The following is a 57,671-nucleotide window of genomic DNA, read 5'->3' on the forward strand; positions in this document are numbered from 1 at the left end:
AAAATTCGTGACGATCCACGTCCTGAGGTGTGTACCGACTCCACGAACCGGCCCCGCCAAGACGATGCCTCAGATGAAGCGAACGAACCAGGAGACCATCACGAACACGATGGAGAATTTCACTCGGGCCCATCACGCTCAAGCGCTTCGCATACCAGGCCAACCCCCGAGGGAGAACACTGGTATTCACTTTGACGTTCATCGTGATCATGTCAGATGTCGTAGGTCGTTCCCGATTGCAGACTTTTCACCGCCAACAGGCAGGTCCGAGTCACGGCCCAAGCCTCTTCGAACGGCACCGGCGCGCCACCTTCGGCGATCGCCCTCACAAATCGTCCCATTTCTTCCTTGAAACCCTTGTCTCGTTTCGGGGTGCTGAACGTTTCCCGTTTCGTACCGGAATAGAGACAGGTCTCCAGGAAATCGTCCATCGTCAATGATTTCCCATCCGCATGGGCTTCGAACCGCTCTTTCGCCAGGCCGCTGTTACCGCCCGCCGTATAGATCAAGCTGCCGAGCGAGCCGTCGGCAAAGGAAATGGTCATGACGAATTGGTCGTCCGTCATGCCCGCCGCATGGCGACCGATGCGGCGACAACACACGGAAGTCGGCAAAGATCCGCACAAGGCCAGCATATAATCGACGAAATGGCAGCCTTCACCGATCAGTCGGCCGCCGCCGATTGCAGGATCCTGGATCCAATGTTCCGAGGGGATTTTTCCTGCATTGACTCGATAGGTCATGACAAGGGGATTCTCTCGCCGCGCAAAAAACTTTCTCGCCGCATCGGCATGCGGAGAAAATCGACGGTTGAATCCGACCGTCAGTGTCAGCCCCTTCTGTGCCTTATCCTCATACACCGCGCGGATCGCGTCGAGTTCCTCTTCCGTCAAACATAACGGCTTCTCGATAAAGACATGCTTCCCGGCTTCGAGCGCCTTGACCGCCAGTCTTGCATGGCTGTCGTGCCTGGTACCGATCACCACTGCGTTGACGGACAAGTCCCCGAGCACGATGCCATGGTCCGTCGTGCAATATTCCGCGCGGAGTTTCTCCCCCAATGCCTTGGCATTGATACCGGTCGCCGTACAGACTGCGCGAATGGTGACACCGGGGATGGATTCAAGATGAGGCAGGAGCATGTCCTTGACATGATTACCCGCTCCGATCAGCCCGATCGTCGCCGGACCAGCGGAACGTGCCGGTGCGAGCGTGATTTTGGGCGCGCAGGTCCCTGCTTGCCCTCCCGGGTAAGCGATGAGCATGCCCAGGTACGGAGTCTTCCCCTCCATCATCAGCTTATAGGCATCTTCGGCCTGTCCGATGGTGAACCGATGGGTGACGAGAGGCTTCACCTTGACCGCTCCGGCGCCGATCAATTCCAGGAAGGCCTCCATGTTGCGGTTCTCCGTCCAGCGCACATAGCCGAACGGATAGTCATGCCCCTTCTCTTCATACTCCGCGTCATATCGGCCTGGACCATAAGACATGGACAGCCGGAAGTTCAGTTCCTTTTTGTAGTACGGCTCCCGAGGGAGAGTCATTCCCACCGCCCCCACCACCACGACGGTTCCCTTCTGACGCGCAATGAGACCGGCCGTTTCAACCGGCCCGTTGTCCTTCGTGCTGGCCGTGATCACCACCGCATCGACGCCCCGACCACCGGAGAACATCATGGCAGTCTCGACGAGCGCCGTCGGATTGCAGACCACTTCGGCACCCAACTCCTTGGCCAATTGCAGTTTTGCGGGATCGAGGTCGGAACCCAACACACGGCACCCGGAGGCCTTGAGCATCTGAACCGTCAACTGACCGAGCAGACCAAGACCGATCACGGCGACTCGATCTCCCAGTCTCGGCTCAGCCTGGCGGACTCCCTGCAGCGCGATGGCCCCGAGCGTGACGAATGAAGCATCGTCGAAATCGATTGAATCGGGAAGCTTCACGCACAGGTGTTTGGGGATATAGACGACCTCGGCATGCGAGGCGTAGTTTTGCCCGGCGCATGCGACACGGTCTCCCACGGAGAACTGGGATGCATCCTGCCCGACTGCGACGACACGGCCGGCACAGCTATACCCCAACGCCGCCGGGGTATCGAGGCGATCGAACACCCGCTTGAGCGTATCCTTCAGTCCATCCTTTTGGATGAGACCAAGGACTTTCCGTACCATTTCCGGCCGTTCCATCGCCTTGCCCACGAGGCTCTTCTGCCCGACCTGCACGGTGGAGCGCTCCGTCCCGGCGCTGATCAGCGACACTTCGTTCTGGACCAGCACCCCGCCCTCTCGCAACACCGGCGGCGGCACATCATCGACCTTGAGTACACCGGACCTGTAGTTTTGAATGATCTGTTTCATATCCTTTGGTGATCCCGGATACCAGAGTGTACGACTGCGGAACACTTCGGCGATGACTGGAAGGAGGCACTGTACGGCAGACTACATTCGTTACCGAAGAAGGTCAATGCTTGAGAAGAATATTTCGCACCTATATACGTAGCACTGCCGATCCTTGTAGTTAAAAGTACGACGTGGCGTTCACAAAAAAAGCTTGGCGCCAGTCAATCCTGCGCGCCAAGCTTTTTTTCACCCGCCTTTGACATCACAGATGCAACAGGCGAATGTGTCGCATCCTGTCACACGTGGTTACGCCCTGGAAGCTGAGTTCGAGAAGCGGCCTCGCGCGCCCAACCCGACCAAGCCGATCAGCCCTGCTCCGAACAGCAACACGGTCGCAGGCAGCGGAACAGCCTTCAGCGAATCCAACGAACCGACCAGCGTCGACCCGTTCGAGAACACCAACGTCCAGCGATTCACGTTGAAGGACGACAAACTCGGGCCCGGATTGCCGGGCAACGCCACGCTGCTGAACGCCGTTCCGGTTTCATCGGCCAAGTTGATGGAAAACAGCGACGGCGCCAATCCCTTCACTAAGTTTCCGTTGACTCCGGCATTGACGGAGTAGAGCGACGTCCCTCCGGTGCTGACCATGGTCAAGTTCGTGCCGCTGTTGTTCAGCGAGGCCCCGTAATTTCCGATGCTCAGCTGAAGGTTGCTCAATGATCCGTTGTACATCTGAGTGGAAAACCCGGAAGGAAGCAGGCCGGGGGTCGTCGTCTCAAATGTGTACGTTCCCGACAGCTTCAGACCGGAGTTAAACCCATTGGCACCTGCACCACCCGGCGTGAACAACGCCCCAGGCACTTGGCTGATGTTGCCGCTGAACTCATAGGTCACCAGCGCAGCATCGGCTTGCTGCGTCTGCCACAGGGGAAGAACGGATCCCACTGCCAGAACCAGCAGCAGCGACAAGTTCAAGAAACGTTTCGTCATGATGACTCCTTCCATTGGGTTTCGCTTTTGAGATCGGGACATGATTCAGTTCCCGATTGGCCACCCAAGATCAGCAATTCCCAGGCCAGAAGCATGAAATCTAACCTATTGATTTTACAGGCCTAAAAGTGTGTCACTGGCGAACACTGCAGGAAAAACCTATTCGCCTGTTCAATTTTGCCCGGTCACGTTCGAGACAAGTCTACTGCGGAGAGCCTGCCGTAAACTCGCAGGAAGCCCTTCGCGCACTGAACGCGTGTCATGAAGAGACCTGAACGAATGGGAATGACTAGGCGACGGAGCGACGGGCGGTGACTGAAGTAAACCACTGCTCGTGCCAAAGCACGAGATTCAGCAGGTTCCAAATTTTAAAACTGTTGAATCGCTTCTGGGTGCGAAGCGCGTGGAACAGCTGCTCGATCGCAGGCCGATTGAATCGTTCGGCGATGAGAGGGCTGTCGAGGATACGAGGTTTGGCAAACTCTACCAAGCGCGGCGACAGCATGTTGGTGGCCGAGCCGCAAAATCCCCATTTCTTGCGGTCGATGATACTGTCGGGAATGATGCCTCGTGCCGCCTCCTTCAAGATGTACTTCGGCCGACCATGCTTGTACTTCAATGCCGACGGGATGGAGAGCGCGAAGGCCACCAGATCTTCATCCAGGAACGGGACACGAGTTTCGATGGAATTGGCCATGCTCATCTTGTCGACCCGCATCAGCAGCAGTTCGGGTAGCCGATTCTTCAGTTCGATTTGGATAATGCGCGAGAGCGGGTCTCCCAGCTGCAAGGAATGCTCGAGCCGATCGATCCATCGACTCGAAGTTTCTTCCGACACGAATGCGGGCTTGAGCAACGAGGATTTCTCGTTGTCCCAAAACGCGATGGCATTGCCAAGGAACAGCGGCTCGCCCTCGCCGGCTCGACGCAGCGCATCCTGGGTCTCGGCCGGAAGAAAATATTTTCCTACCGCGTAGATCGACTGCCTCAAGAGACCCGGCATATGGAGGTAGGGTCGGTAGAGCTGTCGGTCCCACCCATCGAACAGATGATACGTTTGGTACCCCGCAAAAATCTCATCACTCCCCTCGCCGACCTGGATCACAGGCGTCCCGGATTCCCGAGCTACGCGGGAGATGTAGTAGATGGGGACGCACACCGGATCCGCAACCGGCTCATCCTGCAAGCGAGCCATCTCGGGAAGGAATGCGATGAAGTCCCGGTCGTCGATCACGGCCTCGTGATGATGGGTCTTGAAATGGGTTGCAACCTGGCGCGCGTGCTCGAATTCATTGGTTGGATCATCTTTGATTCCGATCGAAAATGTCTCGACCGGTCGATCCAGCAGTTCGGCCATCAACGCGACGTTGAGCGAGGAATCGACCCCTCCGCTGAGAAACACCCCGAACGGGACATCCGATACCATCCGTCGTTTGACGGACTGCCGCAATAGCCGGCGAATCTCTTCGATGCATTCCTGTTCGCTCAAGTCCGTCGTCGCGGCTGAGTACGGCGCGGGATCCCAAAATCGATGCTGTTCCATCCGCCCTTGCCGATCCAGCGTGAGACAGCTGCCGGCTTCCAACTTCCGCACGTGCTCGAAAAAGGTGTAGGGGGCGGGAGCATTGGCAAACGTGAGGTAGTGATAGAGCGACTCCTGGTGAATCTCTCGGGAGAAACCAGGCAAGGCCAACAGGGCCTTGATTTCAGACGCAAAGGCAAAAGCCCCCTGCTGGTCGACATAGTAGAGCGGCTTGACGCCGAGCGGATCGCGGACGAGGGTGAGGAGACCCTTGCGGACATCATAGAGCGCGAAGGCATACATGCCCCGAAGACGACGAAGACATTCCTCCACTCCCCATTCCCTCGCGGCATAAAGGATGACCTCGGTATCCGACTGGGAACGAAACGATGCCTGCACCGAAGCAGGAAGTTGCCGGCGCAGTTCCTGGTAGTTGAAAATCTCCCCGTTAAAGACGATCCAATGGGAGCCATCGGCCGTGCTCATCGGTTGATGGCCGAGCGGCGACAAATCGATGATCGACAACCGTCGGTGGCCTAATGCCAGCAACCGTTCACCGTCGCGCAGGACGGTGACACCGGCATCGTCGGGTCCACGATGACGCATTTCGTCCCGCATGGCGACGACCGTACGCTCGAGCAGGGCCGGGTCTCGATCGCGTGACAGGACCCCAACGATTCCACACATCCCAGGTCTATCCCCCAAGTCAGATGACAATGACTATTTTAGAAATGCCCAGAGATGCCAGCCATAGCGCGCGGCCAAGGCACCTCGAACGCCTCGCGGTAGGAGCTTGAGAAAAGGCAATTGACGTTCATTGAGAAAGTGGACCCGGCTCTCCTCGAGCCGAAATTCGGGAAAATCCGCTGCGATCGTCGCGACGTCGTAGACTTTGGAATACGGATTCCCCGGCCCATCGGTGTTGCGCATCATGAAGAGCGGATTCTGGAGGTAGCTCCACAGACCGAACTGTGCCGTATTTTCAAGATGGCCACGCAGCAAGGGATTTCTGATCATCCCGTCAAAGCCAAGACGCGATGCGGCCGTGAGGCCGACCATCAGAAATCGACGGATCACGTTGATGCTGAGATGATAGTTGAGCGAGTTCTTGTGGTACATCATGATCGCCAAGCGACCGCCGGGCTTGAGTACCCGCCGGATCTCCCTACTGACTTCGCGGATCGGCGGAATATGGTGTAAGACCCCGTGGGAGTAGACCACATCGAAGGAAGCGTCCGGATAGGGAATGTCCGTGGCGCTCCCCTGCTTGACCGCCTGATACGGAAGACCGAACAACTGAAACCGGGTTTGGGCCCGGAACACGGCTTCCGCCGTGAGATCAAGACCGTGCCAGCGTCCGCCACGCTGGATGATTTGGGCACTATCCGCCGCTTGGCCGATCCCAATCTCCAGAACGTTCTTCCCCTTCAGGTTCAAGCGATCCAATTCCCCAAGAATATGGCCTTCGGTGCGATATCGAAAATCATCGTATCGCGTGAAGAACGTCGTCCATTCCCGATCTTTCCCCACCAATGTTTCCCCGCAGGGGTTCGCGTCCCAAAAATGTTCGATGTCGCGAAGGGTGTTCATCGCTCGGTACTCCAATGATGAGAACTCATAGCCGACGGAGACCCATGGTAATCCGAGTCACTCAACCGGGCAAACAGATCCGCCATTCTCGACGCGAAGGTTGCCATCGTATACTCACGCTCGAAACGGCGGCGGGCTTCTATGGATAGCCGCCGTCGAAGCTCCCCATCTCGCATGAGACGCAAGACCCGTTCCGCAATTAGATCCGGGGCATTGGGAGGAACCACGTAGCCGGTGACACCTTCGAGGACCGTCTCACGGATACAGCCGCGATCGGTGGCCACGACCGGCAATCCGACACACATCGCTTCCAACACGGTGAGAGGTTGCCCCTCTTGCTGAACGCCCGGAAATACAAACAGGTCTCCTGATGCGAGAAATCGCATTTTCTCCTCCCCAGTCAGGGGACCATGAAACGTCACCACCGATTCGAGTCCGAGTTGTGTCAGCCGTTTTCGAGCCTCCGCTTCGATTCCCACCCCCCACCAGGGGCCGGCGATATGACATTCAAACTGTGGATCATCACGCGCCACCACCGCAAGCGCATCCAACAGCACGAGCAGTCCCTTGGCTTTACTCAGGGTGGACAAGAAGAGAATACGGCAACGTTGATCCGCTGGGCGCGCCTGTCGCACGATAGGCGCGCAGCCATGCTCGGGAACCCCATTCGGGACCACGGCCACGTCGGTCACTTGTGCCCACCGCTCGAAGATCGGTCGAAGCATCTCCCCGAGCACGATGAACTGACGCACGCGTCTAAACACCCAATCGACATAGCACCGAAACAGTCCTCCGCTGCTTGCGTAGACCTGCTCAAAATTTGCGCCGTGCAAATGGACGACCACCGCGGTCCCCATAAAAAACGCAGGAACCATGAAGAAACTGTCGCGGAGAAAGCCGATTCTGCTTTGCGAGAGCGGCAGATAGGAAATCGACGGACGTTCAACGAGCAACGTCGCCACATGATGCAGCCACTGCCGGACAAACAACAGCACATCCCAGAGATCCGGTTGATCGACATGGGCGATGCCGCGCCGATCTGCCGTATCCAGATGTACGACCCGAAACCGTCCCGAAGGTAAAGAATCGAGCAGCACTTGGGTCGCGACGCTGACGCCATGGTGAGGCGGAGGCGTCGGTCCGATGATTTGGATGACGGGAATTGAAGTGGCCATGAGTCAGGTCACGCCCTCGGTGACACCATCACGGTGCGCGCTTGTGTGGAACAACAGTCCTGCAGAAATTCGACGATTCGGTCGGCGCTGGCTCGGCTATCACATGGAAGCACCCGGGCATAAGCCGCATCGATCATCGCGGTCCGCCGCTGCTCAGGGAGATCCAGCAGCCGCCGTACGGCCGCCGCCGATGCGTCGGGGTCGCGCGGGTCGATGCGATATCCGGTCACGCCGTCCTCGACCAGGTCCAATGTCGCCATCGCATGCACCGAGGACACCGCGGGAACCCCTGCGGCCATGGCTTCACTCAACACAAGCCCGAAGGGATCGTAGAGCGTGTGAAAAATGAAGGCATCGCTGACGGCAAAATACGCCGGCAGGTCAGACGCCTGTACAAACCCTGCGAAATGAACATTGTCCCAGGCCCGTCGTCTGGCTTCTTCCTGATATCGGGCCCGGTCGCGTCCGTCGCCCGCGATCAGGAGCGAGGCCGTTGGATGGGTCCGAAGCAGCCGCTCATAGAGGTCAAACAGCTCCTGATACCCTTTCCGAGGAATGATCTGGCCGATCGACAGCAGCACCGGCTTCGACAGTCCCGCCAAGCGATCACTCGTCTCCCGGCGCAATCGGGCTTCGGCGACGCGACGTCGCAGCCCCACGACGTCAAGCGGCATCGTTGCCGTGATCGCTCGGTCCGGCGGCGCGCCGTAGTGAATGAAGGCTTCCCGCGCATGGGAAGACTCCCCGATCGAACCGTCGGCATAGCGAATGAGCCAATGCCGCAACTGCCGACGAACGGCGGACGCATGCGCCCCGTCTTGCAGCGAGAGGTGGGCCCACTGGACGAATTTTCGCCGATGCAGTTTGCAATACCCGAATGCCGAAATGTTGGCCGCAGCGAATCCTGCGTTCAGCACCACGTCCGGGTTGAGGCGCCGCAACGCCGAGCCGACGCCGTAGTTGCAATGGATCGCGACATCCGCATTCCATGGTCGCACGTGGAATCCCGGCAGAACCTCGACATGGAACGGCGCCGCCCCCATGGTCCACTGCCGATTTTCTTCTCGTTGAGCCATCAGCAGCACAGAGAATTCCTGCACGCGATCACGCATGGCCTCGAACAGCGGCAATCGGTACGGCGTCAGAATGTTGGTAAGAATCGTCAGTTTCATGCGCTATGTTCCGTCGCGCTGTTACGCCCGAGCCGCCACCAGAGTTCGCACCTTCGTGACAAGGGCCCCCAGGGCCTGCTTGTCCTGTACTTCGATCTTCAGACCGATCAAGACCGCGACGTAGACAAGGCCGGTCCCGATCGCCAGTGCAGGCCACCACGCGGTCATCATCGCTGGGCGGACGATCAACGCAAACCCAGCGGCAACGGCACCGGCACAGAGGGGCTTGAGAAGGTGCTGCGTGAACGGATGGATACCATGCAGTCGCCACACTTGAGCGATCCGCAAGGCAACCCCCGCAACCTGGGAGATCGCCGCTCCGATCGCCGCGCCCCGCAACCCCCAGAACGGGATCAGCAGCGCGAACACCCCTATCGAGAAGAGTCCCATTCCCACGGTGTTCCACATGACCAGACGAGAATGCCCGGCCATCAGAAGCAAGTTGTTCGGCGATCCACCCGCACTGCTCAAGAGTTGTCCCGCGGCCAAGATGCTCAGCACAAACCCGCCGGCGGCAAACTCAGGGCCAAACAGCGACAACATCTCCCGGTTGAAGACCGCCAGTACCACAAATAGGGGCATCGTGCACATCAAGACCAACTTCGACGCAGTTTGGTAGAGGTGGCGAAGCCCGTCGATGTCGCCACGGGCGTGCATCTGTCCGAAAAACGGAGTCAACGACGCCTCCAAGGCGCCGAGGATCAACGCCAGCGCCGATGCGGTTTGGAACGCGGCTTGATACATCCCAATCTCTTGCGCGGTCGCCCAAGACCCAAGCATGAAAATGTCCGTGCGCGGCGTGACCACTCCGAAGAGAGCGGCCACCGCCAACGGGAGGCAATAGGCCAGAAATGCGCCGGTCCCCAAAAACCCACGGCGCCCACCTCGCCGGACCAGATTCGGCACGGACTTGCGAAGAAAATAGAAGGCCAGCACCAGGCTCGTGCTCAAGGTCAGCACTATGGCTCCCAGCACACCCGCCAACCCCCACCCGGCCCAGAGTAGCGTAGCAGCGAGCAGAAACTTCCCCACCGGCTCCCAGACGTAGCGCACCGCAATCAAGGGCCGCAGCGTCTGGTGGGCTTGCAGAACCGCAAGCAGCACGGCGGTGACTGCCGAGAGAGGAATCGCCCAAGCGAAGAGTGCCAGCACATTCGTCAGCCCCGGTTTGGCATAGAGCCGCTCACTGATGAGGGGTGCCAACCCCGCCAGGCAGATTGCGACAAGGACACTGGCAAGAACCGTCACGGCGATCGCTTGCAGGACAATATCTTCCACCCCTGCTAGCTCGTGACGTTCCCGCCTCTCGGAAATGAAGCGCACCGTACCGGTTTCCGTTCCCATCGGAACCACCAGCACCAACGTGCTGAAAAATGTAAGTCCCAGCGCATAGAGGCCGAATTGCTCAGCTCCCAAGGTACGCGCGAGAAATACGCCGAACAGATAGTTGAGGCCGTTGCCGAATAGTGAAGCCAGCAAAACGGCAGAGCCCGCCACGACGAGCTGCTCGGTACTCTGTTGGCTGGCCCCTGCGATTGTCTTGTCGGAACTATGCCCGCCCACGCGACGTTGTCTCCAATTGCGACAATCCCCTGCACGTAGTCGAACGGATACTCACCTTCGACCAGTGCGTTCTCAGATCCCTACAGGAGTCTTCTCACATCGTCAAGGAAGAAGTCGTAGTCCGAACTTCTGAGCGCTGCCGGACAGCGCGGGGACGCGCGTGTCATCCGCCACGAGGGGCAGGGCGCGACACCAGGGGATAACGGAAGGTTTGCATCGGCGACGGCGGCGGTGGTTCAGGCACCTGGTCCGGCGCGGGAGTCGCGCGCGCACCGGCCAAACTCAAGGCCACGGCCGCTGCGTACCAATAGAACGCCGCATGAAATGTCGCCGGCGTGTAGACGACGGTCTCCCCGATGTTGGCAATCCCGAGAAAGACCACGCCGTACAACACAACCGGATGTCGACGATCGAGATCACTGCGCACAATCCGCCACAATGTGAGTGCCATGATCAGCACATAAAAGATAGCCCCAACCGCACCTGAGTCCAGCAAGGCCTGAACATAACCATTGTGCAGTGAAAATGTTTCTTTCTGAAGCAGGTCGACCTGCTCGCTGCCAAGCTCGCCGGTTCTGCCGTTTCGTGATGAGAAAAAGGCATGATGCCCGACCGTGTACCCGTACCCAAGCACGGGCCGATCCCAGAAGCGATCCAGCGCCATGCTCCATACGGCTGTGCGGCCCGAGAGGTTTTCCAATGATTCGGCGCGCAACATCTTTGACTGTCCGACGGCGGGAAGCTTCAACGGGACAAAGATCACCACCGCAATCGCGAGGACGGCTCCTACCGTCCCTCCCACGATGAGCCATCGCTTCTGCCTCACGTAGAATACAGCGGTGATGATCAGCGCCACGATGGAGCCGATCCAAAAGCTTCGCGAGAGGGTCAGATACAGACAGAGCGACGCGGCGACCGCTCCGACGCCGCGAATGATCCGGTTGGCCGGCGTGAAGGCACAGAGGCCGAGCAGGATTCCAGCTGCCGCCGCCACACCTGACGGTTTACCGAATAATCCTTTGAACCGATGTGCATTGTCCCAAGTCAAACGCTCGACCGTTTGGTCATACGCCAGCGCCGGCGATACTTTGTACAGTGCCAAACTTCCCAGGCACACCGCCAGAAGTGCATACAGGGCCACACGCAATGCAGCTTGGTGTGCGGCTGGCTCCAGCGTGGCCCATTCCGCAAAGCTGATAAAGAACAGGCTCACAGCCAAGAGCGAAAACACTTGGAGGGTCACACGCATCGGATCGCTCGACACCAGAGCCGTCCAGGCCAGAACGCCGATGTAGGCGCCTATCAACCAATACCGGCGAATCGCTTCCGCCGTCCCCCGTGTCATGAACCACCACAGTCCGACGAGTAATGCGATGCCCTGCGACAGACTCCGCAGGACATACACGTCCCCGATCGGAACGGTATCCTTGATCAGAAGGGCAAGAATGAGAAAGCCGAAAACAACAATCATCGCTCTGGTTCGAACCGACGGCTCATGATCGCGGCGCGCCGACGCGCGCATTTCGCACTATGCCATGGGAGGCAGGAGCAGAGGAAGGCTTTCCCTAGTTTTGTCGCCCGACCGCAGAGTCAACGCACCAGCAAGCCCGTTGGGGAGGTCAGGCCGGAGGCCGCAGCGCGCACCCACCGAGGTTTGGCCGGAGAACGGAATGGTCCGCTCCGCAACGCCTCGATTTGTTCGTCGTTCAAGAGGCTGTACAGGTATAGCCCAACACCATTGTCCTGTCCGATTTGTCGGCTTTGAGAAATCAGGGAGGCGACCTTGGCAGGGTCACTGGACACCGACACACGCTTTGGCCCAATGGAATCATAGTTGCCGCAGAGAACGACATAGGCCCCGGGCCGTTTCATCGTCCGTTGCAACTTACGGATCTCGCTCCAGTTCGGATCGTCCGGATAGTGCATCGCGTAGATGACGTCGATAAGCCCCTCGTCGGCCCACTTGATGCTGTCCTGGCCTTGCACATACAGGTTGGGATGGCCTGGGTGGGCACAGACGCTGATGAGCATCTGCTTACGGTGCTGGCGCACATGGTTTGAAACGCGGCGCACGATGTCGATCACGGCCTGTTCATTCCAAGCCGCCAAGGCATTGCGAGCCTCTGTGGAATAGCCGTAGCTGAGGCGGTCGAGGTTCAGATTCCGGTCCGTCTGCCGGCGATACGCCTGGCTACAGGCGTCGCTCTGGCAAATCGAGACGCTTCGGATGTAATCAAGGTTCACGCCCTGAACCGGGTAGCGATTGAGGCATTCCAGGATCAGATCGGTAATAAACGTGCGGAACTCGGGCCGGTGAATGTCGAAGGCGGCCTCCGGCGTGCCTGGGCCGTAGAACTGAGGAAAGAACTCCCGCTGCCGCTGCACGACCGTAAACCAAGGATGCACTTCAATCTGGTATTGAGCGGCAATTTCGACCAGCTTTCCCAGCGGATCGAATGATGAATTCCAGCGGGCCATCTCCTCCAAACGATAGTTGTCCCAAGGCGCGAGGGTCGAGGGCCAACTGGTCCCGCGACCATGCCACACACAGGGCATCAACACATTGAACCCGGCCTGCTTCATGCGTTCGCACACACTGTGCGCCGCGCTATCGGTCACCCAACTCAAGCTCTCATCGAAGATGGCCCGGCTTTCGGCCGTCTCCTGCGCCTGGAGGATTCTAGGCAGCGTGGGGATCAGGGCCGATGCCAGGCAGGCGCCTGAGAGTTGAAGAAATTTCCGACGTGACAACATCGTGGCGCTCCTCATTGAGAAAGAGTTAGATGCGAGGTCCGGCCGAGTGGGCTTGCCACGCGACGGTGTGCCTATCTCCGGAGCGGCTGGCGTTCGACAACTGCAGCACCGCCCGAATAAATCGATTGGCGGAGGCACTCAAGGTCAATTGCTGTGCGGACTGCATGCAGCCGGTACGAAGGCGCTCCAAGTCCTGCGGCGACGACAACAGCCGAACAATCTCATGGGCGTATGCCTTGGGTTCGTGCACAGTCATGAGGCCGTTCCGCTGTGAAAGATACTCGATCTCGGGGCTGTGAAAATCCCGCTCGGTCGTTATGAGTGGGACCCCAAATGCAAAGCCGTGCACGATTGCCAATCCCACAAGGCCGGGGATGACTAACACGTCGGCAACCTTGAAGTAGAGGCTGGATTCCCGTGGGTCGAGGACCTCTCCCAAGAAATGCACACCCGAGACTCCCAACTCCTCGGCCAGAGCCTCAAGCCCTCTTCGCTCGACGCCATCTCCGAGAATCAACAGCGCGGTATTTGGATGCGCCTGCCGCACCATCGCATAGGCGCGAAGAAGGAATTCCACTTCCTTCTCGGCGTACAAACGGCCCGAGAACAGGAGGATCTGCTTTCCGTCCAACCCTAGGCGCAGTTTCATCTCACGAATACTCGTCTCCGTCACCTCCCGCCCGACCTGCCACAACCCCTCGACATCAATCGTATTCAAGAACGGCATGACCTGCTGAGCAGGAAGCCCCCGATTGCACCAATACTCAGTGCCTCGGTAGGTATAGGTGATGAGACCATCATGCCCTTTCGTGACCAATTGATCCTTCACCCAGGACGCAATCGTCGCCCCGAGGCTCGACCGTTGCGATGATTGAAAGTTGTAGCCGTGTCCCCACCAGATCCAGAATTTCGTGAGACGATGGCGGCACAGCCACAAGGCCGGCACTGTGAGGCACTGCAGCTCATGCGGCGCCACGACAATATCAGATCCGCTGAGTTCGCCAGCAAGGCCCGTGAGCCAGCAAGGCCCACTCGCGCTACCCAACAGATAACGCATGGGCAAGGTGCGATGCGCAAACGGTAAGGCCACCGTCTGATCAAACCTTGTGCCCGAATACACGGTCAGGTGCAACCCATGCCGCTGGGCCTCGCGTTGCAACGCGCCGAAAAACGCGATCCGATAATGGGGGATTTCCCGTTGAATAATGGTCAATCGGTGCAATCCGGACAAGTGCTCCCTCCTGCCTTACGCCGGAATCAACTACGTAGGGTTGCGGGATCTGTTGTCGCAAAATGAGACATGGCCACCGCCGTCATCCGGCATCCCTGGCCGGCAAATTCATGCAACCGGTAGGCCTGAGCTCCTCCCATCCTCAACACCTTACCAATGATTGGATTATCAGCAACTTACTCACGAGGTGGCCTACGATCAGCCACCGCAAATGAGTCAGAGCGCTGGCAGTCAGGTCACGAATGTACGCCCCGGACCGGCCAGTCCTCAGACTCCGCCATGCCAGCTATCAACGGCTGATGGATTGGTCCTGACGACGGCCGTTTATGGTAATGGAGTTTATCGGAAGAGAGTGAGTGCGGTTAGACCTGAACGGATCAAGCAGTCTGTCATCCGTCAAGAAACGTACTGAATGCGGCTCCGGCGTCATCCGGCTGACAACAGCCGGATGGTTCTGTCATTCCGTTTCGACCAGCCGCCAACCCATCTTCTGCACGCAGCGTTCGGTCGCCTGGATAAGCAAGAGCTGAATGCCTTGCTGAAGCTTCGGGTCGCGCATGGCATCGCTTTGGCATTTATTGTAATCCTGGGCGAACTCATCCTTCGGTTTCATCGGATGTCGCCATTCGGACGAGCTGCAGGCGGTAACGATCATGAAGACGGCGGCGATGCATGCGGCCCGTGCTGACTGATGCATACCTTTCCTCCTGTGAGACGACGGACGTCAGGAGCGCGAAGGATAGCCCTGCCCTGATGGCAGCGTCAAGTTGCGCGGCACCGCATGCCGGGAGGACCGGACGCGGGAAAGGACGACTGCCGGGGAGTTCAGGGAAGAGGGACGGAGAACGTGACTTCGTTTCCGCGGTCGTTGTACGTTACGTCTGGGAAAAAGGCCCTCGCCAAGAAGACACCACGGCCGTTTGCGTCCCGGCTGTCGCAGGGTTCGTCCGCACGCGTCACAAAGCTCTTCCAACGAAATCCCTTGCCCTCATCGGTCACGGTATAGCGTAGGACCCTGGCCGTCTTGTCGTAACAGGCCCGGATGATCACCCGGCGCTTGGCAAATCGTGGATCCTGGCGTCGCTGCTGTATCAGCGCCTCATAGTTGTCATTGGCCAGCGCTTCATGCTTCTCCTGATAGAAAATCTCAAGGCTGCCGTGCTCGACGGCATTGACGATCAACTCGATCAACGTCGCACGCAGATGCAGCCGCATGGTTTCAGGAAACATCATGGCAGTGCCCTGAATCAGCCACGTGACGCAGGTCTCGACGTAGCCAGGATCCGTCCCGATGACGATGCGATACTCGAGCTGTTCGATGCCGGGCGCATCTTCCACCGTGCGGGGGATGGCATGCAGCGCCCGATCCAACGCAAGCCCCAATTCCTCGGAAACAACCGGCTTATGGAGATAGTCGACCGCTCCAGCCCGAAGGGCTTCAACGATCGTGACCTCGTTCCCCTCCTCCGCGGTGAGAATCAGTGCCGTATGCGGATACCGCGTCCGCACCTGGCGAATCAGGCCCAACCCGCCCATGTCCGGCAAGAACAAATCCGTCAGCACCACGTCGGGCACCGTCATGTCCAACATCGTCAACGCCACGTGTGGATCCGGAGCCGTGATGACTGACAATCCTCGAACCTTCGCCTGCTCGAGGGCAAAGGCCTGCAACTCGGGACAGGGATCGACCACCAGCAGCGTCTTCGCAGCGCCCGGCTGACTCATGACGGAAATCCTTTCTCCATAATGCATCTCAATTCCTCGGTCAGACGGCCGATCTCCGCTTCGACCCGCTCACAAAGGGCAATCACCTGATCCTGTTTTCCTCCGCGGGCGGCTTCTTCCAAACTCTTGGCCGCCGCAACGGTCTGATGGGCGCAGAACTCCATGGCCGAGCCTTTCAACCTGTGTGCCTGCTTGGCCAAAGCAACGAGATCTTGTGCCTGCAACGCCGTACGGATGGCGGCCGTATCTTCCATCGCCCGCCCGATGAACATTTCGGCGAGGGTGAGGAACAGCTCTTGATCCCCGTCAATGCGCTCAAGCGCCGCGGTTAGATCTATTGCAGATCCTGTACTCATGGTGTTTCGTCCGTTGCAAGGTCAGGGCCCTCGTCGAAGTGAATCCCCACCAACGCCACATCATCCGGGAACGTTTCTCCCTCCAGCCACTGCCGGGCATGCACGATGGTTTCCCGAACGCAGCTTTCGATCGAGGTCGTGCGCTTCGTCTCCAATGTGCTTTGCAGGCGTTGCCGTCCCCACAGTTCTCCGGAAGCGGCCGGAGCTTCGTAGATTCCGTCGCTGAACAAGTACAAGCGATCGTCCTTATGCAGCTGCGAGAAGACGCTGTGGAACTCCGCCTCAGGATCAAATCCAAGGGGCAGACTGGAAGAGGTCAACCAGCGTGACACCTCGGCCGACTGTTGCAAGGCGCCGCCGTGCCCCGCAGCGGCATAGAGCAACGACCGAGACGGCAGGTGAATTCTCCCGACCCACAGCGTGAAATATTCGCCCTCGTTCGTGAGGGGAAACCGGCGATTTGCCTCGGTAATGATCGCTCCTGGGTCGAAGGTTCCGACGACTTTGGCCAGGTTCTCCTCTCGAAGGAAACTCATCAACGCGATGGCGCGCAAGGCCGCCGCCACGCCATGCCCCGAGGCGTCCAAGATGTACAGACCGACTGTATCCGGAGCCCAACGGCTCACCTGAAACAGGTCTCCCCCCAAGGCCAACGACGGCTGATAGGCCCATGCCATGGTCAGGCCTGGAGCCGGATTTCCCGGGGCAGGAAGCTGCGTGCGAACGAACTCAGCCGCCGATTGCAGCTCGTATTCCAGTTCCTCCTGCTTGGCGGACAGCAATTGGTTGGATCGATCAAGGTCATCGCGGGTTCGTTCGATCTCCCGAACCAACGCACTCGCACGAAGGTTCGCCTGCACCCTGGCAAGAACTTCCTGCTTACTGGCCGCTTTGCTCAGGAAATCGTCGGCGCCGCGAGAAAGGCCCTCGGCAATTTGGTCGGGACGGTCGTGGGCGGTCATCAACACGACCTGCATGGACTTTAACGACGGATCGTCGCGGATGGCCTCACAGACGGACGGACCGTCCAGCCCCGGCATCATCCAATCGAGAATGACCAGATCCGGACGGTGCTTGCGGATCGCCTCCAGTCCGGCGTTCCCATTGGCGGCTTCGATGACGGTATAGCCCAACCGCTTGAGTCGGCCGGCCATGCTCACTCGCGTGATGTCGTCGTCATCGACGAGCAGAATCAGCGGCGCCGGCGTCGGGCTCGGCTCGGGTTTGGAAAACGGTTGTTCAGCTGGCAATCCCACACTTGCACCTTCGACTCAACACGCGAGCGGTAGTCCTCGTCCGGTCACCGCATCTTGCTCGCTGTCATACACCGCCAGAAGCCGATGGACATTGGCCAGGGCGATGATCTCTCGAACGTAGCTTTGCGGTTTGAGAAGGCTCACGACGCCCTGATGCAATTTGAAGCTCTGAGAGGTCAGTGCCAGCATCCCAAGGGCGGAACTGTCGAGAAACCGGACATTTTCCATATTCAGAATGAGATTCCGACATCCTCCCTGGCGCGCTCGCTCGACCGCCGTTTTGAACGATGTCCGGTTGGCATAGGTCAGTTCACCCACCAGATCGAGGATGACAGCCGATCCCACACGACGCTCAGTCACCTGCATGGACGACTCCTTTCATCCCGGGTTCGCATCGGTCCACGTTACGCGCTCTTCCTCATCAACGGCGCCACGTCCGACTCAATGACCGGAATGGTCTTGTGCAGGTTTGCCAGCTCGATGATCTGCTTCACCGTGGGTTGCGGTTTATACATCGAGAGCTTGCGTTTCTCCGCGACCAATTGCCGATGCGTCACCATCAACAATCCCAAGGCGGCGCTATCGAGAAATGAGACCTGCGAGAGGTCGATGATGATATGCTGCGCATTCTTTCCGCAGGCATTCTTGACCGCATCCTGAAACGGCTTGCGCTGCGTATATGTGAAGTTGCCTTCCAACTTCAGCGTCATGGATTGGCCCTGTGCTTCCTCAGTGATCTTCATTGTGTTGCCTCCTCAAGTTAGACACACCTTCACATCCGACTGACATGGTTGAGAACCGCCGCCGGGATATCCTGCAAGGGCAGGATCTTTTCCGCAGCACCCAGCTTAATGGCTTCCTTCGGCATACCGAACACGATGCACGATGCTTCATCCTGCGCGATCGTGAACGCACCGGCTTGCTTCATCTCCAACAGGCACCGAGCTCCGTCACCTCCCATGCCGGTCAGAATGACCCCGACGCTGTTGGCGCCGGCGTATTCCGCGACCGAACGGAACATGACATCCACAGACGGCCGATGACGATTGACCGGTGGATCCTGGTTAAGTCGAACGGAATACCGAGCGCCGCTCCGCACCAGCGTCATATGGTAATTCCCAGGTGCGATCAGGGCATGGCCCGGGAGCACGCTGTCGCCGTCCTCGGCCTCCTTGACCTTGATGCGACAGAGGCTGTTGAGGCGGTCGGCGAAGGTCTTGGTAAAGCGCTCCGGCATATGCTGCGTGACCAGGATCGGCGGAGTGTTGGGCGGAAAGACTTCCAGAACGTCTTTCAACGCCTCCGTTCCCCCGGTTGATGCACCGATCGCGATAATCGTATCGGTCGTTTTGATCATGGCTGAAGTGAGCGGAGACGGTCGGCGCGGTGCCGTTCCTTCCGGCCCCCTGGGCTTCACGCAAGCTTGGGCCGCCGCCTTAATCTTCTCAATGAGGTTGCTGGCAACCTCTTCCATGCCCGCTCGCAGGTCAATCTTCGGTTTAGTGATGAAATCGACCGCACCAAGCTCAAGCGCCCGAAGGGTCGTCTGACACCCTTCCTCGGTCAGCGAACTGACCATCACGACCGGCATCGGGCGACCGCGCATGAGCTTCTCCAGGAATGTGAGCCCGTCCATCTTCGGCATTTCAACATCCAACGTCAGCACATCGGGATTGAGCGCCTTGATTTTTTCTCGGGCGATGAAGGGGTCCGGCGCACTGCCGATCACCTCGATGTCCGGATCCTTCGACAACAGCTCCGCCAACACTTGCCTCATCAGCGCCGAATCGTCGACTGTCAGCACGCGTATTTTCGCCATGACACCCCTCAAACCTTCCGATGCGTCACAGGCCGTTCACCGTTCGGCGATTCGTCTCGGCCCTTCGCCTCTTTGCAGGCTCAGAACAGCGTGACATCACTTTGCTGTGCCTTCTTTTCCTCTTCGATCCGATGCTGGTACTCAGTCTCTCGATCAAAGATGGTCTTGTTCTTGATGCGTTCGATCTTTTTCATCAGCACCCGACCGGAATCGGTGAAGTAGTACACCTTCCGCGGGTACACATCGCCCAGATCGCTGCTCTTGATGGCAAATCCTTCGTCCTTCAGGTAATGGAGCACCCACTCGGTGTTCCTGGCCCCGACGTCGATGTTCCCCTCGTAGATTCTTCCTGCACCGAACAACTTCACCTCGAGGCGATTCCGATGCCCGCCACGCTTGAGAATTTCATTGATCAATTGTTCCATGGCAAACGAGCCGTAGCGGGTGGATTCCCCACCCCACGAATCGCCGGATTGGTGCACTCTTGGCGCCGGCAGCATGAAATGATTCATGCCCCCGATTCCCGCGATGGGATCGCGGATACAAGCCGAAATGCAGGAGCCCAGGACGGTATATACGACCATCGGTTCCTGACTCACGAAGAACTCCCCGGGCAAAATGGAAGCGATTTCATACGGAAATCTCGAGTCTCTCATTCGTCGAATATGGGAGAACGACACGGTATCGATAGCGCCCATGAACCTCAGCCTTCCTTCACATAGATGGTCGGAGCGACCGTTTTGAACGAATGCGACACCCACTGGAGGCTTTCGGAATGGCCGATGAACAAATGCCCCCCGGGCTTGAGAAGACGATAAAACTTATTGACCAAACACTCCTGAGTCGGGCGATCGAAATAAATCATCACGTTGCGGCAGAAGACGACATCGAGCGCAGACTTGATGGGAAACCGATCGTCCATCAAATTGATCCGCTTGAACTTGATGATGCGCGAAATGTGGGGCTTCACTTTCACCAGTCCGGCCGAATCGCCCCGGCCACGTAAAAAATGGCGTTTGACGACATCCTCGGACACATCGGTCAGCCGGTCGTCCTCATAGACTCCCGCTGCGGCCTTGGCCAGTACGCGGGTAGACAGGTCCGAAGCCAGGACCCTGAAATCCCACTGTTCAGGGTGGGCCACCGACTCGAAGAGCGTCATCGCGATGGTATAGGGCTCCTCACCGGTGGAGCAGGCTGAAGACCAAATTCGAATCCGCTTGTCCTTCTCCAGCGTAGGCAGAATGTGTTCCCGTAAAAAGTCAAAATGCTTGGGCTCTCGAAAAAAGTCCGTCTTGTTCGTCGAAATCAAATCCAACATCCGAGTGAATTCGTCCCTGGTCGAATCACTCATGACAAAATCGTAGTACTTGTCGAACGAGTCGAGCTGTAGGTCGCGCAAACGCTTAGTCAGGCGGGACACCACCAGAGACTGCTTGCTCGCTCCCAGTGAGATGCCGCTTTCGGAATAAACGAGCTTGCAAATCTTTTCGTATTCAACCGGCGTAATGGAATATTCCACGAGTCCCCCCTAGAACCAGACAAAGAGCATGAGGTACACAAGGTACGCAGTGATCATGGTGCCGCTAAAGCTCCACACCAGGGCCTTGCCCATCCGTCGATGGGTCGTCATGCCTGCAACCATGGCCCCTACGCTGCCGTACCGCAGTCTATGCAACCCCATATACAAGTTGTACCCGCCCAGGACGATGGTCGTGACAGCAAGCACCATGTGAGTCACGAAGACCGGGACATACCAAGCCCAGTATTCGCTCTCGCTTCCGCGGAAGCTCTCGCGGCCGAACAGGGCCTGTTTGAGCACATAGGCCACAAGCCACAACCCGACGATGGTGCAGCCCACAATCATGCGATGAGAATGATGGGTGACATCGTGCGTTTTCGCGGAACGCACGCCGGCAAGGACGACGAGGTACGCGATCGTCAGGCTGGAGAGCACTGCGTACCACAGCATCGATTTGAGGTCCATGGTTTCCTCCCCGTCTCGCAGTGGCCAATCGCAACGGATTGCCGCCCGCTACTGAGAACAGAGCATCCCACAGCTGTATCGGTTGGCACGGGGAAAATCTTAAGAGGATCAGCCCACGTTGGGGTGTGCGGAATGGCGTAGTTGAAACAAGGGAGGAGCGGATGGCCCATCGGGTCCACCCACCCCTCCAGGAATGCTAGAACTCCTCGAAGTCGTCTTCCTTGCGCCGGCGATCGTGGCCGTTTCCGGAAGCGACCTCGGCGGACACCTTCCCGGACGACGGCTTGGCCGAAAGGACCGGCTTCTTCGCACCCGGCTTAGCCCCGCCCGGCGCGGCGTCCGGCTTTGAGACCGCCTTGGGCGCCGCAGCCCGCGTAGCGACAGCATCGGTGTCGCCGCCCGATTGATGGACCGCGACCTTGAAAATTTCCACCTGCCGCATAAGCTCCTTGGCTTGGTCCTTCATCGACTGGCTGGCCGACGTGGTCTCCTCCACCAAGGCCGCGTTTTGCTGAGTCGTCTCGTCCATCTGCATGATGGCTTTGTTCACCTGGTCGATTCCCTGAGCCTGCTCTTGGGAAGCGGCGGAGATCTCGGCGATGATGTCGGTCACGCGCTTGACGGAGCTGACGATCTCCTCCAGGGTCTTCCCGGACTGGTTGACCAGTTCGCTACCGTCGGTCACGCGCTGGATCGACTCGTTGATCAAGCCTTTGATCTCCTTGGCTGCGGTCGCGGACCGCTGCGCGAGGTTCCGAACCTCGGATGCAACCACCGCAAAGCCGCGGCCATGCTCGCCGGCCCGCGCGGCTTCGACCGCCGCATTCAGTGCCAAGAGATTGGTCTGGAAGGCGATCTCGTCGATCACCGTGATGATGTCGGCGATCTTCTTGCTGCTCTTGTTGATTTCGCCCATCGCCTCGACGGCCTTTTTGGTGACCGAGCCGCCTCTATCGGCGATATCGCGCGCCGCGATCGCCAACTGGTTCGCCTGTTTGGCGTTGTCGGCGTTCTGTTTGACCGTGGAAGTCATCTCTTCCATCGAGGCCGAGGTTTCTTCCAGCGCGCTCGCCTGTTCGGACGTCCGCTGCGACAAATCTTCATTTCCCCTCGTAATCTGCTCGGAGCCGGAGGTCACTGACTCCACCGCATCGCGCACCGTCACCATGGTGTTCGACAGGTTCGTCAAAGCTGAGTTGACGCTCGCCTTGATCTTCTCAAGTTCTCCTTCGTACGTGCCGTTCATCGATTGAGTCAGGTCGCCGTGTGCCAGTGCCTCGAGCGATTGCTGTGCTTCCGCCATACAGAGCTCGAGCTGAGCCTGCGCGCGTTTCTGGGCCGTGATGTCGATGGCAAATTTCACGACCTTGAACGGCCTGCCCATCTCGTCCTTGATCGGGTTGTAAGATGCCTGAATCCAAACCTCCTTCCCTCCTTTACCGATCCAACGGTAGACACCGGCATCAAACTCTCCTCGATTCAGCTTCTGCCAAAAGGCGGCATACTCCGGGGAACTCGTGTAGGTGGCATCACAGAACATCCGGTGATGTTGGCCTTTGATCTCGTCGAGGCTATACCCCATGGTTTTAAAGAAATTTTCGTTCGCCGCCATAATCGTGCCGTCGAGCTTGAACTCAATGGAGGCATAGGATTTATTGATCGCATCCATGATGCCTTGCATGTTCTGGCGTTGAATTTCTTGCTCGGTGATGTCATACCGCACCCCCAGATACTTGCGCGGCTTTCCCGTCTTCTTGTCGACGAATGGAGCAATCACCGCATCCACGTAATACGGTGTCCCGTCCTTCGCTCGGTTTTTGACGACGCCCCGAAAAATTTGCCCACGGCCGATGGTCGCCCACATCTGCTTGAAGACCTCTTTGGGCATATCAGGATGCCGAGTCGTGTTATGGCCATGACCGATCAATTCCTCCTTTGGATATTTCGAGACCTGGAGGAATTTGTCATTGACCGTCATGATATCGCCCTTAAGGTTAGCCTCTGAGACGATACTGGTCGTATTCATAATGTCCATACGGACCTTCAGCTCTTCACGCATATGCAGAATTTCCGTTTCCCTCTCGGTCACGTCGGCCGCAAATTTCACGACCTTATACGGCTTGCCGCTGGCGTCTTTGAGGGGATAGTACGTAGCCTGAATCCAGATGTCCTTGCCCCCCTTCCCGACCCGTTGATAGGTCCCGGCATCATATTCGCCTTGATTCAACTTGGCCCAGAAAGCCTGGTACTCCGGGCTGGTGGCATAGGCCGGGTCGCAGAACATGCGGTGGTGTTGTCCCTTGATCTCATCGAGGCTGTAGCCGAGCGTCTTCAAGAATTTGTCGTTGGCTGTGATGACTGTCCCGTCCATATTGAACTCGATGATGGCTTGTGCTCGGTCAAGTGCGTCTATCTTCAGCGCTAGTTCATTCACACTACTGCTCTTCTGTGGTCCGATCTTCGTTTTTTTTGCGGTTGCCATCGTGGTTCTCCTCCGAATATTGAGTGAAATGATATCTGTATGATGAGTCGCTCGAGCTCTATGCGGCAGCAGGGGACGACGCCCGAAGATCTCCCTCCGACAGCAACCGATTCATGTCCAGGAGAGCGATCAGCTTGTCGCCGGACTTCCCGATCCCATTCAAGAAACTCACATCGACGCTGGCCCCGAACTGAGGGGAAGGTTGTATGTCTTTCTTGTCGATGTTCAGCACGTCCGAGACCGCATCGACAACGAGGCCTATGATCTTGTCACGCACCACGACGACAATAATAACCGTAAAGGCCGTATAATCGATCGTGGGCATGCCGAATTTGGTGCGGAGCTCGATGATCGGGACGATCGTGCCGCGAAGATTCAACACTCCCTTGATATGGGACGGCGTGTTGGGAATTTTCGTGACGGTGGTATAGCCTTTGATCTCCTGGACGCGGAGAATATCCAGTCCATAGAGTTCATCTCCCAAATTGAAGGTCAAGAACTGGTTTCCGTCCGTGGTGAGCCCGATCTGCTGATTCAATTCCTTGGTTCCGGTTTCGAGTGCTCCCGCCATAAGTCCTCCTTCATCGCGCCTGCCCCTGTTGCACAACGTACCTTGCCTCAATACCGATTGCCGGAACTCAATGCGGCCAGCCGAACATCACGATGGATTCGGCTCTATGGGATCGACACCCACAATACTGCGTGGCTACGCTTCTCAATCCACAGATCCAACCGAGCGCCCCTCCTCGTCACCAGCTAGTTCCTGGCCCCCTTCCACACCATGTCGCGCAGAATCTCTTTATGGGGATGGAGACGACGCGCCCGATCCAATAGCACTTCCTCGGATTCCGGGAACATCGGATCCGGCACGCAACAGTCACCGATCGGGCAAGCTGAAGCACACTGAGGTTCGGCAAAATGGCCGACACATTCCGTACAGCGGTCATAAGAAATCACATACGTGGTGCCGTCGGATCCTTGCCCCCCACTGACATGGTAGCCGTTGGATTCGGCATCGTTGCGCTTCTCAAAAATCGCCTGATTGGGACAAGCCGGTAGACAGGCGTCACAGGAGATGCAATTGTTATTGATCAGTAACGCCATAAAAGTGCCTCCTGGATCGGGCATTCGATCGGCAAGACCATCATCGTGCCCCTAGACAAGCCCTCGCGCCGTCCGACTCATACGGCCAATAACATGTGTCCCAGCTTGTCTTTCTTGGCTCGCAAATACTTCCGATTGTTCCGACCAGGTCGAATTTCGAGCGGAATTCGTTCGACGACCTTCAATCCATACCCTTCGATCCCGACGATTTTGCGAGGATTATTCGTCATCAACCTGATGGATCGGAGGCCGAGGTCGGCAAGAATCTGAGCGCCGACACCGTAATCCCGTAGATCGGCCGGAATGCCCAACTTCAAATTGGCTTCGACCGTGTCGCAGCCCTCGTCTTGAAGTCCGTACGCCCTGATCTTGTTCAGCAGGCCGATCCCGCGTCCCTCCTGATCCAGATACAGCAAGACACCTTTGCCTTCCTGCTGGATCAATTCCAGCGCGCGGTGCAACTGATCACCGCAGTCACAACGCAGCGAACCGAACACATCGGCGGTCAGACAGCCAGAGTGGACACGGACCAATGTAGGGCTGTTCACATCGAGTGGGCCCTTCACAAGCGCCAGATGCGTGCTGCCGTCGATCGTATTCTGATAAGCGACCGCCTCGAACGCACCGAACTTGGTCGGCAACCGCGTGCTGGCCACCCGGTTGACGAACGATTCGCGTCTCATACGGTATTCGATGAGTGCCTTGATGGTGGTCATCTTCAGCTTGTGCTTGGCGGCGAACCGCTGAAGCTCGGGAACTCTGGCCATCGTGCCGTCCTCATTCATGATCTCGCAGATGACACCTGCCGGATACAAACCGGCCAAGCGAGCCAGATCGACCGAACCCTCAGTCTGTCCGGCGCGCTTTAACACCCCTCCTTCTTTGGCCTTGAGCGGAAAAACATGCCCCGGCCGTGCCAGGTCGGCGGGCTGACTCTTGGGATCGATGGCGACCCGGATGGTTTGAGCTCTGTCGGCGGCGGAGATCCCCGTTGTAATCCCGTGCTTCGCGTCGATGGATACCGTGAAGGCCGTTCCGAACGCGGTCGTGTTGTCTGCCGCTTGCTGCGGCAGATGCAGTTGTTCCACCCGCTCGGGAGTCAATGCGAGACATATCAACCCACGGGCATGTTGGGCCATGAAATTGACGGCGGTCGCGGTGGCAAATTGAGCGGCAACGACGAGGTCTCCTTCGTTTTCCCGATCCTCGTCGTCCACCAAGATGACGCACTGTCCCCGCTTGATGTCACCGATCACTTCCTCAATTCGGTCAAACGGAGAGACCATATCGGCTCCTCGCATTCTAGTCGTGGGCGGAGGCGCTCACGCCGCCGCAGCCGCGCCGCGGCGCGCGATATCCAGGACGCCGCGGACGTCGAGAATAAATCCCACCGTGCCGTTGCCCAAGATGGTGGCGCCCGCGACTCCTTCCACTTTCCTGAAATTCTGCTCCATGCTCTTGATGACGACCTGCTGCTGGCCGAGGATCTCATCGACCATGACGGCCACTCGGTCCCCTTCCGTTTCCAGGATGATCAAAATGGCCTTGCAAGGGTCGCTGATTTCCGGTTGCAATCCGAACACTTCATACAGCCGCGAGATCGGGAGGTAGACGTCTCGTACGTTGACCAATTCCCCCTTCCCGACCACTTTCTTCACCATGCTCGGTTTCGGCTGTATCGATTCGAGAATCGACAACAGCGGAACGATGTAGGTATCCCGCCCGACGCGAACCGTCATGCCCTCGATGATGGCGAGGGTCAGCGGCAACTTGAGCGTGAAGGTTGTGCCCTTTCCGGTCTGAGTTTTGATACTCACGGTCCCGCCGAGGCCTTCGATGTTGCGCTTGACGACATCCATGCCGACGCCGCGCCCTGAAACGTCGGTGACCTTGTCGGCGGTGGAGAAGCCTGGGCGGAAAATCAAGCCCCAGATCTGATCGTCGGAGAGCTTCTCGGTCTCGCCGACCAATCCCTGCTTGACCGCCTTCGCCAGGATCTTCTCCCGGTTCAAGCCCCGCCCGTCGTCTTCCACGGTGATGCAAATATTGCCGCCTTCATGAAAGGCGTTCAGCCGGATGGTGCCCTGCTCCGACTTTCCTGCCGCCAGCCGTTCCTCCGGTGGTTCGAGGCCGTGGTCGGCAGAATTCCTGACTAGATGGGTCAGCGGATCGCCGATCGATTCAATGACGGTCTTGTCCAATTCCGTCTCTTCGCCGGAGAGCACCAGTTGTATCTTCTTGCCCGCCTTACCGGCGAGATCGCGCACCAGCCGTGGGAAGCGGCTGAAAGCCGTCCCGATAGGCAACATCCGAATGCCCATCACCCGTTCCTGGATCTCACGCGTATTGCGCTCCAATTCGGCCATCCGCTCCAAGAGCAGCGGCAGCTGCTTCATTTCGAACCGCGCCCCGAGATCGCTCAGCATGGATTGGGTGATGACGAGTTCACCGACCAGGTTGATCAGCTTATCAATCTTGCTGGTATCGACTCGTATCGACGTCGTATCGGTCTTCTTCGCGGGGCCGGCGCCCTCGGCTTGCTTCCTCAGCGCATCCGAAATCTGCTCAGGAGTTGCGGCTTTCTGCTCGACTAAGATCTCGCCGACGCGCTTCTGCTGAGCCAAAGCCTGATCCAGGGCCTCACGCGAGACCACGCCGGTCTCCACCAGAATTTCGCCCAACGGCTTCTGACCATCCGGTGACGGTCGGTCGGCCGGTACCGCCGATCGGACAGGCTCGTCCTTCACCACCGCGTCGAGTGCCTCGATCGTGAGTTGGCTGTCATCCCGGACGAAGTCGAAGATTCCTTCGATGACCTTCCGGTCTTTTGCCGTCTCAATCTCAATGGTCCAGGTGAGATAGCATTCTTCTGCGTCGAAATGCGTCAGATCCGGCAGCCGAGTGGAATCGACCGTCACAGTCGCAAGCCGCCCCAGGTCGCCTGCCTCCTTGATGAACTGCAGGGGATCAAGGCCGCGTTGGAAGAGGTATGAGGGCGGGGTCCACGAGATTCGATACCGTGTCGTTCCGGAAGGATCCGCGGAACGATGAGTCGGTGATACCGTCGACGGGGGCGCTCCCTGTTGTATGCCTTGGCTCGATTCGAGCAATCCGCCCAATTCAACGATCGTCGGCTGATCCGGTTCCTGGCCGGTCCTGGCGCACTCGATCAAGTTTTTCAGGCAGTCAAGCGATCGCAGTAAGAGATCGGTCAACTCGACGGTCACCACCATCTGTCCGCTCCGGAGTTGATCCAGGACGGATTCCATCTTATGGGTAAATTGCGACACCGCGGTGAACCCGAACATGCCGCTGTTGCCTTTGATGGAATGGGCGCCGCGGAAGATCCGGTTCAACAGATCGAGGTCGCCGGGCCGCTGCTCCAACTGCAGCAACCCCTCTTCGATGGTGGTCAGGTGCTCCTGAGACTCTTCGAAGAATGCGTCTTTGAAATGAGAGAGATCAGTACTCATGGCTCAACCCGGCAATACCTTTTTCACGACCGCCATCATTTGTTCCGGGTTGAACGGCTTCACGATCCATCCGGTCGCGCCGGCCGCTTGGCCGGCCTTTTTCTTGTCGTCGGCCGCCTCGGTAGTCAGCATCAAGATAGGTGTGAACTTGAAGGAGGCATTCTTTCTCAACTCCTTGATCAAGCTGATCCCGTCCATTTCCGGCATATTCAGATCGGTCACGACGAGATCCAGCTTACTGCCGCCGGCCTTCGTCAGGGCCTCCTTGCCGTTGCCGGCTTCGATGACCTGGTAGCCCGCGCTCGTCAACGTAAACGAGACCATCTGACGCATGGTTGGGGAATCGTCGACTACGAGGACTGTCTTCGGCATGGTGCGCTCCTTGGTTCTGGTACCGAACGACTAAAACAACGTGACGCTCATCTCTTCAGGCTGCGAGGCCGAGGCCGCGGGGGCACGTCCCTTCATCGACGAATGCATGATGGCTCGCTCTTCCTGCATGGTGTAACTTTTTTCCAAGCGTTCCATGATTCCCATGAGCTGCGTAAGCTGGTCGTCGGACACGCCGCCGGACAACGCTTCCATAAGCGTCCGCATCTCGGTCAGCGGTTCGATCACATGCTCCAGTTTTTGACGTGTAATGTCCTGAAATTGGAGCGCCATGATGACTCTGGATACGTCGGCAGAGAGTTCCTCGGCATGCCCCTTTGATTTCATCACCGCGTCTCTCAATGAGTCGTTCTTCTCCGCTAGCTTGTGGGTCATCTGATCGAGATGCTTCTTGGTGGACAAGGTTTTCGTCAAATCGACCGACCCCAGTGCCTGGACCGTCGTCAACGCCTCTACGGTGCTGCGTTGCACTTCATGAACCAGGGCATTGATGCTGCTTGCCGCCTGACCTGAACGGTTCGCGAGCTTGGTGACTTCGTCCGCCACGACGGCGAACCCTCGGCCATGCTCTCCGGCCCGTGCCGCCTCGATGGCGGCATTGAGCGCCAACAGCCTCGTCTGGTCCGCAATAAATTCAATTTCACCCACCATATTCGTGATGGCCTTGGAACTCCGATCGACTTCATCCATCACGGTGGCGATTTGAAGCGCCATCTCCGACGATTTCATGACATCGCTCACAAACCCGGACAACATCGTCTCGGTCGTTTTGAGCACGTTCTCAAGGCTCAGATCGTCGTTGAGAAACAGGTTCGATGATTCCTGCGCCTGCTCGCTGGCTCGCTGCGCCATTGCCCGAAAGCGATTTCCGAGGTCGGTGGCAGCCTGTTCTGTCTGATGGATGATGGAGGTCATCTGCGCGTTCAGGATGGGGATGAGGGGTATGCCGCAATGCCCCAATCGTTCCCATCTCCTGGCGCGTCCCGTCTGCTCATCCAGCTCGCGACGGTATCGCGCGTCGAGATCGGCGACCTGGCGGCGATGTATTCGTTTACAATTCCACGTGGCCAAGGCCGCACCGAGCACGAGCATTGCCACCGCAAGGACGATTTCCAATCCCATCGTGTTCAGGCTCTCGAGGTTATCTATTGCCGGCCGACGGACACAGAGCTTTGGTGAACCCATAGCTCGCCACTCGTTGACTGCATTCGTCGGACAGACCGCTTACGGCCACCCGCCCGGACAAGTGAGCCGCGATGAGGAGCTGTACGGCGGACGCATCCAGCTTCGTCACCCGGGACAGATCGAGAGTTACCGGCGCCTCCTCGGCCACAGCGGTTTTCAACGCGTCACACAGCGACCCTACTTCGAAGATGGTCAACTCACCGGTCGGTTTCAGCATAGGGAACTCACCAGAAGCAGTCGCAGCGTAAGTAGTATCCGAACATCTCTATCGGTTCGTGCCTTCATTTTCTTAAGCCTCTTAAGAATCCTAGTGTTGTCCGGAGGGAGGACTACCTACGAGTGGGGCTTCCGGCCCAGGCGCAGTCTGAACGAGATTGCCGCTCCGTGCCGCAGGAATTCCGACGGTCGGCAATGTCACTCCCGGGACAATCTCTCGATCTTTCGTGCCCTTCGGCGACTCGTCCACCGGAGGACGCTCCAATACCACGATCTCAACTCGGCGATTCTTGCTGCGCCCTTCGGGGGTATCATTCGGAACCAGCGGACGGGAATCGGCAAAGCCGGTCGCCGACAGGTGCCTCGGGGGGACGCTATTCAATTCGGACAGAATCCGTACGACCATGACCGCACGGGCGGCTGACAGCTCCCAGTTGGAGGGAAATTGGGCCGTCCTGATCGGGACGTTGTCCGTGTGCCCCAGCACGCGGACGTGCCGATCCATCTCCACAAGGATTTCCGAGAGCGACTGGAGAAACGGAAGCGCTTCCGATTTGACCCGAGCCTCCCCGCTGTTGAACAGCACGCTCTCGGGAAGATTGATCACGATTGTCCCGTTCCCGGTCTCCATGATACTGACGTCCTGCAACTCGGGCTTGAGATCGGCCTGTAACCTTTTCATGATCTGGCGGATGCGCCTGATCACGGGCTCGTTGGCGCTGGCCAACTCCGGATTGATGAGGCGGGGCTTACTGTCGCCGATCGTGAACGGCATCCGGGAAGCCGGCGCGCTCGTGATCGGGTTGAGAGCGGCCTTGATCGAATCGCTGACCGTGCGATATTTCCCCTCGTTCACGGAGGAGACGGAGTACATGACGACGAAAAAGGCGAACAGAAGGGTGATGAAGTCCGCGTAGGAGACGAGCCAGCGTTCGTGGTTTTCGTGTTCTTCGTGTTTCTTCTTTGCCATCTGCAGACCGTGGCTCGTGTTGGGAGCGTGAAGCGTCGGCGGCCGGCCGCGAACAGCGCCTCACGAACTACGACTTATTTCTTTTCTTCTTTGCTGCGTTCACTGACCGGGAGGAAACTTTCCAACTTTTCCTGCAACAGCCTCGGGTTCTCGCCTTGGGCCAGCCCGACCAGCCCCATGATCACCATCGTCCGCATCCCGGCTTCTTCCTTCAGTTTCAGCTTGATCTTATTGGCCACCGGCAGAAAGAACAGGTTCGCGGCCCCGACGCCGTACACTGTCGCGACAAATGCGACCGCGATACCGCCGCCCAACTTCGAAGGGTCGGCCAGATTCTCCATGACGTGAATCAAACCCAACACTGCGCCGAGAATACCGACGGTGGGTGCGTACCCTCCGGCGGCCTCCCATACCTTTGCCGCGATCACGCCCTCTTCTTCATGATGCTCGACATCGATCTCCAGGATTTCCTGCACAACCTTCGGATCTGTTCCGTCGACGATCAGCTGCACACCTTTCTGAAAAAACGGATCGTGCAGTTCCTTGATCTTCCCCTCTAAGGCCAGGAGTCCCTGTTTCCGGGAAACGTTCGCCAGATCCAAAATCTGGGTGATGGTGCCTTTGACATCGTGAGCAGGGCTGGAAATAGCCAGCGACAGGGATCCAATCGCTTTGATCACAACGGGCAGCGGGTTCTGAACGCAGCACGCACCGATGGTGCCCCCCATCACGATGATGAACGCGGTGAGCTGCATGATCGAACCGGCATGACCGCCTTCCAGGGCCTGCCCGCCCAAGATCGATCCGATCGCGATGACGATCCCCAGTATGGTTGCGATATCCACGGTGTGCCTACCTCATCTTCATGCCGACGGCGCTGCGGAGCCCCTTCGAAAGTACTGACGAGCAAGCGGAGGATGGGCTTGCGCCCGTCAGAATCAGTTTGCTACCGTCCACCTCCATGAACACTGCGTCTCTGGAGGTGAACTCGTGGGTCCAGCCGATAGTCTGATGCTCGACGCGAAGCAGGCCATCCTTGATGAACAGCATCGTAAGTTTCAGGCCCTGCAGCAGGAGGGGCGCTGGCCGGAAGCCATGCAGCAATTCCACGTGACGCTGACCTGTGCGTCCGACGTCCTGACGGAATCCTTGCAGCTCCTCCAGCGCGTCATCGATGCCCGGGCGAAACGCCAGCAGACACCACCCGCCTCACCGGACACCCCGCACAGCGAACCGACCGCCTAGACCGCCGCTTCGCGGTTCAAGAGCAGTCGGTTCAAGTCCACAAGAATCAACAAGCGGTCTTCGATCCGGCCCACCCCCTGGGTGAATTCCGCCCCGGCCATGGTGCCGACGTTGGGCGGCGGTTCGATCGAATTCTTCGGAATCCGCAGAACCTCCTCCACGGAATCCACCACCAACCCCACCAGCCGGCCCTGAACCGACACCACGACGATCCGGGTTTGTGAGGTCTGGTTCACCGAGGCCAAGCCGAACAGCTTACGGAGATCCAAGACCGGGATGATGCGTCCGCGAAGGTTGATGACTCCCTCCACGTAGCCGGGCGTCTTGGGCACCCGGGTCACCTCCACGATCCGGTTGATTTCCTGCACGCTCAGGACGTCGACTGCGAATTCCTCAGCCCCGATGCGGCAGATCACGAATTGCAGTAGATCGTCCCCCCCGCCCTCCGTCAGGCGGTACGGGACAGTGCCCGTACCGTCCGACGCGGCGGTCTTGTTATGCTCCGCCACACTCATAATGCACTCCTTCCCATTGGATTCGATGCATCAGACCTTGAATCCGCCGACGATCCCTTGCAGCTCGACCGCCAACTGACTGAGGTCTTGACTGGCCTTGGCCGATTCGTGGGCACCGGAGGACGAATCCTTGGTGACCTTGGCCACATTCTCGATGTCGCTGGCGATCTGCTGCGTCGCCACGGACTGTTCTTCGGATGCCACGGCGATCTGCCTGATCATGTCCGCGCTCTCGGACACCATCTGCACGATCTTGGTCAGCGCTTCGCCTGTCTTATTGACCAGGTCCACGCCCGCCGTGACCTTTTGGGTCCCTTGCTGCATGGAGTCCACCGCACCGCGCGTATCATGCTGGATCTGGCGGATCATATCGCCGATTTCCTTCGTGGCCTTCGTGGTACGCTCGGCCAGCTTCCGGACTTCATCGGCCACGACCGCAAATCCACGCCCCTGCTCGCCGGCTCTGGCGGCTTCGATCGCCGCGTTCAGGGCCAGCAAGTTGGTCTGATCGGCGATGTCTTCGATCGTGCGGACGATCTCACCGATCTGATCGGACGACCGACCCAGCTCGGCGATGATGGTCGCGCTGTTCGACACCGCTTCGGACAGGTGTTGCATGCCCGAGATCGTGCTCGACACCACCGCGCCGCCTTCCTGGGCGGTTTTTACCGTATCCTGCGCCAGGCTGGCGGCCTTGCCGGAGTTCTGAGCCACCTGCCCGACGGTGGCATTCATCTCTTCCACCGCTGCGGCCGTCTGTGATGCGCGAGACGTCAAGTTTTCCGTGCCTTTGCTGATCTCTTCCGCCGTGGCGGAGAGCTCAACAGAGGCAGACGCAACCTTGTCCGTAACATGCGCGACTTTCTTGATCATCTTCTGGAGCTTTTCGATGAACTCATTGAAGTACCCACCCAGACGGGCGATCTCGTCATCCCCTTCCACCGGCACGCGTTTGGTCAAGTCCCCCTCGCCCTTCGCGATATCTTTGGAGATCTCCGTCATCTTGGCCAACGGTTGCAGCACGATGCTGCGCAGCATGTACCACATCACCACCAGCACCAGAACGACCATGCCGACCATCAACCCACCGGTCTGCCATATGGACTTATTGGACAGCGCGATCGCCTGAGCCATCGGCACCGACACGATCAACATACCCAAGGTGTCGCCCACCTGATTCGAAGTATGGCAAGTAATGCAGGCTCCGGATGATGCCTTGTCGACCAGCGCTCGGCGGAACATCTGTACGCCGTTCACCTCATCGCGGCGCGCATAGCTCTCGGCGCCGGTCATGATCGCCCGCATGGCTTCGTTTTCGAAGTTATCCTTCGGGGTATTGGCCGGGTTAATCGGATTCTGGCTCACCAGCCTGGCCGTGTAGAGGCCCGTGTTGCTGGCCTCTTCGCCCATTTCCCTCACGGCAGTGGCAGGAACGGGAATCGCATCGGGATTCCCGGCGTGGTCCTTCAGAACTTGAATGTCCGAACCGGCCTTGGACTTCTTGATCTTGCCGGCATAGTTTGCCGCGATATAGGCACGGCCGATCATGATCTGCTGGGAGAGCAATTTGATTCTCCCCTCCAGCATCGTATCCATCTTGCTCTCTTCCTGTTCAAACAGCACAAACAGGCCGACCAGCATGACGACCAACGCGCTCACGCCGATCGACAGGATGAACTTCGGCCCAATAGTCATATTCTTCATCAACGTACCCATAAGGCCTCCTCGCTCCTCCGTTGTTGACGGGTTACCAGCGCTCCCTGCTACACCATGTTCATGATCTCGCCGATCACCTTGTTCAATGCCACGACCTTCTCCGCACACCCCGCTTCGGCCACCGCCTTCGGCATTCCATACACCACCGAGGACGCTTCGTCCTGGGCGACCGTTCTTCCCCTGGCCGCCTTAATGGCCTTCATGCCCTCCAATCCGTCATGCCCCATACCGGTCAGAATCACACCGATGCTCCGTTCGCCATACAGGGCCGCCACCGACTGCAACATGATGTCGGCCGAAGGAGCGTGCGGATGGTTTTCCACATTGGAGGACAACTTCACCACGTTGGAGGTGATGGACTTCCTCACCACCCGAAACTGCCACCCGCCCGGCGCCACCAACACCCGTCCCGGCTTGATCTCATCACCGTCCACCGCTTCCCGCACCTCGAGGGAACAAATTGTGTTGAGTCGATCGGCAAAGGGTTTCGTGAAGCTCTTCGGCATGTGTTGGACGATCACGATTCCTGCGGGAAAATCGGCCGGGATCGTCGGCATGATCTCGAACAGGGCCTGAGGCCCTCCGGTGGAACAGCCGATCGCCACCAGCTTAAAGCCGCGGGTCACGCTGACCGCATGGCTGCTGATCGCCTTGGCCGGGACGGCCACCGGCTTCGCCGCCCCGACGGCCGGGATCCGCTTGAGCCGCGGCCCCGCAGACTTGGCCGCCAACACCTTCGACACGAGTTCCTTCTGAATCTCGGCGATTTTCGAGGCCACGCCGTCGAGCTGTTTGGGGACAAAATCCACCGCTCCATATTCGAGTGCCTGCAGGGTTTCCTGGGCCCCTTCGGTGGTCAAAGAACTGACCATCAGCACGGGGGTCGGACGCTCGGACATAATCCGCTTCAGGGCCTCCAAACCGGTCATGCCCGGCATTTCCACATCCATCGTCACAACGTCCGGCTTCAGTTGATGGACCTGCTGCACCGCTTCTTCACCGTTGCGCGCCACCCCGACGACCTGAATCCTCTTTCCGTCATCCAACATGCCCGACAGGCTCTTGCGCATGAATGCGGAATCATCCACAACGAGAACTCGAACCGCCTCACCATTCGCCTTCGTTTGTATGACCGTGTCCCGCATGACAGCGCTCACTCCCAAACTAGGCCAACTTGAACCCACCGACGACCGTCTGCAGGTCAGTGGACATTCGCGCCAAACTGTCCGTCGCTTCCCAGATCTGGCTAAGTCCTCTCTCGTTTCGCTTCGCGAGGCCCTCGACATTGTGAGCGATCTTCTGAGCAGCGCTAGACTGTTCATCAATCGATCCGACAATCTGCTGGATCATGTCCGTTACAGCTTTGACTGAAGCTACAATGAGACTCAGTCGCTGGCCGGCAGCTTGAGCCAGTTCTGTGCCGCTATGTGTCTCGCCGGTAGCTCTCTTCATGGCTGTCACGGCTTGCCCCGTATCGTCTTGTATGGTGCGGATCGTATCGGAGATCTCTCTCGTTGCCTTCGTGGTTCGTTCGGCAAGCTTCCGAACTTCATCGGCCACCACGGCGAATCCGCGTCCCTGCTCGCCGGCCCTGGCAGCTTCGATGGTGGCGTTGAGTGCTAGAAGATTCGTCTGATCGGCGATATCCTCGATGATCCGGACAATCTGTCCGATTTGTTCGGACCGCTCACCCAATTGATGGATGTGTTCGGCGGACATGCGAATAGTATCCCCGAGTTGCGACATGCTGGCGACGGAATGCGTAACGATGTCGTTGCCCTGCATGGCGGCGGTGACGGCGGACTGCGCTTGCGTGGCGATTCCTTGAGCACTCCGTGACACATGGGCGGCAGTCGCGGACATTTGCTCGGCCTCTGCCGAGGCATGCACCGCCTGTTCGGATTGCTGCTTGCTCTCCCTCGCCAACTGTTCCGCGTTCGTGGATAGTTGTTCGCTTGCAGCGGCCAGCGATATCGTGGCAGCCGACACGGCGGTGAGGCTATTCTGCAGTTTAGTCGCGACTTGGTTGAATGCAATGCATGCCTTGCTGACTTCATCCTCTCCGTTGACCGGCGCCCGTAGGGTCAAGTCCCAGCTGGACGCCAGCATGGACATCGTATTGGACAGCATGCCCAATGGCCTTACGATGGCGGCCACGATGATGAAGCCGACAGTAAAGACAAGGATCACTGCCCCGCAAGCAATGATCAAAAGAAACCGAACCCGGTCCTTTGCGGCCCTAACCGCTTCGCTTTCCACCTGTTTGGTCTTCGCCTCGATCATCATGGTCACTTCATCCACGTACTGACGATGCTTTCTCATGAGCGGCAGCAGCGTAGTCTCATGCATGGCTTTCGCTTTGTTCCCGTCGCCGGATAACACCAACACCATGAACTGGTGTTCGGCCATTTCCAGATACTCACGTCCACTCGGGATGACCCTATCAAGGACGAGCCCCCGGATCTGTCCCTCTGGGAGCCGGCCTTCCCACCAAGAGGCGCGATCCTCAAACTCACGCCGCACCTTTTGCAATTGCTTCAAGTGAGCTTTTTGCTCTTCCAATTTGGTTTCACTGAGCGCCTCCAGAACCGTCACGTTTCCGGATACGACAAACAACGGAGGAGGGAGAACATCGGCGGCAAGGTCTTTTCCTTCGACAATATGCCGATAGATGGGCCCGGTCACTTTAAGTTCTTCCAAAGTATTCAGTCCCACCAGAGCAAAGGCACCGAATCCCACGACGAAGAGCCCCATAAGAAGCATGAGCTTATATCGAACGGAAAGTTTGCCTAACCTTTTCATCGTAAATTCTCCATGCTTCCCCTCCATCATGGAACTAAGCGCGGTACAGAAACCCTCGCCGGTTTGCCGTCATGAGCGGCCGACTCGGTCCTAACACTCACTCGCCTCCACTACAGTCAAGTGATGCGTCAACTTGTCGCGCAGCATGCGCGCGTCGAACTTGGTGATATAGTCGGTTGCGCCGACCGTGCGCCCTTTTTCCATATTGCAGGTTCCTGTCAGGGATGAATGCAGGATGACGGGCAGATGCGCGAGCCGCGGATCGGCTCGGATGTTCTTGGTCAAGGTAAAGCCGTCGATTTCCGGCATCTCGATATCGCTGATGACCCCGTGGATCTGATCGACATGCTGCTTGCCTTCGGCGGTCGCGTGCTCGGCCATGGCTTGCAGTTTCTGCCAGGCCTCCCCGCCGGTCGTGGCAATGTGATACGCGATCCCCAATCGCTCCAAGGCCTTTCGCAACTGGGTGCGGGCAACCGACGAGTCATCGGCAAAAAGCAGGCATTTCCCCTTCAACTCAGGTGAACTCACCAGACCCGCAAATACTTCTTCATCGGACCTCGGGCAGATGTCATAGAGGACCTTTTCCACATCCAAAATCAGTACCATCCGGCCGTCTTCGAGCATCGTCACCGCGGTCACTGCGCCTTTGTTGTTTTCACGCACGATGGCGGGCGGAGTGCGGATCGCCGACCAGGAGAAGCGGATGATCCGGTCGACGCCGGCGACCAAGAACCCCTGAAGACTGTTGTTGTATTCCGTGATGATGAGATACGGCTGCGGCCGCTCCGGATCGTTCGAGTACAGATCGGATTCCGCGCCGAGCCCCAAACTGCGCTTCAACCCCACCACCGGCACCATCGTCCCGCGAATGTTGGCCATGCCCACGATTCGGCTGTCGGCCTCGGGGATCTGGGTCAGCGCCGGGAGCTTCATGACTTCACGAACCTTGAACACGTTGATGCCGTAGATCTCGTTGGTGCCGATCTTGAACAGCAACAACTCCATCTGATTCGCGCCGGCTAACCGTGTACGTGCATCAATTTCTTGAATGAGGTTCGACATGTTCTCCTCCCGCTGCCCGCTCGTCCTTCAGCTGCCTCAAGCCGTCATTCGCACGCGACCGAGGTCCCGCAGGTGACGTTGCGACGCTGTATCATGCGGCGAACGCCGCCGCGTGCCACGCTTGCGCGTTTTGGACCAATTCCGAGGTGTCCAGGATCAGGACCACTTTGCCTTCACCGGTGATCGTGGCCCCGGATACGCCTTTGACGGTTTCGAGGTAATCCCAGATGGACTTGATGACCACTTCTTCCTGCGATCGCAGTTCGTCGACGACGATCCCGACCCGCCGGTCGCCCAATGCGGCCACGACGACGTAGAACCGATCCCGATCGATCTCGTGCGGCACGTCGAATTCCTGCGCCAATCGAATCAGCGGGAGGACGCGGTCGCGGAGATGCAGGACTTCCCGACCGTTGATCGTCTTGATGTCCGACTTCGTGATTCGGACGGCTTCGATGACGGAGCTGAGCGGAATCGCAAAAATCGATCGTTGGACTTCCACCATCAGGGCTTGAATAATGGCGATCGTCAACGGCAGCTTGATGATGATCTGACTGCCCTTCCCTTGCTCCGACTCCAAATCCACCGTACCGTTGATCTTGCGGATGTTCGTCCTAACCACATCCATGCCGACACCGCGGCCCGAGACGTCCGTCACTTTTTCGGCGGTGCTGAATCCCGGCAGGAAGATCAGGTTGAGCACCTCGCGATGCTCCATCGTGGCCAACTCGGCTTCGCTCACCAGGCCCTTGGCCAGAGCCTTGGCCTTGACCTTGTCCACCGCGATGCCGCGTCCGTCGTCGCTGATGCGAATGACGATGCTGTTGCCTTCCTGGCTCGCCGCGATGACCAGGCTTCCCTCGCCTTGCTTCCCCTTCTGCTGGCGCTCGGCCGGCGTTTCAATGCCATGATCGATCGCATTGCGCACAATGTGTACGAGCGGATCGCCGATCTCATCGGCAACGGATTTGTCGAGTTCAGTTTCCTCGCCGCGCATTTCGAGGCGCACCTGTTTTCCGAGCTTCTGCGAGAGATCCCGCACCATTCGGGGCAGCTTGGCGAAGACCTTCTTGATGGGAAGCATCCGGGTCTTCATCACCGCCAACTGCAGGTCCGTCGTCACCAGATTCAGCTGGGCGAGGGTTTCACCCAGAGCCCGCACTTGGGGATCGGATTCATGGTTCTGTTCCAGTTGCGTTCCGATCTTGATCAACCGGTTTCGCCCGAGCACCAGCTCGCCGACCAGGTTCATGACGCTGTCCAAGCGCTTCGTTTCAACCCGGATCGTGGCATCCTCTTCGGCCGGTTTCCCGGGCTTCTCTTGTTTCTGAAGGGCGTGATCCAGGGCACGTTCTGTAATGGCTTTCGCCTGGAGTAAGATTTCGCCGAGCGGCGGCTTCGGATCCGGCTGGTGCTGTTGGGCGTTGAGGGCGTCCAACACCTGCTCCTTGCTGGCCAGCCCCTCGTTCACCAAAATTTCGCCCAAGGTAGGGGCGACATGCGCCGGCTCGGAGGGAGCGGGAGCGGCAGGTTCTGCCTGCGCGGCCGCCGCGGGCGTGGCGCTCGGGGGCGCCGCCGGCATCGCCGCTTCGCCGACCTTCCCGTTGATGATGTCGTCGAGCCTGGCTGCAATCTCGGCTGTGGCGACGTTGTTGTCCGTTCCGGTGTCCTTGATGTCCGCCATGAGGGCCTTGATGATGTCGACGGCTTCCAGAATGACGCTGATCACTGCCGGAACCACCGCCATTTCCCCCTGCCGGAGCTTGTTGAGAATGTTTTCGCCGCGATGCGCCACGTCCACCAGATGCGTGAACCCGAGGAATCCCGCGGAGCCCTTCATGCTGTGCATGGCCCGGAAGATTTCGTTCAGCAGATCCTTGTTGGTGGGATCGGACTCCAGGGCGACGAAGCGCTGGTCGAGCACCTCGAGCATCTCGTTGGATTCGGTCAGAAAGTCGTTCAGAATTTCCTGCATTTCATCGCTCATGGCTTCCTCCGCTGCAGCAGGGCGACCGCCGAAAGGGGATCCGCGATTCGCCTATCGACACTCGTAATCGGACCAGAGCCCCGTACTCCGCCCTCGGTTACCGGCACCATCTCAGTTGAACCCGAACTCCTTGAGAATTTCGTCGGCCAGATCCTGATTCATCGACGTGTTCTTGGTCGCCTCAAGCTGTTTCAACATCTCGCTCGCCTTGTCCTGGGTGCCCTTGGCCGCCTGCTTCTGGTAGGGACCGAAGACCACGACCAGTTGGAGGAGCTTGTGTTCGACCTCATCCAGAATCGTCACGAGCTTGTTCACACTCTGGGCGACCAGATCTTGGAAGGAGAGGGCCGTCATGATCTCCACGAGCCGCTTGTCGTCGTCCTTCATCACGTCGCTGATTCCGGCACACCCCTTGATGAGAGCCGAATCCGCTTTTCCCGCCTGGGCCAGCTCCTTCAGGATCTTGGCCAGCCGTGCATGGTTCTCCTGGATCGCCTCCACCTGGCGCATGACCTCATGGGTTCCCTTTTCGGTCATCGTCTTCAGGTTGGTCAGATGCGTCATCGCCTGCGGTAACTGCTCGGTCGAGTTGTTGACCGGCGCGCTGAACTCCGACAAGGTTTTCATCGTCGTATCGATGAAGCGCGCCAGTTCACCCAGCTCTTCGTACAGCTTGGCGTTGGGATCGACCGGTTCCGGCGCATCCTCGTCGATTTCCACCGCTTTTTTCGGTACTACACGGGATTGTGCCATCATGCCCTCACAGGGTTCGGTCCAGCTTCACTTGAAGATCTTGCTGATTTTTTCCTGCATCGTCTCCGCGGTGAATGGTTTGACGATGTAGTTGCTGACGCCGGCTTGGACCGCCTCAATGAGGTTCTCCTTTTGAGCCTCGGCCGTCACCATCAAGACCGGAATCTTTTTCAACTTCTCATCAGCCCGAATCGCGCGCAGCATATCGATGCCCATCATCACCGGCATGTTCCAGTCGGACACCACGAAGCCATAGTTGTCGGCTTTCAGCTTCGTGAGGGCTTCCTGGCCGTTCTCCGCTTCCTCGAGATTGTTAAAACCGAGCTGCTTCAAGATGTTCTTGACGATGCGACGCATGGTGGACATGTCATCGACGACGAGAATCTTCATATTCGGATCTGCTGGCATGGGCAACCTCCTTACTGTTTCTCGTATACGACCGCACGGCCGGAATGAATGGGTTTGAATGCCCCACCCTTGTCAGGAAGGGCTTCCGAAAACCCGATGACCAGGAAGCCCTTCGGCCGAAGGGCATCCCGCAAATCAGTGACGATCTGGGTCTTGGCTTTGTCATCAAAATAGATGAGACAGTTTCGACAAAAGATCACGTCGATACCCCGAATCAACTTCAGTCTGGGGCGATCGTACAAATTGACATTCATGAACTTGACGACGCTCTTGACGTGTGGCGCGAGGCATTGCTCTTCCTTAGGACCGGAAAAGTATTTGGCCAGGAGCCCCGGCGGCACTTTCCTGAGCGAATGCGAGCTATACACGCCCTTTCGTCCCACTTCGAGGACGCTTTCGCTGATGTCGCTCGCGAGGATATCGATCGTCCAGTTCGCAAGCGGCGGATAGTCTTTAAGGAGAATGGCCAGCGTATAGGCCTCATCCCCGGTCGAACAGGCCGCGCTCCACAGACGGATCTGCCGACTCGCTTCGTTGACTTTCATCAGCGCCGGGACAATCACTTTCATGAACGTCTCGAGCTGCGCCTCGTCTCGAAAGAAGTACGTCTCGTTGGTCGTAATCACGGTGAAGAGTCCCGTGAATTCACGATCACGATAGGCATCGAAGCGCAGGAAGTTGAGATAGTCCTCGTACGAGCGGCAGCGGCATTCTTTGAGTCGCGGCTGGAGCCGGCTCTCCAAGAGATACTTCTTGCTTTCCTGAAAATAGATCCCGGTATGTTCATAAATCAGGTCACGCAATTGCTTGAACGTGTCGGGCGCCATCGAGGCGCTCGCGTCGTTCAATTTCTTGGCGGTATTCCCGTCAGTCATGAGACTCCCTTATATCGCTCCGAATTGTGTTCGCCCTTCCGACGGCGGCCGTCGAAGGTCACACCCATTGCCAGGGACCAATCGGACATGCGCCGCCACCCTTCCAGCCTGGAAGAATGAGACTTAGCCCTGTTGTCCGCGACTGTGCATCCATTCATGGATATCTCGCCGCAGAAACCGCCAATGCTTCCCGATTTTGGAAGCCGGCAGCTGCCCAAGGCGCGCGAGCTTGTACACGGTGGATTTCGGCACCCGGAGGAACCGGGCCACTTCCATCACGGTCAGAATCTCGCTATCCGAATGTGCTGCACTGTCCAGGTTCACGTTGGTTGTTGTCGCCATTGCGTCGTTCATAACGGATGTGGTATCGGAGGTCCCCCTGGCAAACTTTAATGCCGGGCTCCCGAACCGGCCGGACGGCCAGGTCCCGGTGGTATGCTTAGGGAAACATCCTCCCTTTCCCATGACCTGCTAAACTTTTCAGCAAAACAACCGACAGGAAGAGAGTCCATCGGAGGAAACGGAGCAAGACCGCTGTCAATGGCAACAATCGTTTCGGTTGGATCAGGCAAGGGCGGGGTCGGAAAGAGCGTCATCGCCGCGAACTTGGCCATGCTCTTGGCCAAACAGGGGAAACGCGTGGTCTTGGCCGACTTGGACGTGGGGGGGGCCGATGCTCACATCTTATTCGGCATGCTCCATCCGACGCTGACCCTGACGGACTTCATCGAACGCCGGGTCGATCGATTGGAAGCCGTCCTGCAACCGATTTCGGCCCACCCGTTTCTCCAGCTCATACCGGGAACAGGCGATACCTTGTCGACGGCCAACCTGCCTTACGGGAAAAAGAAGCGCCTCATTCGGCATTTCAAGCAACTTCAGGCTGACGTCATCATCGTCGATATCGGAGCCGGGACCAGCTACCACGCCCTCGACTTTTTCCTCATGGCCGACCATTACCTGACCGTGGCCACCCCCGACCCCACATCGGTCCTAGACCTCTACCGTTTCATTAAGTTAGCAGCGATTCGTCGTGTCCTCTCTGCCTTTCTGGTTCGCGATGCCGTGAACGACGTGCTTTCAGATCGAGATTTCAGCAGTATCGAGGAAGTCATTCAGGCGGTGACCGAGACCGATCCCAATGCCCGCGAAACGGCGGCCAGAACGCTCCAAGGATTTCAGCCTCACCTCATCGTGAATCGCGTCTCCGGCAAGTCTCGCGTCAACGTTCTACAGTTAAAGAAGTTGTTGAAGGAATATGTCGGGGGCGAACTGACCATGCTGGGGGAAATCCCGGATGACCCGGCCATGGTGCGCGCCGTGAGAAGCTACTTACCGGTCGTTGAAATTGAACCGACTGCCCCCTGCTCCAAAGCCCTCGAAAAAGCGGCCGAGTCGCTGCTGCAGATCCTTGCCCGCCCCCTCCCGCCGGAAACCACGCCTGCGGAATCCGAAGCCAAGGCCGACGCGCCCGTCGCTCCAAGCGCTCCTGCTGCCTGAGCAAACCACACTCCCCGACGCTCGAGAATCGCCGACGGGTATCCCCGTGATGTCGTCAACCTGCGTTGTTGAGAAGTTGTCGCGGCGGAGAGAGCAAGGTCGCGAGGAGGCGGGATTAGCGTGCCGCTTTTCTGGCGCGCAACCGTTCGGCTTGGACTTGAAGGATATGCCGGATCAGATGCTCCTGATCGTCGGGGTTCAGGCTTTCAAACTGAGTGGCCAATCGAAAGCCGGTTTCGGCCGGAGCCGCCGTCACGCGAATGACCTTCGCGGTGGTCTGGATGAGGGTGAACGGCGGCAGGATAAGGCGCAAGGCCAACGAGTCACCCGCCTTGAATCGCCTGGGAGTCACGAAGCCTATCCCCCCGGCGCTGATATTCACCTCAGTCAGCCTCGCGATGGACACGCTGCCGGGCTGAATCTTGGCCAATGACTTCAGGATGGTCTCCAGCATCCAATCGATCTTGGAGACCCACGGCAACAGCGGCGACTCGGCCAGGCTTTCGCCGGCACGAGACAACAAATCAAGCGTCGGCTTGGCCACCGCAGTCGCAATCGCCTCTTCCGTCACGGGCGGCAAGTCGGGATGCTGGCTGTCCAAGGGCTCTCCCACCAAGGCATATTCCAGGAGAACACGGTCGTCGATTCGGAGCCATTCTCGACGCTCTTCGCTCTTGACGGAACGAATGGAAGAGGCAGTGGATGTGTGGGAGGAGCCGGCCATGAAAACCTCGAACCTAACAGCGTCTGGGAAGCCCTTCTGGATGAGCAGGGATCTCGTTACGCCTTGAGATGGATCCCGACGCCCTGATCGGCGGCAGGCGACTGCGCTATCTTGAGTCGACGAAGATGTTGACGGGTTTTGCCGGCTTCGGAAAGGAGGCTCAAAATGGCGGTCTGCGCAACGACAGCGGCATTCCGTACTTCTCCATCCAGTGCCAGGAGCTTTGCTGCCAAGTTCGCGTCCATCGGCATCGTGGTCAGACAAATGCCTCGCTCGGCATAACAGCGGTCCACCAGGTCCCAGTCACCGACCTTCACCGCCGCCAACGCGTCGTGGGTCAACCGTTCTGCGGCATGCATGTCAGCCATGGGTGCCTCGCGTTCACCGACCAACCGGCACTGCCGCTTCCTGCCGTGCCACGACCTGCCACCCCTCACGCAGGGTCACCAGACAGCGGATCGGTCCGTCCAGGTGCTTCCCGCTGTGGTGTAGGTTCGCCTGCGTGCACTGATACACCATGAAGTCATAGAGTCGGTGGAGAGACTTCGCGATCTCACCGCCGCGCTCGAAATCCAATACACTGGACAGCTCGCCCACGATAGCGATGGCACGGTCGAGAAACCGCGCCTTGTCTTTGTAGTTGTTGGTCAGGATAGCTTCCCGAGCCAACTCCAACGACTGAATGGCGGAATCGTAGAGCAGGACGATCAGCTGAACTTTGCTCGCCGTCATGACCTGAGTCTGCCGATACTGCTGTGCCGCGTTCACGACCATGCTCCACCTCTATCCAAGCGCTTGCAGCGACTTCGATTGACTCTGAAGTTGACTCAAAAGACTATCTAACTGGGCGAACTGCAAACGCAACTGCTCTTCATATCGAGTCGCTGCATCTTCCTTCCTGGCAATATCATCTGACAACCTATTGATTTGATCCGTGATAGAGTTTTTTCTGATCGTTAGGCTTCCAGCCCCTACGTCATCGAGTAGATCGACGGCAGACGTCACACGTTGCGCTACTCCAGTGGTCGTGATTTGATTGAGAAATAGGGAGCGGACCGCTTGATAGTTTGTATTCAATGCTGTGCTCAATTGAGCATCATCCACCGTGATCGTGCCGTCTCGTTCGGTCTTGAATCCGATTTGCCCAACGCTACTATATGTTGAGGTTCCGCTTACGGATTCCGAGAGCGCCGATCGAAGCCTAGAAAGCATCGATTTGGCGGTGGATTCGTTGAAGAATATTCCGCCCGTTTTTGTTGTCGTGTCGTAAGTGGTTCGTTCATTCACAAATTTCACGATGTCATTGTAAGCAGATGCGAATGCCTTGATGTTCTCTTGAACTTTTCCCGGATCACTGCTCACATTCACGGCAACAGGGGTGCCTGAAGTTTTACTCTTTAGCGTCAGTGTGACATCCGGTATGGCGTCGTTGACGACATTACTTTCACGTTGCACGGTTATGGTCGTATCGTCTGGACTTCCAATCACGAGGGTCGCATTCTTAGCCGACTGCAAGGTGTCTGCTCCACCGGTCCCCGAAACATTTGCAAAATCCAAACTTGTCTCGTCCGTCAGAACGGAAATCACATTTGATGCGCCGGTGCTAGTGCCAGTCAGCGTGAGCCGGTAGGACGGGGTCGATTCGGTTCCGGTATTGATGATGGAGGCGGTAACGCCGGCCCCGAGGTCGTTGATGGCGGTCCGCAAGTCCTCGAGCGTCGCGTCGGCTCCGAGTTTGATGGTCTGATCAGCGCCGGTTCCGACTTTGAAGGTAAAGCCGGCGGACGAGCCGGCTACGATGTCTGTGGTGGTGGAGCTGACCGCCTTCGCGGCTTTGTTGGTAATCTGGTGCGATTGTGCGAGCTGGGTGACTTGAATGGAGTAACTGCCGGAACCTGCCGTCGTGGTCGAGGTGGCGGTCAAGATGTCTTCATTGCTGACCGACGCCTTGTTCTGATCGAAACTGCTGGAGAGGCGCAGCTTGTCGGCAGCGCTCTGAAATGCCAGAAGTTTCGTTCCCAAAACCGTATAGTCATCCAGCTTCGACTGGAGATTCTGCTTCTTCTGGTTAAGGGCATCGATCGGCTGGCGTTGGATTTGGGCCAACTGGGTGACCACTTGGCCGAAATCCACGCCATTGCCTAATCCGCCGAAGCTGATCGCCGCCATGACATCCCTTTCATGTCGTCTCGGGATCTAAGCTTTTTGGTGCAGCAGCAATCCCGTGGGTTGCTCGAGGCTCTTCGCCATATCGAGCACCTCTTTCGGTGGAATCTGGCGAATGACTTCGCCCGAATCCCCGTTCACGACCTTGACGACTACCCGGTCGGTATCCTGATCAACCGAAAATTCCAACCGAGGATCCGCCTTCTGGAACACCTCGCGCACCCGCGACAGTGCCTGCTGCAGATCCTTATCCGAAATATGTTCTGCCTGAGCTTCACCGCTTTCCGTTGATGGGTCTTTCTGTTCGCCGATACGTTGCGGAGTCGCCTGGCTCACCTGGCCTGCCGTGGCCAGAAGGTCTTTCTGACTAGAGACTTCGTGTAGCATGAGAGCCTCCATTGACCGAGGGCGGCCCTCTTAGAGAGAGCCGCCCTACGGAGGTTGACCTTACCTTACCGCAACAGCGCCAGGGCCTGCTGTGGCAACGAGTTGGCTTGAGCCAGCACTGCGATACCAGACTGGGTCAGAATCTGGTTCTTGGTGAACTGCGACGTCTCGTACGCGATGTCCGCATCGCGGATCCGAGAATCTGCCGCGGTGAAGTTCTCCGACGTCACCTGCAGGTTCTGAATCGCGACGTCGAACCGGCTCTGGATGGAACCGTATTCGGCGCGGGCGGTCGCGACGGTGCTGATGGCGCCGTCGATCGTCGCCAACACGGACTGGGCAGCCGCCGACGAAGAAATCGAGGCGCCGGTCAAGCCCACCGAGGCGACATCAAGGTCGTCGAGATTCAGGGACAATGAGTTGTCCGCACCGCTCTTGAATCCGACGAACACCGAGAAGGTGTTGTTCGAACCGCTCAACAACGCCTGGCCGTTGAATTCGGTCACGCTCGCGATCCGGTCGATTTCCGAACGCAAGGCGACGAATTCCTGGTCCAGATAGGAACGCTCGGTCGTGCCGACCGTACCGCTGGCGGCCTGGGTCGCCAATTCACGCATGCGCGACAACAAGCTGCCGATAGACGAGGCCGCGCCGTCCGCGATCTGCGTCAAGCTGATGCCGTCGTTGGCGTTCCGGTTGGCTTGGTTGATGCTGCGAATGTGGGCGCGCAACGTTTCTGACACGCCCAATCCGGCGGCATCGTCTGAAGCACGCGTGATCCGCAGGCCTGAAGACAAGTGCTCAACCGACTTCGCCAATTGCCCGTTGTTCACAGTCAGGTTGCGTTGAGCTGCGAGTGACGCCAGGTTGGTATTGACTACTAATCCCATGACTTACTTCCTCCTGAAGCTGCTGCACTGGATTCCCTGCATCATCAGCGTCCGTGCCGATGATTTGGTGCGGCTCCCGATCGAAGAGTGGCCACATCCCCGCCGTCTTCCACACCATCCTCTGGGGCTCTTATCGGCATCCCCCGGTCAGACTTAAGCGGGATTGCGCACCTCCGTGCGTGGGATCATTCACCCACTGCGCGGCAGTGGACAGGAGCCTGCAGCAACCGACATCAAGCAGCCACATCGTGCTCAATTAAGCGCGGCAATAATTCGTATTCCAGCAGATCGGCCATCCGGATGGCATCCACGCAGGACCGCGCCTCCAGCACTTCCCGAATCCAAGGAGCCAGCCGGGACGAATCATAACCGTGCACGCCTTGCGCCCGCCCGGTTTCCAAAAGCTCCGCATAATCAGCCAACCGGCCCAACCAGGAATCGATCGAGGCGACGCCGCCCAGACCGCTTCTCAAGGAAGACACCAATGAGGTTCCGTCCCGATGGAGTTGGAGTGCATAGGCATCGATCGCGGTCTTCGCTTCCACGACGATGTCGTGGAGCGAACGCGAGCGGGCTTCAATCGTCCCGAGTTCCTTCACCTGCCTTTCCAACAAGGCCGGAACCAAGTCACGATCCGTCACGGGTTTTCCACCGATGGTCAATGACACCACCATTCGTTTGTCCCGATCCACACGGTCGCTGAGTTCGCCGAGCGCCTCCATCACGGTTCGATCATCGGCCACCTGCCAACGTTCTTGATCCAGGACGATTTCCATGACGTTCTCCTTTCGAGGTTAGGCGGAACGCGCCAGATCGAACCGGTCTTTCGAGCCGATGCAGCCTGCCGCAACCGCACGAAGCCGTGTCTGCCATCGTTGATAGGTGGCCGTGCGAGAATGGGCCATGCCGGTCAACCCGTCACCGTCATCGGCATGGAGATCGCGCAGGAGCGCCGCGGCCAACGGGCCCGTCGCATAGCTCTGCTTGCTCATCGCGAGGGCCTGGGACCGCAACGTTCCCTCGGTCAGTTGCGCCTGCTGCAACAGGCGCGCAGGAAGCGGCCGCTGGCGGCTGAGCCGAGCCAATTCGCCGGCCTGCGCCACGAGTTGCGCGGCGAGCGGAGTCAGGCCGTTCAGAAGTCCCCGCAACATCCGGATGTCGGGTGGGTCTCCCGGCGGTGCGGCAACCTTGCTCTCCTGCCCTGAAAATTGCCGGTACCAGAAGCGTCGCCAAAATCGTCCATACCAGGCCGTCATCGGTTCTTCAATGCCGGCGTGCAAACGATACCCTCCAAGTCCATCCTCATCCGCACAGGACTCGTAGACTCGCACGCCGGTCCAATGCGCAGGCCGATCGGCCTTGCCGAGGAGATACCGGCACAGTTCGGCCACTTGCCCGGGCACGACCTGGTCCTTGCACGCATGGTGAAAACAGACCTGATCAAAACCGCATGGCCCGCAGGCTATGTCCGGTTGCACCACCCAATGCCCCGGTCCGTAGGGGCCGGTCTCCCGGAAATCGACATGCCCTACTGAGAGGTTGACGACCGGAGTACCGGCCGCCACCGCGAGATGCATCGGACCGGTGTCGTTGCTCAATAACAGGCGACAGCGTGAAAGGAGGGCCGCCAATTGGGGGAGGCTTGTTCGCCCCTGCGCGTTACACAAGGGAGCGATGCCCCCGGCCTGACGGTAGGCACGCTGCGCCGTCTCGATCGCCTCACGTTCCTCCTGAGTCCCGATGAACAGCAGCCCGACGGGAGTCCCCTTGGTGATCGACGCCAATGTCTGACCGAAGGACTCGGCTCGCCAGGCTTTCATCGGATCGCTGGCGCCGACTTGCACGGCGATCCAGTCGACGGCCTGGCCATCGGCCTGGGCAAGGAACCGCCCACTCCAATCCATCGCATCGGCAGGGACCGTGAGCGACAGCGGCGCGAAGGCTCCGATACCGCTTCCTCCCAGCGCATAGATGTCGACCAGATTGAAATGATTCACCCGCCGATGGTGATGCATATCGGTTAAATACGCCATCCAGGGATTGTGGATGGCCACGTCGCCATCCTTGGCCGCCGCCACTCCGCGGATTTCCCGTGCGCCGACATAGGAGGCGAGCAAGCCGGAACGGTGGTTGAAGGTGAGGTTCACGACGCGGTCATATCCGGCCTCAACCAACGGAGCTGCCCACGTCGTCATGTCACGATACAAACTCACGACGTCCAACGCCTGCGCCCGGCTTTCATCCATCAGACGATGGAAATCGTAGCTCACCACGCGGCGAAGATGGGGCAACATGGCCGCCACCGGCGCAAATCGATCATCGACAACCAGGTCCACGGCGGTCTCAGGCTGCTCCTGCTGCAGACGGTGCAGCAACGCTCCCATCTGAACCAGATCACCCATTCGAGTAATGTTGATCAGGAGGACTTGCCGCTTCATAACAGATCCCGCGTTTCGCTACGGTATTCATCCAACATCAAGACCATCAATTCCTCACGCTTCAAGGACGCCCCCGGTCCCTTTGCCCGGATGCTCGACGCCACATCCTTCAGTTCGACCCGCTGCCCTGGTGCAAACCCAGCCAGCAGCCGTTGCAGCTCGGGCACGTCGCCGGAGCGATCGATCAACGCAGCCTGCTGACGATCTCCCCGCAGCACGGCCCCTACCCGATCCGGATGCGCGACCCCGACCTGCGCCAACAGTTCGGACATGCGATGCACGTAAGTGTGCTCCGCCGATACACGCGCCTTGGCCCGCGCCGCCATGGCAGTCCTGGCCGCATCGTCCAATAGCCACTTGGGAACCATGCCCGGTACCTCGCGAAACTCACGGAACGACGACACTTCCTCCGATGAGAACACGTCGTCGAGCAAGGAACGATGGTCCACCAGTTGAAACGCACCGCAGGCCGCTAATTCGAATGTCCGCGGGTTCACGAAATCGGCCTGAGGATCCAAGCCAAGTCCGGTGGTTGAGTGCAGATTCACATTGATCCTGGTGGCATTGAAGACCTTCATGCAGGTCTCCGTATCAATGCGTGCACCGCCGAGTTGTAACGCCGGCAACAAGTCCGTGGCCCCGTCCCATTCATTGCCCCAAATCTTGAAGGACCAGGGATGGCCGATCAGCGACGGCAACAGCTGCCGCCGATTGGCATAGCCCGCTCCGACGAAGGCCACGTCGGCCCCATACCGTTGCCGCTCCGCCTCCGTCAACTCGAGCGGACGGTGGACCGACGGATCAGCCGCCATCGGCAGGTAATGGACCTGACGGGCACCGGCCTGCCGAAGGGCTTCCTGGCATCGCTCTTTCTGAATGACGAACCAGAATTCGTAGCCGGCCGCCATTTGTTGCCAATAGGTCAGGTGGCGATAGTTCTCGACGAACCACATTGCGGTCAGGAATTTCTTCTTTCGCAAGTGCTGCAATACCGGCAAGGTGAGAGGCGCCTGGGCCAGCGAGAGCACAAGGTCCGGCGGAGAATCGGCCAACGACGCCATCGTGTACTGGCTCAGCACCTCCGCAAAGCGGCTCTGCAGCAGTTGCCGGTTGCGGGCGTCCTTCAGCCCCCCCATCGTCTCGTAGCTGCGGGCGTGGACACTGTGATCGATCCACTGCACTTTGTGTCCCAAGCTCTCGAGCGCACGTCTGACGTAACCGGCAATCGGCAGGGAACCGCCGTAGATCGGCCCGACGACGGCGATCGTCAATTGTCCGCCCTGCTTGCGCGCCGCCATGCTCGTGAGTGCTTTACCGAAGCGCTCGAGCCAATCCGCCTCCGGCTGGGCGGCCGGCCCGTAGCTCAACATCCGGATTGGCCTATTTTCCTGCAACAGCTTCTCGACCGAGGCTTCCGGTGAGCCCGCACACCACAGGAGTGCCTCTCCCCACGATCCCAGGGGGCGCACAGTCAACGCATCCCGCAGCTCAGCGACACTTGGCACCGCCACTGCAATTCTTTGGTCCGGCGGCAACACACGTCGAAGCGCCTCGACGTGGTACAGCAAGCCGACGCCGGCCACGACGATCAGCTCTCGTTCTTTGCACGAAGCTGCCTGAGCTTGAGCCCAGGTCTCCGCCTCTCGCACCGGATCGTAGGCGCTATGGAGCCATCGCCCTCCCCGCTTGGCGGACGCCACTCCGCTTCGCGCATCGAGGATCTCCAAGACGCTTCCTTCCCCACTTTTCATCCTTGCGACCAGCTCCGGATTGCCGGCGGTCACCACGGCGCAGTTCCGCTCGAACAGCGTCATACCGCTATCTTCTCCTCAACCCAAGGACAGAGCGACCGCCAGATCGACTCTCGCATCCCGGCGGCTCGTTCGCTCTCCGCATCATGCGTGTACAACGCACCCCACTCATCCATATGACTTTTCCAGAGCGTCCATCCTCGCTCCGGCGCTCCGGATCGGCCGGCCAACAATTCGACGCTGGCGTCCCATGGCCAGGACGCGGGGTGCTCCGTCGTATCGTGCTGAAAAACCCAATGCCCGTCCCCGTACGGCCCGGTCTCATGCACACGCGCCCGCGCGAAATAAAACCCTAAGGCTCTTGCCCCAACGGCCGTCCCCACGTGCAAGGGACCGGTATCGGCCCCCACCACCCAGCTGCAACGGGATAACAGTTCCATCAATTGCGGCAGGGTTGTCCGGCCCGTCGCATCCCAAACTCGTCCTTGCGATAAGGATGAGAGCCCTTCCACAACGGCTCGACCGACCTCCCGCTCCGCTCCGCTCCCAACCAGGAGCAGATGCGCCTCGGGCAAATGCGTCAGGTAGGCCTGGGCCCAGTTCCCCCAGTCGCCCGCACTCAGACAGCGTTCCCTGTCTCCAGCCCCAACGGCTAACGCGCACCACAACCCCCTTGCCTTGCCAACCCCCTCGAGGTCATGAGGCAATCGTTCCGCCCCGCGAGTCAGACGCGGCGCACGTCCGAGTGGTTTGACACCGCACAATCCACACCAGGCATCAGCCAAGTGAATCCGATTCCCGCTGCGATCCTTGGCCACGCTTCGAAGATACTCGCCCCAAAGCGACAGCGACGGATCAAGGGGTCCGGCCGCCCCTGCCCCCACGACCCGTCCGCCGTACAAATGGGCTGCGATGATGCTTCGCGAGTGCTGGTTGAGGTTATAGACCACCTCGTAAGGCGCAACCCCCTCGGTCGATAGCTGTGCCTGTACCGAACGCAATGCCAGCCCGGGCTCATCGGTCCATTGCTCGGCCAGTCCGCGCCACTGTCCGCCGTCCCAACCCAATACGCGCCGCACACCGGGATACTGGCCCAGCACTGATACCAGCGGACTGGCACAGAGCACATCGAGCTCCCGCGTCGGATAGGCCTGACGCAGGGCATCGATCGCCGGGACCGATTGGATGAGATCTCCCAGCCGAGCCAGTTGCACGACCAACGCACGCGAGTGCAAGACCTCCGCGCTAGGCGACATGTCCGATCGCGGCCCCTTGCTCCGCATCCCTGAGCTGTTTCTCCAAATCCTCAAGGCCTTCCAGACTTGAATCCAATAGCCTGATCCGATCACATTCTGCCCGCGCATCGACCACCCGTCCCAACCGGAGCAATACCCCCGCCCAGGCAAAACGCATGGCCAGATTCGCGGGATTTCGAGAAACAAATGTCTTCAGCCTAAGCTCGAGTGCACTCCACTGAGCAAGCGGTGTCCCGCAGCGCAACAGCCAATGGAGACATTCCTCGTCGTCGGGATATGCCTCGCAGAGGGGTCGCACCGTCTCCCAGCCGGCTTCAAAGCGATCTTCCCCTACGGCCGCCATCACTATCCCCAATCCTGCCTTGCGGTCATCGGCACCATAGCGACGAGCGGCAGCGAACGCCGCACCCGCATCGGCATAGGCCTGACGCTGCATGGCCATCACGCCCCGGAGCAGCCACCCTTCACCATGATCGGGATGGTTGGCGAGCAAGATGCTCAATTGTCGTTCGGCTTCCGCCACGTCACCGCCCCCGATTGCCGCCTTGGCCAAAACAATCCGGCCGCGGTCGTCCTCTTCCGACAGCAACACCTTTTGCCAGAACGCAGGCGAAAGATCCGGACGGCCTACGCCCACGCAGAGCAGCGTCGCCCAACGCAAAATCCATACGTCCGCCGGCCACTCATCCGGTTGCTTCAAGCAAGCCACGACTGCCTCGCGATCTTGCCGTTGGGCCACCCGTTGCACTTCTGCCACGATCATCCGATCGCGTCGCATCCGTTCGGATGTGATCGGCTCAAGCCGGTATGTCAACTTGCCGTCCTTCGCGATCGTATGGAAGGCATAGCCGTCTTCGAAATGAATCAAATCCTCATCCGGCAGCCACCAACAATGCCCCCAACGTTCGAGCAGCCTGCGGCTGTTTTCCTTTTCGTGCGCCTTCCGCCCCGGCGTACGACTTTCCAAATGGTACAGCACGCTCTTAGGCTGATAGACGATCTTCCAGTCCTGCTGGCCGATCTGTAGACACAGGTCGACGTCCTCAAACCCGTTTCGATAGCCCTCGTCGAAGCCCCCGACTGAGAAGAACACTTCCCGCCGCACCAGCATGCATGCGGCGGTCACGCACTTGAATTCACGCCGATGACAGGCCCCCGGAAGATTCGCATCCCGCCCCGCATAAATGTGGTACGGGAGGTATTGTTCGCGTGAGAACGCCACACCGGCATGCTGAATGGTCCCGTCTTCGTACAGCAATTTGCTGCCTACCACCGCGACATCCGGATGGGTTTGCACCTCCTCGACCAAGGCAGAAAGCCACCCCTTCAACGGAATCGTATCGTTGTTCAAGAACACCAGGAACTCCCCCCGAGCCGCCTTGGCGCCCTGGTTGCAGGCCTTGGAAAATCCCAGGTTCTCCTCATTGCGGATGATGTGCACATCCCCGCTCAATTGCCCGAGAAACGCAGGGGTTCCGTCGGTCGAACCGTTGTCGACGATGATCACTTCATAGTCGACCTCGTCGGTGACTTCGGCTAAGGCCGTCACGCACTGCTGCGTCAGTTCGACCTTATTCCACACCGGAATGATGATGGAGCACACATACGTTCTGTCTTTACCCTCAGTGGCCTCCCGCAATGCCTGCAACGATTGCGCTTGCAGCTCGCACACCCCGGGGATCGCTTTGGAGATGTCCCGGTATTTTCGATAGATGATTTCGGCGGTCCGCAAGAAATCTTTCCGGTTTCGACTGGTGGTGGAGCTGCCGTCCGTTCGCCAGGTAAATTCGCATGTCGTCTGTTTGATGTGCGCGAAAGCGAATCGGCGCGACAAGCGAATCCAGAGATCCCAATCCTCATGGGAGCTGAGCGACTCGTCGAAGTAGCCCACCTCATCGAGGCAGGCGCGTTCGTGGACGACGGAAAGTATCGGGAAATAGTTGGTGATCAGCAGTTGTTGCGCATTGAAGTCACTGGAATAGGGTACGTCTCGGCCCACCTCTCTGTACTGCTCGCCTTCCTTCACCTGGGTCACACGCCAGGCATCGCTATAGGCGACCCGGTAGTCATGCGTTTCGAGAAAGCCGACCAGGGTTTCCAGGTGATGAGGGAGAAAGCGATCATCATCGTCCAGGTAGGCGATGTATTTTCCTCTCGCGACTTTGAGTCCATGGTTGCGTGTCGCCGACCGCTCGAGGTTCGTTCCGTGTCTGATGTATGTAATTGCTCGAGAGCCGCTACAGGCCGCCAGCAGGGGTTCGACTTCGCTCCCGGCATCGTTGACCACGATGATTTCGAAGTCCTGCAAAGTCTGGGCAAGCACGCTCTTCACGGCTTCCATCAGTTGCTGAGGACGATTGACCGTCGGAATGATCACGGAGACCAGCGGTGTACTGGCCTGAACGGGCTTAAGGGGCGGCATCGAAGCAGGGCGACGACTCTCGGCTTTCGATGGACCTTGCGTGACGGGCGCCTGGCGAACCGGCTCCGCCGGAGTCGATGCCGAAGCCCGTTTCACCGATTGGATCCCGGCGACCAACCGACCGTAGTAATGCCGATTGATCTCCAACTGCGCCGGGGGATCCATCCGTCGAAGCAATTCGCTGTCCTCGGGGTCTTCGCTCATGAACATAAAGGCCTTGGGAAGGGTCTTCGCCCCCTGAACAAGCTGTTTCAGCAGTGACCGGTTCTCCTGAGCCGGCGGAGCTTGATCGAATCGGACGTTGCGCGTCTTCAACCATCGTTCCGCCTTCTCGGGGCTCCCCATCAATGCCAGCACAACCGCAATATTGTTGACGGCTTCAATCCCATCCGGACGATGCTCCAATGCCCGCTGCCATTCGAGGATGGCCTGCTGCGGAACCGGAATATTCGCCATGGCAAGGAGCAACCCGAAATGAAGGTATGCACTGTACAACGCTGCAGACTTGTCGCTGCACGCATCCAGCTCCGGGTACAGGTCATGGATGGTCACACGCTCGCGCATCATGCCCAGCAGTTTGACGGTCTCGGGAAGCGTCTTGCTGGCCTTCCCCGTCGAGACCCCTTGGTCATGGACCCGGTACTGGACGAGCTTTTTGTCGATGTAGGCAAACCGCAAAAACCGCGCCGCCTTGAGCCAGAACTGATAGTCCGGGCAAAACCCTGTTTCAAACCCACCCAGCCGTTCGATGGCATCCCTGCGCAGTAAGACCGTCGGATGAGCCACGATGTTCTTCTTGAACAGGGTGCGCAACAAACTCCGTGAAGTAAAACATTTGGATTCGGCAAACCCAAAATCAGACGGTAAGCGGCGTCCTGAGGCATCGATGTGCATACCGTCCGAGAACACCAAGTCGATGGTCGGATCCGCCTCGATCGCCGCCAGCTGCACGGACAACTTCTCCGGCATGAAATTGTCGTCGGCCCCGATGAACGCAACGTACTCACCCCGCACATACTCCATGCACGTATTCAGGAGCAGATCGAAATACCGTCCCGATTGCGCGATGTTCGTGTGGTAGATGTATCGGATTCGGGGGTCGTGGCTGTGACGCATCGCGATGTTGCGCGTCCCATCCGTAGACCCGTCGTCGAATAGAATTAACTCCCAATCCGCGTAGTCCAGATTCAGGACTGATCGGATCGTTTCATCCAGATAGCGTTCGCCGTTGAGGACCGTGCAAATGATCGACACCTTGGGCTCGTGCTCGGCATCAGCCGGCAACGGTTGCGACACAGGGGCGCCATCCGTCGATCGCAACACTTGCTTGCCCGGCGGCAACCGGCGATTCATCCCCTCGAACAGCTGCTCAAACCGGTGCGTCCAGGTATGGTCCTTGAGAACACGTGCGCGCCCGGCTTGCGCGATGCGCTCCCGTTCCTCGTCGTGGACAAGGTAATATCGGA

The 57,671-nt window shown here is 58.6% G+C and carries 54 protein-coding genes (2 of these 54 only partly in view); 2 read left to right on the forward strand and 52 right to left on the reverse strand.

Translation table 11 applies throughout. The features are described from left to right. The 31 genes from KF814_13405 to KF814_13555 form a co-directional block, all read right to left on the reverse strand. On the reverse strand, positions 1 to 211 hold the 5' end (the start) of the coding sequence (locus KF814_13405; GenBank protein MBX3237141.1) for an alginate lyase family protein. Its footprint begins 1,733 nt before the window's first position; the window shows 211 of its 1,944 coding nt (coding positions 1–211); its start codon is at positions 209 to 211; its stop codon lies beyond the left edge, outside the window. A gap of 1 nt (position 212) precedes the next feature. Continuing rightward, positions 213 to 2,360, reverse strand: coding sequence for a bi-domain-containing oxidoreductase (locus KF814_13410; protein ID MBX3237142.1), 2,148 nt, complete (start codon positions 2,358 to 2,360; stop codon positions 213 to 215). 288 nt (positions 2,361 to 2,648) lie between these two features. After that, the gene (locus KF814_13415) at positions 2,649 to 3,335 is read right to left on the reverse strand and encodes a hypothetical protein (protein MBX3237143.1); all 687 of its coding nucleotides are present in this window, start codon (positions 3,333 to 3,335) and stop codon (positions 2,649 to 2,651) included. Positions 3,336 to 3,624: 289 nt separating this feature from the next. Next, positions 3,625 to 5,544 carry an asparagine synthase (glutamine-hydrolyzing) gene (gene asnB / locus KF814_13420; protein ID MBX3237144.1) on the reverse strand — a complete coding sequence of 640 codons (1,920 nt, stop codon included), beginning with the start codon at positions 5,542 to 5,544 and terminating at the stop codon, positions 3,625 to 3,627. Between the two features lie 33 nt (positions 5,545 to 5,577). After that, positions 5,578 to 6,447, reverse strand: a complete 870-nt coding sequence (locus KF814_13425; protein ID MBX3237145.1) for a class I SAM-dependent methyltransferase — start codon at positions 6,445 to 6,447, stop codon at positions 5,578 to 5,580. Continuing rightward, the gene (locus tag KF814_13430; GenBank protein ID MBX3237146.1) at positions 6,444 to 7,622 is read right to left on the reverse strand and encodes a glycosyltransferase family 4 protein; all 1,179 of its coding nucleotides are present in this window, start codon (positions 7,620 to 7,622) and stop codon (positions 6,444 to 6,446) included. The genes KF814_13425 and KF814_13430 overlap by 4 nt, the downstream gene beginning before the upstream one ends. An 8-nt stretch (positions 7,623 to 7,630) precedes the next feature. Beyond that, a complete protein-coding gene (locus KF814_13435; GenBank protein MBX3237147.1) occupies positions 7,631 to 8,794 on the reverse strand; it encodes a glycosyltransferase family 1 protein in 1,164 nt (387 codons plus the stop codon). 21 nt (positions 8,795 to 8,815) lie between these two features. Next, positions 8,816 to 10,357 (reverse strand): flippase, encoded by a 1,542-nt coding sequence (locus KF814_13440; GenBank protein MBX3237148.1) that lies wholly within the window; start codon positions 10,355 to 10,357, stop codon positions 8,816 to 8,818. Positions 10,358 to 10,520: 163 nt separating this feature from the next. Further along, a complete protein-coding gene (locus tag KF814_13445; GenBank protein MBX3237149.1) occupies positions 10,521 to 11,828 on the reverse strand; it encodes an O-antigen ligase family protein in 1,308 nt (435 codons plus the stop codon). A gap of 119 nt (positions 11,829 to 11,947) precedes the next feature. Then, positions 11,948 to 13,111: a family 10 glycosylhydrolase gene (locus KF814_13450; protein MBX3237150.1), complete on the reverse strand. Its 1,164-nt coding sequence runs from the start codon at positions 13,109 to 13,111 to the stop codon at positions 11,948 to 11,950. A 25-nt stretch (positions 13,112 to 13,136) separates the two neighbouring features. Further along, entirely contained in the window at positions 13,137 to 14,342 is a 1,206-nt protein-coding gene (locus KF814_13455) for a glycosyltransferase family 4 protein (GenBank protein MBX3237151.1), read from the reverse strand. 457 nt (positions 14,343 to 14,799) lie between these two features. Then, entirely contained in the window at positions 14,800 to 15,039 is a 240-nt protein-coding gene (locus KF814_13460) for a hypothetical protein (protein ID MBX3237152.1), read from the reverse strand. Positions 15,040 to 15,167: 128 nt separating this feature from the next. Further along, positions 15,168 to 16,067 carry a response regulator gene (locus KF814_13465; GenBank protein MBX3237153.1) on the reverse strand — a complete coding sequence of 300 codons (900 nt, stop codon included), beginning with the start codon at positions 16,065 to 16,067 and terminating at the stop codon, positions 15,168 to 15,170. Continuing rightward, positions 16,064 to 16,423: an Hpt domain-containing protein gene (locus KF814_13470; GenBank protein MBX3237154.1), complete on the reverse strand. Its 360-nt coding sequence runs from the start codon at positions 16,421 to 16,423 to the stop codon at positions 16,064 to 16,066. The genes KF814_13465 and KF814_13470 overlap by 4 nt, the downstream gene beginning before the upstream one ends. Then, on the reverse strand, positions 16,420 to 17,679 hold the full coding sequence (locus KF814_13475; GenBank protein ID MBX3237155.1) for a SpoIIE family protein phosphatase: 1,260 nt from the start codon (positions 17,677 to 17,679) through the stop codon (positions 16,420 to 16,422). The genes KF814_13470 and KF814_13475 overlap by 4 nt, the downstream gene beginning before the upstream one ends. A gap of 15 nt (positions 17,680 to 17,694) precedes the next feature. After that, the gene (locus KF814_13480; protein MBX3237156.1) at positions 17,695 to 18,045 is read right to left on the reverse strand and encodes an STAS domain-containing protein; all 351 of its coding nucleotides are present in this window, start codon (positions 18,043 to 18,045) and stop codon (positions 17,695 to 17,697) included. Between the two features lie 38 nt (positions 18,046 to 18,083). Further along, on the reverse strand, positions 18,084 to 18,422 hold the full coding sequence (locus KF814_13485; protein ID MBX3237157.1) for an STAS domain-containing protein: 339 nt from the start codon (positions 18,420 to 18,422) through the stop codon (positions 18,084 to 18,086). A gap of 29 nt (positions 18,423 to 18,451) precedes the next feature. Then, entirely contained in the window at positions 18,452 to 19,498 is a 1,047-nt protein-coding gene (locus KF814_13490; protein ID MBX3237158.1) for a chemotaxis response regulator protein-glutamate methylesterase, read from the reverse strand. An 80-nt stretch (positions 19,499 to 19,578) separates the two neighbouring features. Next, positions 19,579 to 20,196 (reverse strand): chemoreceptor glutamine deamidase CheD, encoded by a 618-nt coding sequence (cheD, locus tag KF814_13495; protein MBX3237159.1) that lies wholly within the window; start codon positions 20,194 to 20,196, stop codon positions 19,579 to 19,581. A gap of 5 nt (positions 20,197 to 20,201) precedes the next feature. Further along, complete coding sequence (locus KF814_13500; protein ID MBX3237160.1) at positions 20,202 to 21,020, reverse strand: protein-glutamate O-methyltransferase; 819 nt, start codon at positions 21,018 to 21,020, stop codon at positions 20,202 to 20,204. Between the two features lie 9 nt (positions 21,021 to 21,029). After that, complete coding sequence (locus KF814_13505; protein MBX3237161.1) at positions 21,030 to 21,485, reverse strand: DUF420 domain-containing protein; 456 nt, start codon at positions 21,483 to 21,485, stop codon at positions 21,030 to 21,032. Positions 21,486 to 21,681: 196 nt separating this feature from the next. After that, positions 21,682 to 23,967, reverse strand: a complete 2,286-nt coding sequence (locus tag KF814_13510; protein MBX3237162.1) for a PAS domain-containing protein — start codon at positions 23,965 to 23,967, stop codon at positions 21,682 to 21,684. Between the two features lie 58 nt (positions 23,968 to 24,025). Then, complete coding sequence (locus KF814_13515; protein ID MBX3237163.1) at positions 24,026 to 24,538, reverse strand: purine-binding chemotaxis protein CheW; 513 nt, start codon at positions 24,536 to 24,538, stop codon at positions 24,026 to 24,028. A gap of 185 nt (positions 24,539 to 24,723) precedes the next feature. Next, positions 24,724 to 25,071, reverse strand: coding sequence for a 4Fe-4S dicluster domain-containing protein (locus tag KF814_13520; GenBank protein ID MBX3237164.1), 348 nt, complete (start codon positions 25,069 to 25,071; stop codon positions 24,724 to 24,726). Positions 25,072 to 25,148: 77 nt separating this feature from the next. After that, entirely contained in the window at positions 25,149 to 26,357 is a 1,209-nt protein-coding gene (locus KF814_13525) for a bifunctional 3,4-dihydroxy-2-butanone-4-phosphate synthase/GTP cyclohydrolase II (GenBank protein ID MBX3237165.1), read from the reverse strand. Between the two features lie 36 nt (positions 26,358 to 26,393). Further along, complete coding sequence (locus tag KF814_13530; GenBank protein MBX3237166.1) at positions 26,394 to 28,544, reverse strand: chemotaxis protein CheA; 2,151 nt, start codon at positions 28,542 to 28,544, stop codon at positions 26,394 to 26,396. Positions 28,545 to 28,547: 3 nt separating this feature from the next. Continuing rightward, positions 28,548 to 28,916 (reverse strand): response regulator, encoded by a 369-nt coding sequence (locus tag KF814_13535; protein MBX3237167.1) that lies wholly within the window; start codon positions 28,914 to 28,916, stop codon positions 28,548 to 28,550. 30 nt (positions 28,917 to 28,946) lie between these two features. Then, positions 28,947 to 30,119, reverse strand: a complete 1,173-nt coding sequence (locus KF814_13540) for a hypothetical protein (protein ID MBX3237168.1) — start codon at positions 30,117 to 30,119, stop codon at positions 28,947 to 28,949. Then, positions 30,076 to 30,336 (reverse strand): STAS domain-containing protein, encoded by a 261-nt coding sequence (locus KF814_13545; GenBank protein MBX3237169.1) that lies wholly within the window; start codon positions 30,334 to 30,336, stop codon positions 30,076 to 30,078. The genes KF814_13540 and KF814_13545 overlap by 44 nt, the downstream gene beginning before the upstream one ends. 90 nt (positions 30,337 to 30,426) lie before the next feature. After that, positions 30,427 to 31,305: an OmpA family protein gene (locus KF814_13550; protein ID MBX3237170.1), complete on the reverse strand. Its 879-nt coding sequence runs from the start codon at positions 31,303 to 31,305 to the stop codon at positions 30,427 to 30,429. A 74-nt stretch (positions 31,306 to 31,379) separates the two neighbouring features. Beyond that, complete coding sequence (locus KF814_13555) at positions 31,380 to 32,150, reverse strand: flagellar motor protein (protein MBX3237171.1); 771 nt, start codon at positions 32,148 to 32,150, stop codon at positions 31,380 to 31,382. Positions 32,151 to 32,295: 145 nt separating this feature from the next. On the opposite strand from KF814_13555, the gene KF814_13560 reads away from it, so the two are divergent. Next, a complete protein-coding gene (locus KF814_13560; GenBank protein MBX3237172.1) occupies positions 32,296 to 32,550 on the forward strand; it encodes a hypothetical protein in 255 nt (84 codons plus the stop codon). On the opposite strand, the gene KF814_13565 is transcribed toward KF814_13560, so the two are convergent. The 10 genes from KF814_13565 to KF814_13610 form a co-directional block, all read right to left on the reverse strand. Then, entirely contained in the window at positions 32,547 to 33,065 is a 519-nt protein-coding gene (locus KF814_13565) for a chemotaxis protein CheW (GenBank protein MBX3237173.1), read from the reverse strand. The two genes, KF814_13560 and KF814_13565, sit on opposite strands and share 4 nt — an antisense overlap. 30 nt (positions 33,066 to 33,095) lie before the next feature. Then, on the reverse strand, positions 33,096 to 34,781 hold the full coding sequence (locus KF814_13570) for a DUF3365 domain-containing protein (protein ID MBX3237174.1): 1,686 nt from the start codon (positions 34,779 to 34,781) through the stop codon (positions 33,096 to 33,098). 47 nt (positions 34,782 to 34,828) lie between these two features. Further along, positions 34,829 to 35,926 (reverse strand): chemotaxis response regulator protein-glutamate methylesterase, encoded by a 1,098-nt coding sequence (locus KF814_13575; protein MBX3237175.1) that lies wholly within the window; start codon positions 35,924 to 35,926, stop codon positions 34,829 to 34,831. Positions 35,927 to 35,945: 19 nt separating this feature from the next. Then, positions 35,946 to 36,896 carry a methyl-accepting chemotaxis protein gene (locus KF814_13580; protein MBX3237176.1) on the reverse strand — a complete coding sequence of 317 codons (951 nt, stop codon included), beginning with the start codon at positions 36,894 to 36,896 and terminating at the stop codon, positions 35,946 to 35,948. Between the two features lie 777 nt (positions 36,897 to 37,673). Beyond that, positions 37,674 to 38,648: a chemotaxis protein CheV gene (locus tag KF814_13585; protein ID MBX3237177.1), complete on the reverse strand. Its 975-nt coding sequence runs from the start codon at positions 38,646 to 38,648 to the stop codon at positions 37,674 to 37,676. A 91-nt stretch (positions 38,649 to 38,739) separates the two neighbouring features. Continuing rightward, positions 38,740 to 40,635, reverse strand: a complete 1,896-nt coding sequence (locus tag KF814_13590) for a chemotaxis protein CheA (protein MBX3237178.1) — start codon at positions 40,633 to 40,635, stop codon at positions 38,740 to 38,742. Positions 40,636 to 40,746: 111 nt separating this feature from the next. Next, entirely contained in the window at positions 40,747 to 41,388 is a 642-nt protein-coding gene (locus KF814_13595; GenBank protein ID MBX3237179.1) for a protein phosphatase CheZ, read from the reverse strand. Positions 41,389 to 41,415: 27 nt separating this feature from the next. Continuing rightward, entirely contained in the window at positions 41,416 to 41,778 is a 363-nt protein-coding gene (locus tag KF814_13600) for a chemotaxis response regulator CheY (GenBank protein ID MBX3237180.1), read from the reverse strand. Positions 41,779 to 41,807: 29 nt separating this feature from the next. Beyond that, positions 41,808 to 42,671, reverse strand: coding sequence for a protein-glutamate O-methyltransferase CheR (locus tag KF814_13605; GenBank protein MBX3237181.1), 864 nt, complete (start codon positions 42,669 to 42,671; stop codon positions 41,808 to 41,810). 123 nt (positions 42,672 to 42,794) lie between these two features. Next, entirely contained in the window at positions 42,795 to 43,013 is a 219-nt protein-coding gene (locus KF814_13610; protein MBX3237182.1) for a helix-turn-helix domain-containing protein, read from the reverse strand. A gap of 198 nt (positions 43,014 to 43,211) precedes the next feature. Here KF814_13610 and KF814_13615 point away from each other — a divergent pair, with 198 nt between their 5' ends. Then, positions 43,212 to 44,171, forward strand: a complete 960-nt coding sequence (locus KF814_13615) for a P-loop NTPase (protein MBX3237183.1) — start codon at positions 43,212 to 43,214, stop codon at positions 44,169 to 44,171. 115 nt (positions 44,172 to 44,286) lie between these two features. Here KF814_13615 and KF814_13620 read toward each other — a convergent pair whose 3' ends face one another. The 11 genes from KF814_13620 to KF814_13670 all read right to left on the reverse strand — a co-directional run. Further along, positions 44,287 to 44,895, reverse strand: a complete 609-nt coding sequence (locus KF814_13620) for a PilZ domain-containing protein (GenBank protein MBX3237184.1) — start codon at positions 44,893 to 44,895, stop codon at positions 44,287 to 44,289. A gap of 56 nt (positions 44,896 to 44,951) precedes the next feature. Continuing rightward, positions 44,952 to 45,263, reverse strand: a complete 312-nt coding sequence (locus tag KF814_13625; protein ID MBX3237185.1) for a hypothetical protein — start codon at positions 45,261 to 45,263, stop codon at positions 44,952 to 44,954. A gap of 13 nt (positions 45,264 to 45,276) precedes the next feature. Then, the gene (gene fliS, locus KF814_13630) at positions 45,277 to 45,669 is read right to left on the reverse strand and encodes a flagellar export chaperone FliS (GenBank protein ID MBX3237186.1); all 393 of its coding nucleotides are present in this window, start codon (positions 45,667 to 45,669) and stop codon (positions 45,277 to 45,279) included. A gap of 9 nt (positions 45,670 to 45,678) precedes the next feature. Then, positions 45,679 to 47,064, reverse strand: a complete 1,386-nt coding sequence (fliD, locus tag KF814_13635; GenBank protein ID MBX3237187.1) for a flagellar filament capping protein FliD — start codon at positions 47,062 to 47,064, stop codon at positions 45,679 to 45,681. 27 nt (positions 47,065 to 47,091) lie between these two features. Then, complete coding sequence (locus tag KF814_13640) at positions 47,092 to 47,448, reverse strand: flagellar protein FlaG (protein MBX3237188.1); 357 nt, start codon at positions 47,446 to 47,448, stop codon at positions 47,092 to 47,094. A 65-nt stretch (positions 47,449 to 47,513) separates the two neighbouring features. Continuing rightward, positions 47,514 to 48,338, reverse strand: a complete 825-nt coding sequence (locus tag KF814_13645; GenBank protein MBX3237189.1) for a flagellin FliC — start codon at positions 48,336 to 48,338, stop codon at positions 47,514 to 47,516. A 233-nt stretch (positions 48,339 to 48,571) separates the two neighbouring features. Further along, positions 48,572 to 49,114, reverse strand: coding sequence for a hypothetical protein (locus KF814_13650; protein MBX3237190.1), 543 nt, complete (start codon positions 49,112 to 49,114; stop codon positions 48,572 to 48,574). Positions 49,115 to 49,132: 18 nt separating this feature from the next. Beyond that, the gene (locus tag KF814_13655) at positions 49,133 to 50,776 is read right to left on the reverse strand and encodes a glycosyltransferase family 9 protein (protein MBX3237191.1); all 1,644 of its coding nucleotides are present in this window, start codon (positions 50,774 to 50,776) and stop codon (positions 49,133 to 49,135) included. Continuing rightward, positions 50,773 to 52,590 (reverse strand): glycosyltransferase, encoded by a 1,818-nt coding sequence (locus KF814_13660; GenBank protein ID MBX3237192.1) that lies wholly within the window; start codon positions 52,588 to 52,590, stop codon positions 50,773 to 50,775. The genes KF814_13655 and KF814_13660 overlap by 4 nt, the downstream gene beginning before the upstream one ends. Next, positions 52,587 to 53,783 carry a glycosyltransferase family 9 protein gene (locus KF814_13665; protein MBX3237193.1) on the reverse strand — a complete coding sequence of 399 codons (1,197 nt, stop codon included), beginning with the start codon at positions 53,781 to 53,783 and terminating at the stop codon, positions 52,587 to 52,589. The genes KF814_13660 and KF814_13665 overlap by 4 nt, the downstream gene beginning before the upstream one ends. Then, a protein-coding gene (locus KF814_13670) for a glycosyltransferase (protein ID MBX3237194.1) crosses the window boundary here: on the reverse strand, positions 53,773 to 57,671 show its 3' portion. 835 nt of this gene lie beyond the right edge of the window; only the last 3,899 of its 4,734 coding nucleotides appear in the window; the start codon falls outside the window, past its right edge — the gene reads right to left on this strand; the stop codon is at positions 53,773 to 53,775. The genes KF814_13665 and KF814_13670 overlap by 11 nt, the downstream gene beginning before the upstream one ends.

It is taken from the genome of Nitrospiraceae bacterium, assembly GCA_019637075.1.
Lineage (GTDB): Bacteria > Nitrospirota > Nitrospiria > Nitrospirales > Nitrospiraceae > JAHBWI01.

What these genes read in the sequence shown, in the direction of transcription:
- KF814_13410 (MBX3237142.1), bottom strand. Translation starts at nt 2,360, where the DNA reads ATGAAACAGATCATTCAAAACTACAGGTCCGGTGTACTCAAGGTCGAT.
- KF814_13415 (MBX3237143.1), bottom strand. Translation starts at nt 3,335, where the DNA reads ATGACGAAACGTTTCTTGAACTTGTCGCTGCTGCTGGTTCTGGCAGTG.
- asnB (MBX3237144.1), bottom strand. Translation starts at nt 5,544, where the DNA reads ATGTGTGGAATCGTTGGGGTCCTGTCACGCGATCGAGACCCGGCCCTG.
- KF814_13425 (MBX3237145.1), bottom strand. Translation starts at nt 6,447, where the DNA reads ATGAACACCCTTCGCGACATCGAACATTTTTGGGACGCGAACCCCTGC.
- KF814_13430 (MBX3237146.1), bottom strand. Translation starts at nt 7,622, where the DNA reads ATGGCCACTTCAATTCCCGTCATCCAAATCATCGGACCGACGCCTCCG.
- KF814_13435 (MBX3237147.1), bottom strand. Translation starts at nt 8,794, where the DNA reads ATGAAACTGACGATTCTTACCAACATTCTGACGCCGTACCGATTGCCG.
- KF814_13445 (MBX3237149.1), bottom strand. Translation starts at nt 11,828, where the DNA reads ATGATTGTTGTTTTCGGCTTTCTCATTCTTGCCCTTCTGATCAAGGAT.
- KF814_13450 (MBX3237150.1), bottom strand. Translation starts at nt 13,111, where the DNA reads ATGTTGTCACGTCGGAAATTTCTTCAACTCTCAGGCGCCTGCCTGGCA.
- KF814_13460 (MBX3237152.1), bottom strand. Translation starts at nt 15,039, where the DNA reads ATGCATCAGTCAGCACGGGCCGCATGCATCGCCGCCGTCTTCATGATC.
- KF814_13465 (MBX3237153.1), bottom strand. Translation starts at nt 16,067, where the DNA reads ATGAGTCAGCCGGGCGCTGCGAAGACGCTGCTGGTGGTCGATCCCTGT.
- KF814_13470 (MBX3237154.1), bottom strand. Translation starts at nt 16,423, where the DNA reads ATGAGTACAGGATCTGCAATAGATCTAACCGCGGCGCTTGAGCGCATT.
- KF814_13480 (MBX3237156.1), bottom strand. Translation starts at nt 18,045, where the DNA reads ATGCAGGTGACTGAGCGTCGTGTGGGATCGGCTGTCATCCTCGATCTG.
- KF814_13485 (MBX3237157.1), bottom strand. Translation starts at nt 18,422, where the DNA reads ATGAAGATCACTGAGGAAGCACAGGGCCAATCCATGACGCTGAAGTTG.
- KF814_13490 (MBX3237158.1), bottom strand. Translation starts at nt 19,498, where the DNA reads ATGGCGAAAATACGCGTGCTGACAGTCGACGATTCGGCGCTGATGAGG.
- cheD (MBX3237159.1), bottom strand. Translation starts at nt 20,196, where the DNA reads ATGGGCGCTATCGATACCGTGTCGTTCTCCCATATTCGACGAATGAGA.
- KF814_13505 (MBX3237161.1), bottom strand. Translation starts at nt 21,485, where the DNA reads ATGGACCTCAAATCGATGCTGTGGTACGCAGTGCTCTCCAGCCTGACG.
- KF814_13510 (MBX3237162.1), bottom strand. Translation starts at nt 23,967, where the DNA reads ATGGCAACCGCAAAAAAAACGAAGATCGGACCACAGAAGAGCAGTAGT.
- KF814_13515 (MBX3237163.1), bottom strand. Translation starts at nt 24,538, where the DNA reads ATGGCGGGAGCACTCGAAACCGGAACCAAGGAATTGAATCAGCAGATC.
- KF814_13520 (MBX3237164.1), bottom strand. Translation starts at nt 25,071, where the DNA reads ATGGCGTTACTGATCAATAACAATTGCATCTCCTGTGACGCCTGTCTA.
- KF814_13525 (MBX3237165.1), bottom strand. Translation starts at nt 26,357, where the DNA reads ATGGTCTCTCCGTTTGACCGAATTGAGGAAGTGATCGGTGACATCAAG.
- KF814_13530 (MBX3237166.1), bottom strand. Translation starts at nt 28,544, where the DNA reads ATGAGTACTGATCTCTCTCATTTCAAAGACGCATTCTTCGAAGAGTCT.
- KF814_13535 (MBX3237167.1), bottom strand. Translation starts at nt 28,916, where the DNA reads ATGCCGAAGACAGTCCTCGTAGTCGACGATTCCCCAACCATGCGTCAG.
- KF814_13540 (MBX3237168.1), bottom strand. Translation starts at nt 30,119, where the DNA reads ATGGGTTCACCAAAGCTCTGTGTCCGTCGGCCGGCAATAGATAACCTC.
- KF814_13545 (MBX3237169.1), bottom strand. Translation starts at nt 30,336, where the DNA reads ATGCTGAAACCGACCGGTGAGTTGACCATCTTCGAAGTAGGGTCGCTG.
- KF814_13550 (MBX3237170.1), bottom strand. Translation starts at nt 31,305, where the DNA reads ATGGCAAAGAAGAAACACGAAGAACACGAAAACCACGAACGCTGGCTC.
- KF814_13565 (MBX3237173.1), bottom strand. Translation starts at nt 33,065, where the DNA reads ATGAGTGTGGCGGAGCATAACAAGACCGCCGCGTCGGACGGTACGGGC.
- KF814_13570 (MBX3237174.1), bottom strand. Translation starts at nt 34,781, where the DNA reads ATGGGTACGTTGATGAAGAATATGACTATTGGGCCGAAGTTCATCCTG.
- KF814_13575 (MBX3237175.1), bottom strand. Translation starts at nt 35,926, where the DNA reads ATGCGGGACACGGTCATACAAACGAAGGCGAATGGTGAGGCGGTTCGA.
- KF814_13580 (MBX3237176.1), bottom strand. Translation starts at nt 36,896, where the DNA reads ATGTCCATGCTGGCGTCCAGCTGGGACTTGACCCTACGGGCGCCGGTC.
- KF814_13585 (MBX3237177.1), bottom strand. Translation starts at nt 38,648, where the DNA reads ATGTCGAACCTCATTCAAGAAATTGATGCACGTACACGGTTAGCCGGC.
- KF814_13590 (MBX3237178.1), bottom strand. Translation starts at nt 40,635, where the DNA reads ATGAGCGATGAAATGCAGGAAATTCTGAACGACTTTCTGACCGAATCC.
- KF814_13595 (MBX3237179.1), bottom strand. Translation starts at nt 41,388, where the DNA reads ATGGCACAATCCCGTGTAGTACCGAAAAAAGCGGTGGAAATCGACGAG.
- KF814_13600 (MBX3237180.1), bottom strand. Translation starts at nt 41,778, where the DNA reads ATGAAGATTCTCGTCGTCGATGACATGTCCACCATGCGTCGCATCGTC.
- KF814_13605 (MBX3237181.1), bottom strand. Translation starts at nt 42,671, where the DNA reads ATGACTGACGGGAATACCGCCAAGAAATTGAACGACGCGAGCGCCTCG.
- KF814_13610 (MBX3237182.1), bottom strand. Translation starts at nt 43,013, where the DNA reads ATGGCGACAACAACCAACGTGAACCTGGACAGTGCAGCACATTCGGAT.
- KF814_13615 (MBX3237183.1), top strand. Translation starts at nt 43,212, where the DNA reads ATGGCAACAATCGTTTCGGTTGGATCAGGCAAGGGCGGGGTCGGAAAG.
- KF814_13620 (MBX3237184.1), bottom strand. Translation starts at nt 44,895, where the DNA reads ATGGCCGGCTCCTCCCACACATCCACTGCCTCTTCCATTCGTTCCGTC.
- KF814_13625 (MBX3237185.1), bottom strand. Translation starts at nt 45,263, where the DNA reads ATGGCTGACATGCATGCCGCAGAACGGTTGACCCACGACGCGTTGGCG.
- fliS (MBX3237186.1), bottom strand. Translation starts at nt 45,669, where the DNA reads ATGGTCGTGAACGCGGCACAGCAGTATCGGCAGACTCAGGTCATGACG.
- fliD (MBX3237187.1), bottom strand. Translation starts at nt 47,064, where the DNA reads ATGGCGGCGATCAGCTTCGGCGGATTAGGCAATGGCGTGGATTTCGGC.
- KF814_13640 (MBX3237188.1), bottom strand. Translation starts at nt 47,448, where the DNA reads ATGCTACACGAAGTCTCTAGTCAGAAAGACCTTCTGGCCACGGCAGGC.
- KF814_13645 (MBX3237189.1), bottom strand. Translation starts at nt 48,338, where the DNA reads ATGGGATTAGTAGTCAATACCAACCTGGCGTCACTCGCAGCTCAACGC.
- KF814_13650 (MBX3237190.1), bottom strand. Translation starts at nt 49,114, where the DNA reads ATGGAAATCGTCCTGGATCAAGAACGTTGGCAGGTGGCCGATGATCGA.
- KF814_13655 (MBX3237191.1), bottom strand. Translation starts at nt 50,776, where the DNA reads ATGAAGCGGCAAGTCCTCCTGATCAACATTACTCGAATGGGTGATCTG.
- KF814_13660 (MBX3237192.1), bottom strand. Translation starts at nt 52,590, where the DNA reads ATGACGCTGTTCGAGCGGAACTGCGCCGTGGTGACCGCCGGCAATCCG.
- KF814_13665 (MBX3237193.1), bottom strand. Translation starts at nt 53,783, where the DNA reads ATGTCGCCTAGCGCGGAGGTCTTGCACTCGCGTGCGTTGGTCGTGCAA.